This window comes from Gordonia lacunae, from assembly GCF_002149015.1.
Classification (GTDB): Bacteria; Actinomycetota; Actinomycetes; order Mycobacteriales; family Mycobacteriaceae; genus Gordonia; species Gordonia lacunae.
On the sequence record NZ_NGFO01000001.1, the window covers coordinates 228,620 to 284,458 of the forward strand.

General features: G+C 67.9%; 60 protein-coding genes, 1 tRNA gene and 1 other RNA gene (2 of these 62 only partly in view). 34 read left to right on the top strand and 28 right to left on the bottom strand.

The window, feature by feature from the left end:
- The 7 genes from nuoF to CA982_RS01030 form a co-directional block, all read right to left on the bottom strand.
- A protein-coding gene (gene nuoF / locus CA982_RS01000; RefSeq protein ID WP_086533474.1) for an NADH-quinone oxidoreductase subunit NuoF crosses the window boundary here: on the bottom strand, positions 1–899 show its 5' portion. The gene continues 1,150 nt to the left of window position 1, outside the view; the window shows 899 of its 2,049 coding nt (coding positions 1–899); it begins with the start codon at positions 897–899; the stop codon falls past the left edge of the window.
- Entirely contained in the window at positions 896–2,209 is a 1,314-nt protein-coding gene (gene nuoD, locus CA982_RS01005) for an NADH dehydrogenase (quinone) subunit D (protein WP_086533475.1), read from the bottom strand. Before nuoD ends, nuoF begins: the two co-directional genes overlap by 4 nt.
- Positions 2,209–2,916 (bottom strand): NADH-quinone oxidoreductase subunit C, encoded by a 708-nt coding sequence (locus tag CA982_RS01010; RefSeq protein ID WP_086533476.1) that lies wholly within the window; start codon positions 2,914–2,916, stop codon positions 2,209–2,211. Before CA982_RS01010 ends, nuoD begins: the two co-directional genes overlap by 1 nt.
- Positions 2,913–3,467 carry a NuoB/complex I 20 kDa subunit family protein gene (locus CA982_RS01015; protein ID WP_004021558.1) on the bottom strand — a complete coding sequence of 185 codons (555 nt, stop codon included), beginning with the start codon at positions 3,465–3,467 and terminating at the stop codon, positions 2,913–2,915. Before CA982_RS01015 ends, CA982_RS01010 begins: the two co-directional genes overlap by 4 nt.
- 39 nt (positions 3,468–3,506) lie before the next feature.
- On the bottom strand, positions 3,507–3,911 hold the full coding sequence (locus CA982_RS01020) for an NADH-quinone oxidoreductase subunit A (RefSeq protein WP_086533477.1): 405 nt from the start codon (positions 3,909–3,911) through the stop codon (positions 3,507–3,509).
- Positions 3,912–4,071: 160 nt separating this feature from the next.
- Complete coding sequence (locus tag CA982_RS01025; RefSeq protein ID WP_086533478.1) at positions 4,072–4,479, bottom strand: hypothetical protein; 408 nt, start codon at positions 4,477–4,479, stop codon at positions 4,072–4,074.
- Between the two features lie 83 nt (positions 4,480–4,562).
- Positions 4,563–5,639 carry a D-alanine--D-alanine ligase family protein gene (locus CA982_RS01030; RefSeq protein WP_086533479.1) on the bottom strand — a complete coding sequence of 359 codons (1,077 nt, stop codon included), beginning with the start codon at positions 5,637–5,639 and terminating at the stop codon, positions 4,563–4,565.
- 145 nt (positions 5,640–5,784) lie between these two features.
- Between CA982_RS01030 and CA982_RS01035 the strand changes: the two genes are divergently transcribed.
- Positions 5,785–7,098, top strand: a complete 1,314-nt coding sequence (locus tag CA982_RS01035) for a UDP-N-acetylmuramoyl-tripeptide--D-alanyl-D-alanine ligase (protein ID WP_208617846.1) — start codon at positions 5,785–5,787, stop codon at positions 7,096–7,098.
- An 89-nt stretch (positions 7,099–7,187) separates the two neighbouring features.
- Here the strand turns inward: CA982_RS01035 and gad are convergent, their stop codons facing one another.
- Positions 7,188–8,612: a glutamate decarboxylase gene (gad, locus tag CA982_RS01040; RefSeq protein ID WP_086533480.1), complete on the bottom strand. Its 1,425-nt coding sequence runs from the start codon at positions 8,610–8,612 to the stop codon at positions 7,188–7,190.
- A gap of 45 nt (positions 8,613–8,657) precedes the next feature.
- Positions 8,658–9,422 (bottom strand): MerR family transcriptional regulator, encoded by a 765-nt coding sequence (locus CA982_RS01045; RefSeq protein WP_086533624.1) that lies wholly within the window; start codon positions 9,420–9,422, stop codon positions 8,658–8,660.
- 234 nt (positions 9,423–9,656) lie between these two features.
- Here CA982_RS01045 and CA982_RS01050 point away from each other — a divergent pair, with 234 nt between their 5' ends.
- On the top strand, positions 9,657–10,550 hold the full coding sequence (locus CA982_RS01050) for an SGNH/GDSL hydrolase family protein (RefSeq protein ID WP_086533481.1): 894 nt from the start codon (positions 9,657–9,659) through the stop codon (positions 10,548–10,550).
- A 58-nt stretch (positions 10,551–10,608) separates the two neighbouring features.
- On the opposite strand, the gene CA982_RS01055 is transcribed toward CA982_RS01050, so the two are convergent.
- Complete coding sequence (locus CA982_RS01055) at positions 10,609–11,292, bottom strand: type 1 glutamine amidotransferase domain-containing protein (protein WP_086533482.1); 684 nt, start codon at positions 11,290–11,292, stop codon at positions 10,609–10,611.
- A gap of 29 nt (positions 11,293–11,321) precedes the next feature.
- The gene (locus CA982_RS01060; protein WP_244176081.1) at positions 11,322–11,513 is read right to left on the bottom strand and encodes a hypothetical protein; all 192 of its coding nucleotides are present in this window, start codon (positions 11,511–11,513) and stop codon (positions 11,322–11,324) included.
- A 116-nt stretch (positions 11,514–11,629) separates the two neighbouring features.
- Here CA982_RS01060 and CA982_RS01065 point away from each other — a divergent pair, with 116 nt between their 5' ends.
- The 9 genes from CA982_RS01065 to CA982_RS01100 all read left to right on the top strand — a co-directional run bounded on the left by CA982_RS01065 (position 11,630) and on the right by CA982_RS01100 (position 16,507).
- Positions 11,630–12,283 (top strand): LGFP repeat-containing protein, encoded by a 654-nt coding sequence (locus tag CA982_RS01065; RefSeq protein WP_086533484.1) that lies wholly within the window; start codon positions 11,630–11,632, stop codon positions 12,281–12,283.
- Between the two features lie 178 nt (positions 12,284–12,461).
- Positions 12,462–12,914, top strand: coding sequence for an NUDIX hydrolase (locus tag CA982_RS01070; RefSeq protein WP_086533485.1), 453 nt, complete (start codon positions 12,462–12,464; stop codon positions 12,912–12,914).
- Positions 12,915–13,073: 159 nt separating this feature from the next.
- Positions 13,074–13,355 carry a MerR family transcriptional regulator gene (locus CA982_RS27150; RefSeq protein WP_425269012.1) on the top strand — a complete coding sequence of 94 codons (282 nt, stop codon included), beginning with the start codon at positions 13,074–13,076 and terminating at the stop codon, positions 13,353–13,355.
- 41 nt (positions 13,356–13,396) lie between these two features.
- On the top strand, positions 13,397–13,648 hold the full coding sequence (locus tag CA982_RS01080) for a hypothetical protein (protein ID WP_143412507.1): 252 nt from the start codon (positions 13,397–13,399) through the stop codon (positions 13,646–13,648).
- A 14-nt stretch (positions 13,649–13,662) separates the two neighbouring features.
- On the top strand, positions 13,663–13,806 hold the full coding sequence (locus CA982_RS26530; protein WP_158097785.1) for a hypothetical protein: 144 nt from the start codon (positions 13,663–13,665) through the stop codon (positions 13,804–13,806).
- A 180-nt stretch (positions 13,807–13,986) separates the two neighbouring features.
- Positions 13,987–14,436 (top strand): hypothetical protein, encoded by a 450-nt coding sequence (locus tag CA982_RS01085; protein ID WP_143412508.1) that lies wholly within the window; start codon positions 13,987–13,989, stop codon positions 14,434–14,436.
- Positions 14,437–14,461: 25 nt separating this feature from the next.
- Entirely contained in the window at positions 14,462–14,845 is a 384-nt protein-coding gene (locus CA982_RS01090) for a PLD nuclease N-terminal domain-containing protein (RefSeq protein ID WP_086533488.1), read from the top strand.
- 73 nt (positions 14,846–14,918) lie between these two features.
- The gene (locus CA982_RS01095; protein WP_086533489.1) at positions 14,919–15,233 is read left to right on the top strand and encodes a hypothetical protein; all 315 of its coding nucleotides are present in this window, start codon (positions 14,919–14,921) and stop codon (positions 15,231–15,233) included.
- On the top strand, positions 15,230–16,507 hold the full coding sequence (locus CA982_RS01100; protein ID WP_086533490.1) for a hypothetical protein: 1,278 nt from the start codon (positions 15,230–15,232) through the stop codon (positions 16,505–16,507). The genes CA982_RS01095 and CA982_RS01100 overlap by 4 nt, the downstream gene beginning before the upstream one ends.
- Before the next feature lie 271 nt (positions 16,508–16,778).
- Here CA982_RS01100 and CA982_RS01105 read toward each other — a convergent pair whose 3' ends face one another.
- Both CA982_RS01105 and CA982_RS01110 read right to left on the bottom strand, forming a co-directional pair.
- On the bottom strand, positions 16,779–16,982 hold the full coding sequence (locus CA982_RS01105; RefSeq protein WP_086533625.1) for a hypothetical protein: 204 nt from the start codon (positions 16,980–16,982) through the stop codon (positions 16,779–16,781).
- Positions 16,983–17,106: 124 nt separating this feature from the next.
- On the bottom strand, positions 17,107–17,748 hold the full coding sequence (locus CA982_RS01110) for an FMN-dependent NADH-azoreductase (protein ID WP_086533491.1): 642 nt from the start codon (positions 17,746–17,748) through the stop codon (positions 17,107–17,109).
- A gap of 89 nt (positions 17,749–17,837) precedes the next feature.
- Between CA982_RS01110 and CA982_RS01115 the strand changes: the two genes are divergently transcribed.
- Complete coding sequence (locus CA982_RS01115; RefSeq protein WP_208617847.1) at positions 17,838–18,365, top strand: MarR family winged helix-turn-helix transcriptional regulator; 528 nt, start codon at positions 17,838–17,840, stop codon at positions 18,363–18,365.
- A gap of 19 nt (positions 18,366–18,384) precedes the next feature.
- On the opposite strand, the gene CA982_RS01120 is transcribed toward CA982_RS01115, so the two are convergent.
- A complete protein-coding gene (locus CA982_RS01120) occupies positions 18,385–18,759 on the bottom strand; it encodes a hypothetical protein (RefSeq protein ID WP_341865011.1) in 375 nt (124 codons plus the stop codon).
- Positions 18,760–18,979: 220 nt separating this feature from the next.
- On the opposite strand from CA982_RS01120, the gene tgt reads away from it, so the two are divergent.
- Positions 18,980–20,254 (top strand): tRNA guanosine(34) transglycosylase Tgt, encoded by a 1,275-nt coding sequence (gene tgt / locus CA982_RS01125; protein ID WP_086533493.1) that lies wholly within the window; start codon positions 18,980–18,982, stop codon positions 20,252–20,254.
- Between the two features lie 92 nt (positions 20,255–20,346).
- On the opposite strand, the gene CA982_RS01130 is transcribed toward tgt, so the two are convergent.
- The 4 genes from CA982_RS01130 to CA982_RS01145 form a co-directional block, all read right to left on the bottom strand.
- Positions 20,347–21,849: an HNH endonuclease signature motif containing protein gene (locus CA982_RS01130; protein WP_244176082.1), complete on the bottom strand. Its 1,503-nt coding sequence runs from the start codon at positions 21,847–21,849 to the stop codon at positions 20,347–20,349.
- A gap of 323 nt (positions 21,850–22,172) precedes the next feature.
- A complete protein-coding gene (locus CA982_RS01135; protein ID WP_086533495.1) occupies positions 22,173–23,090 on the bottom strand; it encodes an SDR family NAD(P)-dependent oxidoreductase in 918 nt (305 codons plus the stop codon).
- A 50-nt stretch (positions 23,091–23,140) separates the two neighbouring features.
- Entirely contained in the window at positions 23,141–24,097 is a 957-nt protein-coding gene (locus CA982_RS01140) for a carbohydrate kinase family protein (protein WP_086533496.1), read from the bottom strand.
- Positions 24,094–24,753: a class II aldolase/adducin family protein gene (locus tag CA982_RS01145; protein ID WP_086533497.1), complete on the bottom strand. Its 660-nt coding sequence runs from the start codon at positions 24,751–24,753 to the stop codon at positions 24,094–24,096. Before CA982_RS01145 ends, CA982_RS01140 begins: the two co-directional genes overlap by 4 nt.
- A gap of 265 nt (positions 24,754–25,018) precedes the next feature.
- Between CA982_RS01145 and CA982_RS01150 the strand changes: the two genes are divergently transcribed.
- Complete coding sequence (locus tag CA982_RS01150; protein WP_086533498.1) at positions 25,019–26,467, top strand: hemolysin family protein; 1,449 nt, start codon at positions 25,019–25,021, stop codon at positions 26,465–26,467.
- On the top strand, positions 26,460–27,473 hold the full coding sequence (locus tag CA982_RS01155; protein ID WP_086533499.1) for a hemolysin family protein: 1,014 nt from the start codon (positions 26,460–26,462) through the stop codon (positions 27,471–27,473). The genes CA982_RS01150 and CA982_RS01155 overlap by 8 nt, the downstream gene beginning before the upstream one ends.
- Positions 27,474–27,556: 83 nt before the next feature.
- Here the strand turns inward: CA982_RS01155 and gluQRS are convergent, their stop codons facing one another.
- Positions 27,557–28,465: a tRNA glutamyl-Q(34) synthetase GluQRS gene (gene gluQRS, locus CA982_RS01160; protein ID WP_086533500.1), complete on the bottom strand. Its 909-nt coding sequence runs from the start codon at positions 28,463–28,465 to the stop codon at positions 27,557–27,559.
- Between the two features lie 135 nt (positions 28,466–28,600).
- Here gluQRS and CA982_RS01165 point away from each other — a divergent pair, with 135 nt between their 5' ends.
- Together CA982_RS01165 and CA982_RS01170 are read left to right on the top strand one after the other, a co-directional pair.
- Complete coding sequence (locus CA982_RS01165) at positions 28,601–29,653, top strand: ATP-dependent DNA ligase (protein ID WP_086533501.1); 1,053 nt, start codon at positions 28,601–28,603, stop codon at positions 29,651–29,653.
- Positions 29,654–29,655: 2 nt separating this feature from the next.
- A complete protein-coding gene (locus CA982_RS01170; RefSeq protein ID WP_086533502.1) occupies positions 29,656–30,756 on the top strand; it encodes a DNA polymerase domain-containing protein in 1,101 nt (366 codons plus the stop codon).
- Between the two features lie 14 nt (positions 30,757–30,770).
- Here CA982_RS01170 and CA982_RS01175 read toward each other — a convergent pair whose 3' ends face one another.
- Positions 30,771–31,619, bottom strand: coding sequence for an NmrA/HSCARG family protein (locus CA982_RS01175; RefSeq protein WP_086533503.1), 849 nt, complete (start codon positions 31,617–31,619; stop codon positions 30,771–30,773).
- Positions 31,620–31,697: 78 nt separating this feature from the next.
- On the opposite strand from CA982_RS01175, the gene CA982_RS01180 reads away from it, so the two are divergent.
- The 6 genes from CA982_RS01180 to CA982_RS01205 all read left to right on the top strand — a co-directional run bounded on the left by CA982_RS01180 (position 31,698) and on the right by CA982_RS01205 (position 38,417).
- Positions 31,698–31,786 (top strand) — tRNA-Ser (locus CA982_RS01180).
- 156 nt (positions 31,787–31,942) lie between these two features.
- Positions 31,943–32,037, top strand: an RNA gene (ffs, locus tag CA982_RS01185) — signal recognition particle sRNA small type.
- Positions 32,038–32,108: 71 nt separating this feature from the next.
- Entirely contained in the window at positions 32,109–33,383 is a 1,275-nt protein-coding gene (locus CA982_RS01190) for an aspartate aminotransferase type Ic (protein ID WP_086533504.1), read from the top strand.
- 154 nt (positions 33,384–33,537) lie between these two features.
- The gene (locus CA982_RS01195; protein WP_086533505.1) at positions 33,538–35,031 is read left to right on the top strand and encodes a glycosyltransferase 87 family protein; all 1,494 of its coding nucleotides are present in this window, start codon (positions 33,538–33,540) and stop codon (positions 35,029–35,031) included.
- Between the two features lie 43 nt (positions 35,032–35,074).
- Complete coding sequence (locus tag CA982_RS01200) at positions 35,075–37,576, top strand: DNA polymerase III subunit gamma and tau (protein WP_086533506.1); 2,502 nt, start codon at positions 35,075–35,077, stop codon at positions 37,574–37,576.
- A gap of 49 nt (positions 37,577–37,625) precedes the next feature.
- Entirely contained in the window at positions 37,626–38,417 is a 792-nt protein-coding gene (locus CA982_RS01205) for a M15 family metallopeptidase (protein ID WP_143412509.1), read from the top strand.
- Between the two features lie 44 nt (positions 38,418–38,461).
- Here CA982_RS01205 and CA982_RS01210 read toward each other — a convergent pair whose 3' ends face one another.
- On the bottom strand, positions 38,462–39,784 hold the full coding sequence (locus CA982_RS01210) for a class I SAM-dependent methyltransferase (protein ID WP_086533507.1): 1,323 nt from the start codon (positions 39,782–39,784) through the stop codon (positions 38,462–38,464).
- Positions 39,781–41,163 carry an FAD-binding oxidoreductase gene (locus CA982_RS01215; RefSeq protein ID WP_086533628.1) on the bottom strand — a complete coding sequence of 461 codons (1,383 nt, stop codon included), beginning with the start codon at positions 41,161–41,163 and terminating at the stop codon, positions 39,781–39,783. The genes CA982_RS01210 and CA982_RS01215 overlap by 4 nt, the downstream gene beginning before the upstream one ends.
- A gap of 81 nt (positions 41,164–41,244) precedes the next feature.
- Between CA982_RS01215 and CA982_RS01220 the strand changes: the two genes are divergently transcribed.
- From CA982_RS01220 to CA982_RS01265, 9 genes are all read left to right on the top strand, one after another.
- On the top strand, positions 41,245–41,682 hold the full coding sequence (locus CA982_RS01220; protein WP_086533508.1) for an SRPBCC family protein: 438 nt from the start codon (positions 41,245–41,247) through the stop codon (positions 41,680–41,682).
- Between the two features lie 54 nt (positions 41,683–41,736).
- Positions 41,737–42,699 carry a pseudouridine synthase gene (locus CA982_RS01225; protein ID WP_244176083.1) on the top strand — a complete coding sequence of 321 codons (963 nt, stop codon included), beginning with the start codon at positions 41,737–41,739 and terminating at the stop codon, positions 42,697–42,699.
- A gap of 24 nt (positions 42,700–42,723) precedes the next feature.
- Positions 42,724–43,053: a hypothetical protein gene (locus tag CA982_RS01230; RefSeq protein WP_004021587.1), complete on the top strand. Its 330-nt coding sequence runs from the start codon at positions 42,724–42,726 to the stop codon at positions 43,051–43,053.
- Entirely contained in the window at positions 43,031–43,447 is a 417-nt protein-coding gene (locus CA982_RS01235; protein ID WP_004021588.1) for a YbaB/EbfC family nucleoid-associated protein, read from the top strand. The genes CA982_RS01230 and CA982_RS01235 overlap by 23 nt, the downstream gene beginning before the upstream one ends.
- A 72-nt stretch (positions 43,448–43,519) precedes the next feature.
- Positions 43,520–44,131 (top strand): recombination mediator RecR, encoded by a 612-nt coding sequence (gene recR, locus CA982_RS01240; protein WP_004021589.1) that lies wholly within the window; start codon positions 43,520–43,522, stop codon positions 44,129–44,131.
- Between the two features lie 98 nt (positions 44,132–44,229).
- On the top strand, positions 44,230–45,819 hold the full coding sequence (locus tag CA982_RS01245) for an alpha/beta fold hydrolase (protein ID WP_086533510.1): 1,590 nt from the start codon (positions 44,230–44,232) through the stop codon (positions 45,817–45,819).
- Positions 45,816–46,376, top strand: coding sequence for a uridine kinase family protein (locus CA982_RS01250; protein WP_208617849.1), 561 nt, complete (start codon positions 45,816–45,818; stop codon positions 46,374–46,376). Before CA982_RS01245 ends, CA982_RS01250 begins: the two co-directional genes overlap by 4 nt.
- Positions 46,377–46,850: 474 nt before the next feature.
- Complete coding sequence (locus CA982_RS01260; RefSeq protein WP_244176084.1) at positions 46,851–47,495, top strand: trypsin-like serine protease; 645 nt, start codon at positions 46,851–46,853, stop codon at positions 47,493–47,495.
- Between the two features lie 275 nt (positions 47,496–47,770).
- The gene (locus CA982_RS01265) at positions 47,771–48,493 is read left to right on the top strand and encodes a uracil-DNA glycosylase (protein WP_086533513.1); all 723 of its coding nucleotides are present in this window, start codon (positions 47,771–47,773) and stop codon (positions 48,491–48,493) included.
- 208 nt (positions 48,494–48,701) lie between these two features.
- On the opposite strand, the gene CA982_RS01270 is transcribed toward CA982_RS01265, so the two are convergent.
- Entirely contained in the window at positions 48,702–49,424 is a 723-nt protein-coding gene (locus CA982_RS01270) for a type 1 glutamine amidotransferase (RefSeq protein WP_086533514.1), read from the bottom strand.
- A complete protein-coding gene (locus tag CA982_RS01275; protein WP_086533630.1) occupies positions 49,421–50,722 on the bottom strand; it encodes a MurT ligase domain-containing protein in 1,302 nt (433 codons plus the stop codon). Before CA982_RS01275 ends, CA982_RS01270 begins: the two co-directional genes overlap by 4 nt.
- Before the next feature lie 75 nt (positions 50,723–50,797).
- Here CA982_RS01275 and CA982_RS01280 point away from each other — a divergent pair, with 75 nt between their 5' ends.
- The gene (locus tag CA982_RS01280; protein ID WP_086533515.1) at positions 50,798–51,889 is read left to right on the top strand and encodes an alpha/beta hydrolase; all 1,092 of its coding nucleotides are present in this window, start codon (positions 50,798–50,800) and stop codon (positions 51,887–51,889) included.
- Here CA982_RS01280 and CA982_RS01285 read toward each other — a convergent pair.
- Both CA982_RS01285 and trxA read right to left on the bottom strand, forming a co-directional pair.
- Positions 51,878–52,873, bottom strand: a complete 996-nt coding sequence (locus CA982_RS01285) for an EamA family transporter (RefSeq protein ID WP_086533516.1) — start codon at positions 52,871–52,873, stop codon at positions 51,878–51,880. The genes CA982_RS01280 and CA982_RS01285 overlap by 12 nt on opposite strands.
- An 83-nt stretch (positions 52,874–52,956) precedes the next feature.
- Positions 52,957–53,319, bottom strand: coding sequence for a thioredoxin (gene trxA, locus CA982_RS01290; RefSeq protein ID WP_086533517.1), 363 nt, complete (start codon positions 53,317–53,319; stop codon positions 52,957–52,959).
- Between the two features lie 114 nt (positions 53,320–53,433).
- On the opposite strand from trxA, the gene CA982_RS01295 reads away from it, so the two are divergent.
- The gene (locus CA982_RS01295) at positions 53,434–54,315 is read left to right on the top strand and encodes a LysR family transcriptional regulator (protein ID WP_086533518.1); all 882 of its coding nucleotides are present in this window, start codon (positions 53,434–53,436) and stop codon (positions 54,313–54,315) included.
- Between the two features lie 71 nt (positions 54,316–54,386).
- Here CA982_RS01295 and CA982_RS01300 read toward each other — a convergent pair whose 3' ends face one another.
- Entirely contained in the window at positions 54,387–55,538 is a 1,152-nt protein-coding gene (locus CA982_RS01300) for an acyl-CoA dehydrogenase family protein (RefSeq protein ID WP_086533519.1), read from the bottom strand.
- A gap of 29 nt (positions 55,539–55,567) precedes the next feature.
- Positions 55,568–55,839 carry the 3' portion of a TetR/AcrR family transcriptional regulator gene (locus CA982_RS01305; RefSeq protein WP_086533520.1) on the bottom strand. The gene runs 415 nt beyond the window's last position, so only the last 272 of its 687 coding nucleotides appear in the window; the start codon falls outside the window, past its right edge; its stop codon occupies positions 55,568–55,570.

Below are 55,839 nucleotides of genomic sequence, written 5' to 3' on the forward strand. Positions count from 1 at the left end.
CCGGAGGCCTTGATCGTCTCGATGATCTCGTCCGGAGGAGTGGTCAGCGCGGTCGACAACGCCCGGTAACCGTTGTGGCGCCGGTAGTTGCCGAGGGTCCAGGACTGCGGTTCGCGCCAGTGGCGGGACAGGACCGGGGCCGCCGGGGGTTCGGGCTCGGGTTCGGGCTCGGGATGTGGTGGCTGGGGGGTGGTTTCGACTCGGTTCCTCGCTGCGCTCGGGGCCGGCTCGACCAGCGGGGGACCGGCCAGGTCGCGTTCGGTCTCGCGGAACGAGCGCACGGCACCGGTACCGCGTGCCGGGGCCGCCTCGACGCCGGCGCGGAGGTCCTCGATCAGTTCGATGGTCGACTCCGGGGTCTGGTCGTCGAAGAACTCCCAGTTGACCATCACCACCGGCGCGAAGTCGCAGGCCGCGTTGCATTCCACGTGTTCGACGGTGATGCGATGGTCGGCCGTCGTGTCGCCGGGTTCGACGCCCAGGTGGTCGCAGACCGCGCGCAGGATCTCATCGCCGCCGAGAGTCGCGCACAGGGTGTTCGTGCAGACCCCGACCAGGTATTCGCCGGTCGGTGTGCGCCGGTACATCGAATAGAAGGTGGCGACCGAGGCCACCTGCGCGCCTGTCAGACCCAGTTGTGCCGCACAGAATTCGATGCCCGCGCGGGTGAGACGACCGTCCTGGGATTGCACCAGGTGCAACAGCGGCAGCAGCGCCGATCGCGCGTGGGGATAGCGGGTGATGATCGGAAGTGCTTCTGCCGTGAGGTGTTCCACGACCTCGTCGGGGTAATCGGCCGGGCCGTCGAAAGTGATCGGCGGGACCGGTAGGTCGTGCGCGGGTGCCGACCCCTCCGGTGGGGGCGCGGTGCTCAGGTCCACGAACACGGGATCGGTCATCGGTCCACGCCTCCCATCACGGGGTCGATGCTGGCCACCGCAGTGATGACGTCGGCAACCATCCCGCCTTCACACATCGCTGCGACCGCTTGCAGATTCGTGAACGACGGGTCGCGGAAATGGACCCTGTACGGGCGGGTGCCGCCGTCGCTGACCATGTGGACGCCGAGCTCGCCGCGCGGCGATTCGACGGCGACGTAACACTGGCCGGCCGGGACGCGCATCCCTTCGGTGACCAGTTTGAAGTGGTGGATGAGGGCCTCCATGGAGGTGCCCATGATCCGGGCGATGTGTTCGGGCGAGTTACCCAGTCCGTCCGGTCCGAGCGCGAGGTCGGCCGGCCAGGCGAGTTTGCGGTCGGCGACCATCACCGGTCCGGGGCGGAGCCGTTCCAGACACTGTTCGACGATGCGGATCGACTCGCGCATCTCCCGTACGCGAATCAGATAGCGGCCGTACGAATCGCACGTGTCTTCGGTGATGACGTCGAACTCGTAGTTCTCGTACCCACAGTACGGTTCGGCCCTGCGCAGGTCGTGCGGGTACCCGGTCGAGCGCAGCACCGGGCCGGTGATCCCGAGTGCCATGCAACCGGTGAGGTCCAGATATCCGACGCCCTGGGTCCGCGCCTTCCAGATGTAGTTGTCGTTCAGCAGGTCTCCGAGTTCGTCCAGGCGGCCGGGAAGCTGCCGGATCACCTCGGCGACCCGGTCGATGCCATCGTCCGGGAGGTCCTGCGCCACACCCCCGGGTCGGATGTAGGCGTGGTTCATCCGCAGGCCGGTGATGAGTTCGAACAGGTCGAGGATCATCTCCCGCTCGCGGAATCCCAGGAACATCGCCGTCACGGCGCCGAGTTCCATTCCGCCGGTGGCCAGGGCGACGAGATGGCTGGAGATGCGATTGAGCTCCATCAGCATCACCCGGATGACGGTGGCGCGCTCCGGGATGTCGTCGGTGATGCCGAGGAGCTTCTCGACGCCGAGGCAGTAGGCGGTCTCGTTGAAGAACGGGGAGAGGTAGTCCATCCGGGTGACGAACGTGACGCCCTGAGTCCAGTTGCGGTATTCCAGGTTCTTCTCGATCCCGGTGTGCAGATAACCGATTCCGCAGCGCGCCTCGGTGACGGTCTCGCCCTCGATCTCCAGGATCAAGCGCAGGACCCCGTGCGTCGACGGATGTTGCGGACCCATGTTGACGACGATGCGTTCGTCCCCGGGCTGCTGTTCGGCGCGGGTACGGACGTCGGACACGATCGAGTCCCAGTCCTGCCCGGACACGGTGTAGGTGCGGGTGTGGGTGTCGGTCATCAGCTGTACGACCTCCTCCGGTCGGGCGGATCGACGCGGGTGCCCTTGTATTCCACGGGGACTCCGCCGAGCGGGTAGTCCTTGCGTTGGGGGTGGCCCTCCCAGTCGTCGGGCATCTCGATCCGGGTCAGCGATCGGTGGCCGTCGAAGACGACGCCGAAGAAGTCGTAGGTCTCGCGTTCGTGCCAGTCGTTGGTCGGGTAGATGTCGCAGATGCTCGGGATGTGCGGATCGGCGTCCGGCGCGGCGACCTCGAGACGGACCCGTCGACCGTGTGTGAGCGACGCCAGGGGATACACGGCGTGCAGTTCTCGGTCCGCGTCGCCGGGATAGTGGACACCGTTGACCCCCAGGCAGAGTTCGAAACGCAGCGCCGGCGCATTGCGGAGCGCCAGCGCGACGGTCGGGAGGTGCCGTCGCGCGACGTGGATGGTCATCTCGTCGCGAAAGACCACGATCTTCTCGACGGCATCGTCGTAGCGATCGCCCAATTCGTCGAGCAGGTGGTCGGCGATCTCGTCGAAGTAGCCGCCGAACGGGCGGGATGAGCTGGGCGGCAATGTGACCGGCCGGATCAGCCCGCCGTACCCCGACGTGTCGCCGGTTCCGGGCGGACCGAACAACCCGTGCCGGACGCCGATCTGCTCTGCATCATGCGGAGGGGGTGCCGGGTTCTCGGGATCCTGGTGGCCTGCGGGCGTGGTCATCGGAGCAACCCCTTCAGCTCGATCGTCGGGGTCGCCTGCAGGGCTGCGCGCTCGGCCGCCCAGATGGCCTCCTCGCGATTGACGCCGAGCGGCATCTCCTGGATCTTCTCGTGCAGCTTCAGGATGGCGTGCAGCAACATCTCGGGGCGTGGCGGACAACCCGGTAGGTAGATGTCGACGGGCACCACGTGGTCGACTCCCTGGACGATCGCGTAATTGTTGAACATCCCGCCCGACGACGCGCAGACCCCCATGGCGAGAACCCATTTGGGTTCGGGCATCTGGTCGTAGATCTGACGCAGGACGGGTGCCATCTTCTGGCTGACGCGACCGGCGACGATCATGAGGTCGGCTTGTCGTGGCGATGCCCGGAACGCCTCCATGCCGAAGCGGGCGAGGTCGTAGCGCCCCGATGTGGTGGCCATCATCTCGATGGCGCAGCAGGCGAGCCCGAATGTCGCGGGCCACAACGAGCCCTTGCGCATGAATCCCGCCAGATCCTCGACAGTACTCAGCAGGAATCCGCTGGGGAGTCGTTCCTCGAGTCCCATGGGTGGCCTCCTTCCGGTGTCGAATCGTGCGAAAAGCTGTCAATCCCAAGTCAGTCCGCCGCGACGCCATTCGTAGGCGTAGGCGACGGACACGTTGACGATGAACAGGAGCATGGCCATGAGGCCGAACCACCCGAGCGAGTCGAAGGCGACGGCCCACGGGTAGAGGAACACGATCTCGATATCGAAGATGATGAAGAGCATCGCGGTGAGGTAGTACTTGACCGGCACGCGCTGGATCGAGCCGGTCGCCACCGTGCCGCCCGCGGTGCGACGCGTCGGGTAGAGCAGGCTCTGTTCGACCGGCTCGATGCCGCACTCGTACGGCTCGAGTTTGGCGCGGTTGTACCGTTTCGGGCCGATCGCGATGCCGATGAAGACGCTGAAAACGGCAAACGCCACGCCGATTGCCCCGAGGATCATGATCGGGACGTAGGCGTTCAAAGCGCGGACCCCTCCTCGCTTGTGGCGACCGGAGTGCTCCTGTTCGGCGCGGCCGGCCCGGGTGTTCGTCCTATCCGTGCCGCCGGCCGATCTGGTCCGCCAGTACGAATGTGAGCTGCAACACAAGCCTAGGTGAGTGTGTGGCGCGAGTCACTGTTTTCTAGAGTTCGGCGTTTCCGATCATGTCGACGAACGCACGCGGGAGGGCGATCGGGTCGACGGGCAGGACGGCCACGGCGTCGGCGCGGGACCAGTCCGCGAGCCACCGGTCGTCGGCACGCCCGAGGAGGACCAGCACCGGCGGAGCGGGATCGAGTTCGTCCTTCATCTGCTTGGCCAGGCCCATGCCACCGGCCGGGGTGGCCTCACCGTCGGCGATCACGGCGTCGACGACACCGGCGTCGAGCTGTGCGAACACCATTGGGGCCGTGGCGACCTCGATATAACTGACGGGTGGGATACGGGGATCCGGACGGCTGCCGATCGCGCCGATGACCTGCGCGCGGGTCTGCGCGTCGTCGGAATAGACCAGCACCCGCAGGGCCCGCGCAGACTGGGAGTGGGTCACGGGTGTGATGCTACAACCCGACACCCTCGGGATCTGGGGAAAACATGCGTGCCAGGTGCACATCGCCGCCACGGATCGCGGGGTCAGTGCTCGGTGGAGAACCCCACGCGGCGGCGGTGCACCTCGAGTGCGAAGGTGACCAGCGAATCGATCAGATCCGGGTAGGACACGCCGGTCGCTTCCCACAGTTTGGGATACATCGATCCCGGGGTGAATCCCGGGATGGTGTTGACCTCGTTGAGCAGCCAGCCGCGGCCGGACTCCTCGTAGAAGAAGTCGACGCGGGCCATTCCAGAGCATCGCATCGCGGTGAACGTCTTCGCGGCGAGTTCGCGAACCTCGGCGGCGGCCGCCTCGGGCACCGGTGCGGGGATCACCAGCTGGGCGGCGCCGGTGACGTACTTGTCCTCGTAGTCGTAGAACTCGCTCCCCGGCTTGATCTCGCCCGGTACCGAGGTCTCGGGCGCCGTGTCGCCGAGAACGGCGACCTCGATCTCGCGTCCGGTCACGGCCTCTTCGATGATGACCACGTTGTCGTAGCGGAGCGCCACGTTGATCGCCGCGTCCAGTTCGGCCTCGTCGTGGGCTTTGGTGATGCCGACGGACGAGCCGAGGTTCGCGGGTTTGACGAACACCGGGAGTCCCAGGGCGTCGATCGCGCGGGTGGTGATCGTCTCCGGGTCGTCGACGCCGTCGCGGAACTCGACCCAGCGGCACTGCGGGATGCCCGCCTGCTCGGCGACGATCTTCGCCATCGCCTTGTCCATGCAGACCGCCGACGAGAGCACCCCCGCGCCCACGTATGGCAGCTTGAACAGCTCCAACATCCCCTGGACGGTGCCGTCCTCACCGTGCGGCCCGTGCAGAAGCGGAAGGACGACCGTGATGGCCTCGTCCGCGTGACCCCGTAGTTCGGTGAGCGGGTCGACGACGGTCCCGGCGACCTCGAGCGTGTCGGGTAGTGGCGTCCCGTCGGAGACGGCCGCGATCGCCTTGTCGTTGCGCAGCCAGGCCCCGTCCTTGGCGATGCCGATGGGGACGAGGTCGTACTTGCTCCGGTCGGCCGCGGCCAGCACATGTGCGGCTGTGACCCGCGACACATCATGCTCGGCGGAGACGCCGCCGTAGAGAACCACCAGACGCAACGGCCGAGAAGACATGACTGCCACGATACGGCCCCGCGCAATCGGGTTCTCGGCGTGTACTGGGAGACTTCGACTCGGCTCAGCAGGCAGGGACTCGGCTCCTCGCTGCGCTCTTCGCCGGCTCGGCCGGCAGGGGAGCCCCGTCCGCTAGCGTGAGACCGTGCATTTCAGAGCGAGCGAGGTCGCGGAGGCCGTGGGCGGGGAGCTCCTGGGCCCCGACGTGCAGATCGACGGGGCGAGCATCGACTCGCGTAGTGTCCGGCCGGGGCAGCTGTTCGTGCCGATCGTGGCCGAACGCGACGGCCATGACTTCATCCTCGCGGCCCTCGACGGCGGAGCGACCGCCTACCTCACGTCGCGTACCGATCCGGTCGGTGGGACCGCCATCCGTGTCGCCGACACCGCGCTTGCGCTCGCCGACCTCGGGCGAGCCGTCCGCGCCCGGATCCCCGATCGCGTGGTGGGCATCACCGGGTCGGTGGGCAAGACCTCGACCAAAGACCTGCTCGCCGGGGTGCTGAGCACCACCTACCGGACCGCAGCCAGCGAGAAGTCGTTCAACAACGAGCTCGGGCTCCCGATCACCCTCGCTGCGGCCGCCGACGACGTGGAGGCGGTGGTCCTCGAGATGGGGGCGCGCGGGATCGGGCACATCGACCTGCTGTGTTCCATCGGTAGTCCGACGGTCGGCGTCATCACCCGCGTCGAAGGCGTGCACCTGGAACTGTTCGGCGACATCGAGTCGGTCGCACGAGCGAAAGGTGAACTGGTGGAATCGCTTCCGAACGATGGGATCGCCGTTCTCAACGCCGATCACCGGTACGTCGCGGCGATGGCCGACCGCACCTCGGCCCGCGTCCTGCGTTACGGACTCTCACCGGACGCCGATGTGTACGCGTCCGACATCGTCATGGACGACGAATTGCGTGCATCGTTCCGGCTGCACACCCCGTGGGGGTCCACCGATGTCCGGCTGGGCGCGCGCGGCGAGCATCAGGTCCCGAACGCACTGGCCGCCGCGGCTGCCGGCGGAGGTCTCGGGGTCCCCGTCGACGACATCGCGACCGGTCTGCTCGGCGCGCAATTGTCCGGGCTCCGAATGGAACTCGCGACCTCGTCACGCGGTGTCGTGGTGCTGAACGATGCCTACAACGCGAATCCGACGTCGATGTCCGCAGCGCTGCGGTCGCTGGTCGCCCTGCCCGCGACGCGCCGCGTGGCGGTCCTCGGCACGATGGCCGAGCTGGGCGCCGATTCGCCGGCCCAGCATGAGGCGATCGCGCTCGAGGCCCGTGACCTCGGGGTCGAGGTCATCGCGGTCGCCGAGACCGGCTACGGCGACACCGCCCGGCACGTGTCCGACGTCGACGGCGTCGCAGCCGAACTCGGTGCCCTCGAGGAGGGGGCCGCGGTCCTGGTCAAGGGCAGCCGGGTCGCCGCGCTCGAGCGCGTGGCGCAGGCACTGCTGGACTGAGGGGGGTTTCGACAAGCTCAACCGGCAGGGGGGCAGCTCGACCGGCAGGGGGCAGCTCAACCGGCAGGGGGCAGCTCAACCGGCGAGAATCAGTGGTGGAAGTGTGACCCTTCACCCTCGCGCGGCATCGGGCTCTCGAGGCCGTCGAGGAACGACACCTCGGTCTCGATGTCGGCGATGAGTGCCCGGGCGAGGTCGTGGCTCAGCCCGGCGCGCACCACGATTCGCTGCACGGTGAGGTCGGCGAGGTCGTCGGCCATGGGGTACGCGGGGACGAGCCATCCCTTCATGCGCAGCCGGTCGGACAGATCGTAGAGCGTCCAGTTCTCGGTGTGTCCGGCCTTCAGTTTCCATGCGAAGACCGGGATGGTGTCGCCCTTGCTGACCAACTCCAGCCCGTCGATCTGGGCGATCTGCGCGGAAAGCCATTGCGCCACATCGAGAGAACCCTGCTGGACCTGGGTGAAGCCGTCTCGACCCAGCCGCAGGAACATGTAGTACTGCAGCAGGACCTGCGCGCCGGGACGGGAGAAGTTCAACGCCAGCGTCGGCATGTCGCCGCCGAGATAGGAGCAGTGGAACACCATGCTCTCCGGCAGTGCCTCGGTGTCGCGCCACACGATCCACCCGACGCCCGGGTAGACGAGACCGTACTTGTGGCCGGAGGTGTTGATCGAGACGACCCGGTCGACGCGGAAGTCCCACTCGAGATCGGGCTGGCAGAAGGGGGCGATCATCGCCCCCGACGCGCCGTCGATGTGGATCTTGACGTCAAGGCCGGTGTCGGCCTGGATCTCGTCGAGCTTCGCCGCGATCGCGGTCACCGGCTCGTACATGCCCGTGTAGGTCTGCCCCATGATGGCGACGACCCCGATGGTGTTCTCGTCCACGTACTTCTCGAGTTCATGACCGTCGAGCACGAGGTGGTCGGGACTGATCGGCACCCACTTCGGCTCCACTTCGAAATAGTTGCAGAACTTCTCCCAGCAGACCTGGACCGCCGTCGACAGCACGATGTTGGGGTTCTCGGTCGACTTGCCTTCGGCGCGGCGTCGGGTCTGCCAGTGCCGCTTGAGGGCGAGCCCGCCCAGCATGCAGGCCTCCGACGACCCGATCGTCGAGGTGCCGATGGCATTCTCGACGTCGGGGTTGTGCCAGAGGTCGGCGAGGATGCGCCAGCACCGGTCCTCGATCGCGGCGGTCTGCGGATACTCGTCCTTGTCGATCATGTTCTTGTCGACGGTTTCCGCGTACAGCTTCTGCGCCTCGCTGTCCATCCACGTCGACACGAAGGTCGCGAGGTTGAGGCGCGCATTGCCGTCGAGCATCGCCTCGTCGTGGACGATCTGATATGCCGTCTCCGGCAACAACATCGAGTCGCCCAGGGCGAATTTGGGCAGTTCGGTCGCCTCGCCGGTCCGGGTGAACACGGTCCGCAGGATCATCGCGTCGCCGATGTTGGTTGTGGCACGCGCGCCACCGGACTGGTTGTGGACACCCTCGTCAGTGGTCATGAACAGGTAATTTAACCGACCACGACGCCCGACGGGCGGCGATCGTCACCCTTGTCCTGCGTTTGCCCGGATCACCTCCTGCAGGTACGCGGCCAGCCCGGGCGCGTGCTCGTCGTAGTGTGCGGTGAAGCGTGGGTCCGCGACGTACATGTCGGCCAGGCAGACCTGCATCGCGTGGTCGCAGTCGTAGAACCGACCGATCTGCGCGCGGTGCTCCTCGGCGAGCGAGTTGGCCTCCGCGGTGCCCGGTGCCACTCCTCGACGCATCGCCTCGGCGAGACGGCGCTCGAGATCGTCGGTCTCGTCCTTGATCTGTTCCCACTCGGCCTTTGTGAATTCCGCGGTCCGCGTTCGACTCTGCTTCCACGCGTCGGTGTCACCCCAGCGTTCCTCCGCTTCGGCGGCGTACTTCTCGCCGAGCCAGTCGTCCCCGAAGATCTCGGCCTGCTCGGCCGCCGACAGGGCGATGCCCTTTTTCTTGGCGTTCATCATCTCCTCCAGTGCCGCGACCATCCGGAGCAAGCGATCGATTCGACCGGTGAGGATCTCGCGCTGGGTCTGGAGATGACTCAGCGGGTCCGCATCGGGGTCGTCGAGCAGGGCCGCTATCTGCTCGAGGGAAAAGCCCAACTCGCGGTAGGTGAGTACCTGGTGGAGTCGTTCGACGTCGGTGTCGTCGTACACGCGGTATCCGGCCGGGGTCCGCCCGGACGGCACCACCAGACCGATCTGGTCGTAGTGATGCAGCGTGCGGATGCTGACGCCGACCATGCCGGCGACGACACCGACGGTCAGCTCCCTGATCTCCACCTTCGAAGTGTGCTGTTCCTCGCTCACATCGACAACCCTGCTGCCTGACGCCGCGTGAGGGTCAAGCGCACAGTTCTACTGCTCCGAGCTCGAGGCGTCGGCGTCAAAGAAACTTGACGTGTGTATCAGATCGGACTCGTGGGTAGGTGGAGGTCGAGCGAGGGCCGTCGGCCCGGTAGTGTTGGTATCACCAGCAACACCAGTAACACGCGCACCACGATCTGGAGTCACCGAATGCCCGTGCCGTATGGCCGCAGCCCTCGCCGAGGCCTCGGCATTCGAACCCTGCTGACCGGGGCGGCCATCGTCGTCGCTCTCCTCGCCGGACTCGTCCAGGCCGGCGGGGCCCAGGCGGCGGACGGTTACCCGTATGTGAATCTCGGCGACAGCTACAGCGCAGGCGCTTCGGTGTTCCCCCAGGCGACGAGTGCGGCGACGTTCTGCTCGAACTCGGAGGTCAACTACTCCAGTCTCGTCGCCAAGCGACGCGGGACCCAGGTCGTCGACGTCAGTTGCGCGGGCGCGACGACCGAAGACCTGACCAAGTCACAGTATCGGTGGCAGGGGCCGCAGATCAGTGCGATCGGGCCGGCCACCCGCCTGGTCACCCTGACGATCGGCGCGAACAACAACGGGCTGTTCAGCGACTCGACCTCGGCCTGCCAGCAGGCATGGCTGTCCGCGCCGTTGTCGGCGACCCCGTGCCGCGACAAGTTCGGCACGTCGTTGGTCGACGAGGTCAACTCCTCGACCTACCCCGACCTCGTGGACGCGTTGCGCCTCGTCGGCCGGGCCGCGCCGCGCGCCCGCGTCGTCCTCGTCGGGTATCCGCAGATCTTCCCGGCCGCAGGCTCTGTGCTCTGCTCGGCGTCGTTGCTCACGACGCCCGGGGACACCGAATACCTGCACCGGGTCTTCACCACCCTCAACGACGCCATGCGCCGCGCCGCGGCAGCCACACACGCAACCTTTGTCGACATGACCAAGGTCTCTGCCGGCCACGACGCCTGCGCGGGCGATCGGCGATGGGTCGAGCCGACGCTCGGTGCGGTCAGTTTCCCGGCGATGCACGCCAATGCGCGTGGCCAGCAGGCGATGGCCGATCAGGTCGTGGCCGCGCTGCGCTGATGGAGATCGTTCCGCGGTCTGCACGCCGTCGGCCACCATCCACTCGACGGTGCGGATGTCACAGGAGCGCGGCGACCTTCTCGGCGGTTTCCTTGGCTGATCCCGGATTCTGGCCGGTGACGAGTTTGCCGTCGACGACGGCGTAGGAGACGAACGGAAGTCTGGCTTTTTCGTAGAGAGCGCCGCGCTGTTTGGCGGCTTCCTCGGCGTTGTAGGGCACGAGCTTGTCGACTCGCGCGAGTTTCTCTTCTCGCCAGGCGAATCCGGTCATCTTCTTGCCGGCGATCAAGTAGGAGCCGTCGGAGAGTCGGGTATTGAGCAGGCCACAGTAGCCGTGGCAGACCGAGGAGACGACACCACCGCGTTCCCAGATCTCGCGGGTGATGCGTTGCAGGCCGTCGCTGTCGAGGAAGTCGTACATGACGGCGTGACCGCCGGTGAAGTAGATGGCGTCGTAGTCGGCGGAGTCGATCTCGTCGGGGCGACGGGTGTTCTGCAGCAGCGCCATCTTGGCTGGGTCGGCGCGCCAGGCTTTCGCGGTCTTGTCGTAGTTGGGGAACTTGAGTGCCCGCGGTTCCAGCGGTACGACCCCACCGGCCGGGCTGACGAGGGTCTGCTCGAAACCGTGTTCCCCGAAAACGTGCCAGGCGTGGGTGAGTTCGGAGAGCCACAAGCCGGTCGGATGCTGGGGGTCGTCATAGTGGCCGACGTTCGTGACGACGTTCAGAATGCGTGTGGGCATGTCGCCCTCCCTCGTGTGCAGGAGAAGTCTCAGTGCAGAGCAGTTTTCAGGGCGTCGATCGCGAGATGGCGGGCGACGTCGGCGCCCTTGGTGTTCCGCAGGCTGTCCAGGAGCAGGAAGTCGTGGACCATGCCGGCGACTCGCACCGAGGTGACGTCGACGCCTGGATGTAGAAAACGACCGGCAGTGGCCCATCGGCGTTTGTGGGAGGTGCAGGCCACCATCGCACCCCGACATCAAAGAATATTTACATCAGTGGACAGAATTGGCTAGGGTTCGGTCGGGCACCAATTGGCCCGGATAGATACGAGCGTTGGAGAGCGAACGGAAGGAAACCATGAAGCAGCTCAGCATCACGCGACGCCTAGCCGGAACCGTGGCAGCGGTGGCAATCGGAACACTCGGACTTGCGGGTTGCAGCGGCGACAGCAACGACAGTGTGTCCTCTGCGTCGTCGGCTGCCTCTGGTGCGGTCGAGTCGGGGGTCTCGAAGGCCGAATCGGCTGTGTCGTCGGCGAAGTCGGAGGTCGCCGACGGAGACAAGAAGGTGGAACTGACAGCCAAGGACGGCGCGAAGGTTACCCTCATCGGATCGATCGCCGCTAAGTACGACTCCGCGACCGAGGCGCAGAAGGCCGATCTCGGAGCCCCCCTGACCGGGAGCAACACCTCGGGCGAAGGTTCGAATGGCGTGGTGTTCCAGCAGTTCGACGGCGGTGTCATCACCGCCAAGAACGACGACGCCGGCACTCCTGCGTACATCACCTGGGGCAAGATCCGGGACGCCTGGAACGTCCCGCGAGACGACTCCGGCACCCCGACCCCCAGCGGCAAGGGCGGTTCGCAGGGGCCCCTGGGCGTCGCCACAAGTGACGAGACCGACAAGGCCGGAGTCAAGGAGTCGACCTTCGAACACGGCACGATCACCTGGACCGAAGCGACTGACAAGGTCGAGGTGACCGTCAACGGCACGGTCGTCCCAACCGAGTGATAATCGGTGACCACTTCCGCGCCCACCCGCTCACCGCGGGTGGGCGTGGACTAGGTGTCGTCCTCGCCGCCCGCATCGCCGGCGCCCGCGCGTCGACTGAGCCAGGGTGTCGTCGGAACGTCGCCGGCGCGTGAGGAACTGCTGCAGAGGGCGCACCGAGTTGGGATGATCTGACCGCATGGTGCTCATCGGCACCCGGGTTTACTCTGGCGCGGTGACGAATGAGGATATTGCCGTAGGCGCAGTTGTCTTCTACGACGCGGTAGGGCGTATTTTGACCGTCCGGAAGACCAACACGCGGTTGTTCATGCTCCCCGGCGGAAAAATCGCTGATTCCGAATCGCCGCTGGACGCCGCGGTCCGGGAGGTCGCGGAAGAACTCGAAGTGACGCTCGATCCGGCGAAACTGACGATCCTGGGCAGTTTCACCGCTCCGGCAGCTAACGAGCCCGGACAAAGAGTTGTCGCGACTGTGTACCAGTACCCGGAGACCCCGAACGCGAGACCTGCTGCCGAAATTGCTGAGGTGCAATGGCTCAATCCGGAACGCCACGCCGGACTGATCGCTCCCTTGCTGCGCGACGAAGTGTTCCCTGCCCTTGCGTGCCGGGCACCGAAGGCGACGAGCTGATTCTCGAACTGGATGTGCGCATGCGGTCCCGATATGTGTGGTGAAACGGGCCGTTGGTTGACGGCGGCACGATTGACACCGCTGACTGCGTGGCTTGTAGCAGCGAAAAATGTTGCGCCACAACTTAAAACCGTTTCATACCCTTTTCGATCGACCACCGTGTCCGGGGCCGGCGCCGCGTGTCCACTGCCCGCCGGTGCCCTGGTCGGAACTGTCGGCACCTCCGCCGCGGGCTCGTTCGACGAGCTGTTCACTGTGCCCTCGATCGACACCCCCACGACCGGTTACCGGGTGCTGGAGACCGTCGGCGTCACCTACCGCCAGCTCGACTACCGGGCTCGCACCGGGTTGGTCACCCCGAGTGTGCAGGCCGCCGCCGGATCCGGATCGCAGCGCCTCTACAGCGACCCCGCGCAACGCCGTGCGCGCCGCAGGGCCTGAATGAGCGGTGACGCATCCGCACCCGGCGACGGGGGCCTGTGATGTCACGAGTGTGCAGTGCACTGATATCGGTCGTCCTCGCTCCGGCGGTGTGGCTTGCGGTGGCGATCGTGCTGGTGGCCGCCGAGCTGCGGATGACACCGTTCTACGTTTGGGCCACCGTGCTGGTGGCCCCACAGTGGGCCTTGCGGCTACTGGCCGTGATCAGCGGTGACGCCGACGGGATCGTGATGACGCGATCACCGTCACCCCACCACTGCGGGATGGGACGTGACCCGATCGGAACGCCCTGACCATCCGTCTTCGGGTGTCCGCCGACGGCGATGTCGCTCTGGCCGGCCTCGGCCACGAGGTCCTGGCGGCCGGGTCGTTGTGGTGGTCACCCACGATCAGTCACTACGATCCTCGACGACCCGGACCGGCCGAGGCCTTCGCTATCGACGCACGGTGACTGTGATGGACGTGGCGTTCACGAGCGGTCATACCTCTCGTCTAGGCGTAGCTCATCGATCGAGGTCACCAGGCACGACCGCCTAAGCGCCGACTTGTCAGTGACGTGCACCTCATCGAGCCCGGACCGACGACGGCACAGCCCTCACCAGGTATATTCACCACAGCAATGTCGGGGTTCATGAAGGGGAATGCTGTGAAGGTGTCGAAGTCGGGTATGCGGACCGCGGTCGCCGGTGTGCTGCTCAGTGTCGCGGTGGCCACCGGTGGGGCAGTGGTGGCCGGCCCATCCGCGCAGGCCGCCCGCATCGTCGAGACGGCGAACCCGAACGTGGTGATCATCGAACTCAGCCACGCCGACACCGTGACCGCCGCCCAGCTCGGCGCCGGGCATGTCATCAATGCCGTTCTGGGCAACGACAACTGGGGTGTCGTCCTCGAAGACGACTCCCGCTATCGGGCCGGGTCCTACTACCGACCGTCCAAACGCACCATCTGGAACAACGTGACCGGCCAACAGGTGATCTCCGAGGCCGCCGCCCATCCGGGTGGGCGCGTGGTGCTCGCGGTGTACGTCGATCGTTCCAAGAGCCTGAACGGTCAGCCGTTGTGGGTTCAGCAGATCTGGTGACCTGCGGGCCGACAGGGGGAGTGGAATGCCGTATCTCGGGTTGATCTATCTGGTCGTGTTGGTGGCCGCGCTCATCGACATCATCACCACCGACGACGCCGCGGTGCGCGGACTGCCCAAATTCGGGTGGGTGCTGCTGGTCGTCATGATCCCGCTCGTGGGGGCGCTGCTCTGGCTGGCCATCGGACGCCCCGCCGCTGACGAACTCCCGCGGCGCCAGCACTCGGGTGCGGCCAGCGAGTTCCCCGAATACGACCGGCCCGGCCGCTACATTCCCGCAGACCCCGAAGCGGACCGGCAATTCCTCCAGCAGTTGCGCGATCGCGCCGAACAGCAACGCCAAGCCGTGCGCGAGCAACGCCGCGCCACCGACCGGCCCGACGACATCGGCCGGCCCTCCCCGGGCTGACCTCACCCCGCCCGGCGACTCGCCGGGTCGCCGTGAGTTGTTGTGCCCGAACCACAAGCAGAGGAACCCAGCAGTGAGCACGAACGCGCCGAAAAGACTGTCCCGCTATGCATTTTGGGGAGCGGTCGGGGGCTTCATTCTGGGAGGCGCCCTGTCGGTCCGATCCCTCTTCGTCAATCCGCCGATCTACGGAGGCCCCAGCTACCAGCTCGGCTTTGCGCTGGGCATCGTCATCGTCGCGCTGGTGCTGGCAGCGATCGGCGCCCTCGTCGGCGTGTTGATCGGCCTACTCGCGCACCGCCGCTACGACGCGACGGCGCACTCCCACAACGACCTCCACCATCCAGTAGGCACAACCAACAATCCACCGAAACGGGGTGACGGGTGACGAAGATCCGGGCGTGGTGCCTGGCAGCCGGCGCGGCGGCAAGTTTCGTGTCTGGTGTGGTGGTGCTCGCCGGGTACGTCGTCGTCGATCACGGCCTAGACCCCGACCAACTCATGTGGGACTACGGGGGAGCGATCCCGACCCCCCATAACCCTGGGGCCGTCGCCTTCTCGATGGCTTTCGCGGTGGTTGTGACCGCCGCAATATGCGCGGTGCTGGGTGGAGTGATCGGTGTGGGTGTCGGAACCACGATCGAGCACAACCGGCGCCGGCGTCGCACCCCGACGCCGAACCCGCCCACACACTCCCCACACCGGGAACCTGACCACACCGACCCCACCACTAATCCCGCCCCCGCGCCGAGGCCGCACCCGCCGGGTGAGACCGGCGACGGCCGGCCTGGTGAGAATGTCGCGGCCGACGGTGCGGTAGATCGGCAGCGTCGGGCAGGGCTGCGACGCGCCCGCCGGCGACAGGCGGTGATCCTCGCCGCGACCGTCGTGGTCGCCTACGTCGCAGCGTTCCCCGGCAATCTCGTGCTCGCGGTGGACTATGCCGGGGACAACGGACTGGTCTGGGATCAAGCCCAGGTGGCTGAATGGGGTGGCTGGGAGGAGGCCATGACGGCGTGGTCGCTGCTGCTGTTCATCGGGGTGGCGGTGATGATGGTGGGGTGCCCGGGCTGGTGGTTCTCGGTGCGGAACTGGCCCTGGGTGCAGCGGACCGCACCCGTTGCGGCGATGGTGGGCTCCCTCGCGGTGATCGTGTGCGGGATCGTCGGCTCCGATGTGCTCAGCGGGCTGCTCCGGGAGTGGGACCTGATCAACACCTTCACCGACGCTGCCTATGAGAACGCGCCGTCGGACTGGGTTCACAGCATCTCCACAACCGTGGCGCACGTGCTGCTGACGGTGGCGATCCCGGCCACGGTGCTGCGCTACTACCGCGTGCCCACCATGCTCGCACTACCCATCCTGGTGGCTGCCCGGCTGATCCCCTACCTGTACCTGGGCTACATCGGAGTGTGGTCGTTGCTGCCCTGGGCGCTGGCCACCGCAGCGGTGTACTGGCGCTGGCCCAGCTTGACCCTGCTCGCCGCTCTGATCCTCATCGATATCGCTCCCCGCGATCTCGGCGTCTACGGCACCGCAATGCTCATCGGCGTGGGACTGCTGGCGCTGACCATCGCATTCGCAATCGACCGCCGCTGGTACCGACACAGCACACCCGTGACCCCGACGATCTCGCCACGAACCCTGCTACGCCGACGGTGACGGTGGGCTTTCTGGTTGCGTCACAACCAGATCGCGCAGACCGAGCAAGTCTTGTCGGTGCGGACACCGGAGCACTGGGCCGACGATCATCAACAGCACTGATGAATGACACCTCAAGTTACGTGCGTCCCGCAGAGCGGACCCCAGGCGCGGTCAGCGTCGGCGGTGCGGCCGGAGCAGGTGCGTCGGGCTCCACCGATGTCGGGGGCGTCGGCTGATTGCAGACCGTGCCACAGATCAATTGATTCGCCTTGGTCCGGCGGCGAGACCCTCAGCCGACCCGGCGGTACTTCTTGTGCATCGCCTGCTTCGTCGTTCCGAGGAGAGTGCCGATCTCCGCCCACGAAAGTCCCGCCAGGCGTGCACGCCGCACCGCGACCTCTTCCTCGCGGGCGATCTCGCGTCGCCAGTCTGCGACTCGGGCGAGTTGCTCGATCGGCGTCTCGTCGCTGCCGCTGTCCAGTCCAGTCCTCATGTAGCCCAGCGTGCCCGCGTTTCCGCGACCCGTCAACATTGGTTGACGGTCGGCTGTAGCGAGCATCGGCATCGATACCTCCGACAGGCCGGCTGAAGCTACTCGACCGGACCGTGCTCAGTGATCAAGCGGCTCCCAGTGTCTGTCCGTGCTTCCGAGCGAGTTGCTCGGCGTCGCCACGGAGCGTGGCGGCGAGGTCGGTGAATGCGTCGAGCGCCGGATTCTCACCGACGAGCGTGAACGCGGTCTCGACGACCTCGAGCTCCAGGCCCCAGACATCGGCAAGGATGCGACGCATCCATCCGGTCGCGTGATCCCAGCCCTCGCGCGGTGTCCCGGCCGCGTAGTTGCCGCCTTGGACCGTCACGAGCACGGCGGGCTTGCCCGCGAGAACCGGAGCGGCGGCCGGGTTGAAGCGTGGGTCGGTGATGACGGTGTCGACCCAGGTCTTGAAGTGCTGGGACACCCCGAAGTTGTACAGCGGAACAGCGAACAGGAGGGCGTCGGCGGCGATCAGCTCATCAGCGAGTTCGGCCGCGACACCCAGCGCGTCGCGTTGCTCGGGTGATCGCTGATCTTCCGGAGTGTTGCCGGCGAAGGCAGCTGTTGCCCAGGTCGACGAGGGGATCGGGTCGGTGCCGACGTGGCGCCGGATGATCCGATCGTCGGGATGCCCCGCCTTCCACTCCTCCTCGACGATGTCGGCGATCGCGCGGCTGTGTGATCCCTCGACTCGGATGCTGGCGTCGAGACGGAACAGGGTCATGTGGATCTCCTTGGGTCGGCATGAACTTGAACGTGCAAGTTGAACCATACGCGCCGATGTTGAATATTCAAGTTGGCTAGCATGGTCAGGTGACCGACCCCTCGGATGCGCACGATGACGTGTGGCTTTCTCTCGACCAGCAGCGCGATTGGGCATCCCTGGTCGCAGTGTTGATGACCCTGCCCGGAAAGCTCGACACACAGTTGAAGCAGGTCGGCGGAATCAACTTCTACGAGTACAGCGTGATGGTGTCCTTGTCGGAAGCTCCCGGGCGCGTGAGTGTGATGAGCGATCTGGCTGTTGAGGCCAAGGGGTCACTGTCCCGGTTGTCGCACGCCGTCTCACGCCTCGAGACTGCCGGCTGGGTGGAACGCCGGTCGTGCGGTGGTGCCGGCCGGCGAACCGAAGTCCTCATGACGGAGACGGGCTGGCAGGAGCTCCAGCGTATTGCGCCCACGCACGTCGAAGAGGTCCGGCGGCTCGTCGTCGACGCCATGGACGCGGCCCAGCTCGAACAGCTGGGCTCAGCTGCCCGCCGGATCGTTGCGGCAGCCGATCCCGCGCTCGCCGAAACCCTGGCGTCCACGACTGACCCTGGCCGCAAGAGTAAGGAGTGACACGCACGCACAAGGGCAATTACGGCGCGAAGCCGATGACCGCGGTGCCCTTCTGGCAGGCGGCGAGGACGCCCTCGAGCTGAGAGGGAGCACAGGTCCAGCCGCCCACCGACTGCTGCTGGCCGCTCGCGATCTTCGGCCCGTACTGGGTGGCGATGCTCGTCGCCGAGTCGCAGGCCACGTCCCCCGCCAGTACCAGCACGCGCAGCGAGCCGTCGGGACCGGGGATGGTGCCGCAGGTGGTGTCCGAGTCGTCGGATGCGACTGCGCTGGACGTGGAGGTCGACACGGGCTTGCGGCCGGGGACCACCGGTGGTGAGGTGGCGGGTTGTTCGGCGGACTGCGGTCCCGACGCCGCGACGCCGGACTGGGTGGTCGACGATGCGGTGGTCACGTCCTGTTCCGCACCGCATGCCAGAAGTGTCGACATCGCTGCCGTGAGCCCGACGGTCGCCGCGGCGACTCGGATCGTTCGGCGAGAGCGGCTCGTGGTGGTACCGGGGGGACGAGTTCTGCGCGACATGGTTCACCACGGTAGCGAATGTGGTCGTACCAGCCGAACGGGTCGTCGGTGCGTCCCGCCGGTTTGGGAGGAGCGCGCTCGACCTGCGAAGATGCTGGACGTGAGCAGTACCGGAACCGAAATCGCCGACCCCACGTACGCCGTCGGCACCACTCTCGCCGGCACCCGCGGGCGCACGGGGACGATCACCACACCGCACGGGCCGATCCACACCCCCGCGTTCGTCCCCGTCGGTACCAAGGCGACGGTCAAGACGGTCCTCCCGGAATCGGTCTCCGCCCTCGGCGCGCAGGCCGTGCTCGCCAACGCGTACCACCTCTATCTACAGCCGGGCCCCGAGATCATCGACGCGGCCGGTGGGCTCGGGGCCTTCATGAACTGGCGTGGCCCCACCTACACCGACAGCGGCGGCTTCCAGGTGATGTCCCTGGGCGCCGGGTTCAAGAAGGTCATCTCGATGGAGGCCACCGGAACCCCCGACGACGACCTGACCGCGAACGGCAAGGAACGGCTCTCGCGGGTCGACGACGACGGGGTCACTTTCAAGTCGCACCTGGACGGGTCGGCGCACCGCTTCACCCCGGAGGTGTCGATGCAGATCCAGCACCAGCTGGGTGCCGACATCATCTTCGCCTTCGACGAGTTGACCACGCTGATGAACACCCGCGAGTACCAGGTGAATTCGCTCGAGCGAACCCGGCTGTGGGCGATCCGCTGCCTCGTCGAACACAACCGGTTGAGCGTCGAGCGCGCGCATCGGCCGCAGCAGTCCCTGTGGGGTGTCATCCAGGGCGCCCAGTACGAGGATCTGCGGCGCAAGGCCGCTCGCGATCTGGTCGCCTTGAGCGAGGCGGACCGCGCGGCCGGCGGAAAAGGCTTCGGCGGCTACGGTATCGGCGGCGCGCTCGAGAAGGACAACCTCGGCACGATCGTCGGGTGGGTGAACGACGAGCTGCCGGAGGACTCGCCGAAACACCTGCTCGGGATCAGCGAACCGGACGACATCTTCACCGCCATCGAGAACGGCGTCGACACCTTCGACTGTGTGTCGCCGACGCGGGTCGCCCGCAACGGCGCGATCTACTCGCTCGACGGCCGGTACAACGTCACCAATGCCAAGTACCGCAGTGACTTCCGGTCCCTCGACCCCGAGGTCGAGAACTACACGTCGCAGTACAGCCGGGCCTACCTGCACCACCTGTTCAAGGCGAAGGAAGGGCTCGGTCCCACGCTGGCGACCCTGCACAACGTGTCCTTCATCGTCACTCTTGTCGACCGTGCCCGCGAGGCGATCGAGAACGGCACATACACCGAGTACCGCGACGAGTTCCTCCGGCGTTACTACGGAGCTCCTACAAGGTCATGACCTTCTCGGTTGTCGTTCGCTGACGTACGACGATGCATGACCACGTTCACGCCGGCGCCCACCGCGTCGGTGTTGCTTGACCGGCGCGGTGTCTAGAAGGGTGGCGGGTTGGCGTCGTTCCAGCGCTTCTCGGCGCGTTGTTGGCGCCGGAAGCCGTTGTCACGCTGCGTGTTGAGTCGGTCGCGGGCGGGGTGATCGGGTGGCCGCCGGGGGAAGAGCTTGTTGAACAGGTCGCGTCCGCTGAAGGCGTTGCCGACGAACATGTGACCGGTGGGTGTGGTGAACCACGCGGTCTGGAATTCGTCTTGGTGGTCCTGCCAGCTGGTGAAGGTCTTGATGCGGTGATGGAACCGGCACAGCGGTTTGAGGTTGCGCGCATCGGTCGGGCCGCCGCGACGCGGGTCGGCGTGGTCGAAGGGTTCGGTGTGGTCGAGATCGATCTGCCAGACCGGGGCGTTGCAGCCGGGGAAGGTGCAGCACAGTTCGCCGGCACGCACCAGGGCCTGCAGCTTCTTCGACGGGGTGTATCGCGTTGTCGAACTGTCCGCGCCGGGAGGCGATACCGGTGGCGCTTCGGGCGCGGGATGGATGTAGGTGCGGCGGGCTTCGGCGAGGAGTGTTCGGGCGGCGTCGGCGTCGATGACGCCGTGGCGGTCGAGGAAGGCGGGGTCGTCGTCGAGACCGATCAGGGTCGACAGGTTCACCACGATGTGAAACGTCGCCCGCGGCGCAGGCGAGTCCGACGCCGAGGCGGCCGGGTCGGCCGGGTCATCGACAACGACGTCGGCTGACGGGTCGACGACGGTGTCCGCCTCCACCATCGCAGCAGCTGGTGCAGGCGGCTCGACGGTATCCAATGTCGTGGCGTCGAAATCTGGTGCTGCGTCGGGTTCGGTTGCGGCAGGCCGACAGTCGTCGCATCGGCAGGTGATGGCGGCTTCACCCCGCGCGAGTGCTTTGAGGGCGTCGACTCGGCGATTGGAGAGCGTCCGAGGGTCACCGGCATGCACCTCGTGGGCCATCGACGACAGGCGGGCGTCGAACTCGGCGGCATCAGCATCGGGAAGCGTTCCGGAGATCCGGGACTGTCCCGGCGTGAACCGATCGGGGGTGACCGTCACCTTGCGGTCACCCTCGACCCGTTCCTTGCGTCGGCGGATCGCGTCGGGCGCCCACTTGGCGACGATGGAATCGACCATGGCGGTGAACCGGGCCGTCGACATCGGTGCGCGGGCGAAGATCGCTTCGGCGAGATGGGCGTCGACGGTCTGCATCTCTTCGTCGTCGGTGATGAGATCGGTGCGCTTGAGAGCGATGAGGAAGCGGCGCTTGTCGATTCGACCGCACGCGAGTGCGTGTCCGGTGAAGCAGAGTCGGTAGCGCAGTGCGTCGCCGGCTTCGATGAGGTCCTTCGCCTCGGCCGGTGTCACGGTGAGGGTGGCACCGACTTCGGCGATGGCCTGTTCGAGACCGTTGGGCCCGAACTGCACGTAGGGGTTCTCGCCAGCGGCCACTCGCGCGGACAGGTGCTCGAAGGCTTCGATGGAGTCGAGTTCGCCGCTGTGCGTCTCGGCGCGCCGCTGTGCGTAGTCCATCTCGCATTCGTCGTGAATGAGGCTGGCAACGACCATCATTCGATGCGCGGACGCTGCCGCCAAGCCCGCGCAATGGTTGAGAACCTCGACGAGTTCAGCAGCGGAGAGTTCATGGTCGGGACGAAAGCGCGGCTCGGCGGAATCGTTCGACGCATCCACCGATGTGGATCCGGCCCCCGCCCCCGATGACATGACACCAGAGTACTCGAAAATATGTTCGAGTCAAGAGTGGATCTGACCGATCGTCCGGCGGTCAGTGCATCGAACCACGACCCACCGACAGGGGCTGCGCGTCGGTCGGTGGTCTCGACGGCCGACCGGTGTCAGCGGGAGTCTTCGGCGACCATCCGTTCGCGGATGCCGCCGGCGACCCCGGTGCTCTCCGGGTTCGGGTCGTGGATCGCCCCCGCGTGCGGCTCGACCGGAGTTCCCTTCTCGGTCTCGGACTTTGCCGTCGCCGCCGAGAACCGTTCGGTGAGTCCCGGCATGAGGTGATGAGAAGCGTTGGCGGCCTTGGCCTTGTAGCCGACCGGCTGGTCCAGTTTCGGGTCGGTGCAGGCGGCCACGATCGCGTCGACCACGATCCGCGGATCGTCCATCGCGGACATGCGCGGTTCGTGCCCGGTGTAATTGGCGGCGTGAACCCACCACGGTGTGTCCACCGCCCACGGCATGATGGTGCCGACCTCGATGGCGTCGTCACCGGCCATACGCAGTTCTTCGCTCAGTGAATGCCCGAGGCTTCGCACCGCCGCTTTGGTTGCCGCATAGGTGTTCTGGAGCGCGATGGGCACTTCGCTGTCGACCGAACCCACGTTGATGAGCGTGCCGCGCCCCTGTGACCGGAAGACGCGCAGCGCCGCGTGCGCGCCGTAGATCAGGCCCTTCAGGTTCACGTCGACGAGACGGGCGTGGTCCTCGACCGGGATGTCCCAGAAGTACCCGACCGCGCCGACGCCGACGTTGTTCACCCAGACGTCGATCGACCCGAACTGTTCGAGCGCGGCGGAAGCGAGATGGGCGACGGCACGCGGGTCGCTGACATCGGTGGTCACCGCCAGTGCGGACCCGCCCTTGGCAGTGATCTCCGCGGCGACCGCGTCGAGCGCGGTGGTCCGGCGCGCCGCGACCACCACGTTCGCGCCGAGCTCGCCGAGTCGAACCGCGGCGCCGCGCCCGAATCCACTGGACGCCCCGGCGATGACGACGGTGGAACCGTCAAGTGCGTTGTTGCTTGTCATGGTGGTCGCCTACCCGAGGCGAGAGCCACCAAACCGAGTTCGGCGTGCGCTCAGTCCGCGGCGCGCGACTGCCGAAATGCCTCGATCGCGGTGAGGTCGTAAGAGTTCGCGGCGGTCCCGATGCCCTGGGCGACGTGCGCGGCGACCGCGCAACCGAGTTCGGCGGCGTCGGCGAGGTCGAGTCCGCGGAGCCGGCCGGTGACGAACCCGGCGGAGAAGGCGTCACCGCACCCGGTGGTGTCGACGACGTCCACCGGGAATGCGGCTACGGCGATGACATCGTCGCCGGTCACGACCAGCGCGCCCTGGGCGCCGCGCGTGAGTGCCACGCATCCGACGCCCCGGTCCAGCAGCCGTCGTGCACCGTCCGCGGGGTCGTCCGAGCCGGTCAACCCGCGGGTCTGCTCGTCGTTGGGCAACAGGTAGTCGAGGTGGGGAAGCGCCTCGCCGATCCACTCGAGGAGCCCGGGGTCGCCGCCCGAGAGAAGGTCAGCCGATGTCGAGATCCCGCGGTCACGGGCCCGCCCCAGGAGCTCGGCGGACACCGGACCGCCGAGGAATTCCGGGCCGCCGAGGTGCAGGTGATCCAGCCCGTCCAGCGCGCCCGGGTCGAGGTCGTCGAGAACGAACTGCGCGTTGGCCCCGATGCAATGCCAGGCGGGGCGATCCCCGTTGGGTCGCACGGGGATCACCGACGACGACGTCTGAACCCCCGGCTTCGGGACGAGCCCACGCGTGTCGACGGCTTCGGCGTCGAGCAGCGCGGTCAGCGAACGCCCGATCGGATCGGCGCCGATCGCCCCATGGGTCCGGACCGTGGCGCCCAGGCGACTGAGAACGAGTGCGGTGCCGCCCGCGGTGCCGGCCGCGGAGAAGCCGATGGACTCGACGAGCGCGCCGTCGGAGCCCTCGGGGATGGAGTCGATCCCGACGACGTGGATGTCGAGCACATGGACACCCACGGTCGCGATCGTGAGCGGGTCGGCCGTCGTCGAGTCGGGTGTCACGGGCGGTTCTCCTCGGGGGTCCCGTAATCCAGCCGGATCGCCTGGGCGACGGTGGACTGCTGTTCGTCGGCGGTCAGTTCGCGGGGCCGACCCATGCTGCTGGTCCGGTGGAAGAGGGCCGCGAGCCACTCCAGCAGCAGGGCGTTCTCCACCGCGTGGGCCAGGTTGGAGCCGCGCGCCACCGAACCGTGGTTCGCCATGAGTGCGACCTGGGTGTCGACCACGGCGGCGGCGACGAGCTCGGCGAGTTCGGGGCTGCCGAACGTCGCGTACGGCGTGATCGGTATGGCGCCACCGAGGCCGAGCTGCTGGTAGTGCAGCACCGGCAGCGAGGTCAGCCCGCTGACGCAGGCCACCGCGGTGCCGAAGGGGGCATGGGTGTGCACGATCGCCTGCGCGCTCGTCATCTCATACACGCGAAGGTGCAGGTCGAGCTCGGAGGACGGCGCGATCGCCCCGTCGACGACATCGCCGGCGAGGGACACGACCGTGACGTCAGCCGCCGAACAGTTCGCGAGGACGATGCCGGTCCCGGTGATCGCGAGGTGGTCGTCCGCGCGGGCCGAGACGTTGCCGGCGGTGCCGATCAGGAGCCCTTCGGCGGCCAGCCGCCGAGCGGCTTCGGCGACCTGCTCGCGCAGCGATGAGGTGCTCATCGGCCGAGGACGCGGACGCGGTGTCGGCGGGAGAAGATCGCCGGGCGTCTCGCGGAACTCGCAGCGCGTTGGGTACGTTGGGACCACATACCGGACATTTACCCACATGCCTCAGCGCTCGGCACCCGGTATGAAACACCCGAGCACCAGCGAGAGAGACGATGAGACGCGGAAAGCGCCGAAAACGCCGACGACACCAGTCGGCCCCCTGTTCTGAACTGAATATCCCGGGCATTCCGCCCGGTTCCGACACCGGGGTGGTCACATGTTGACCGTTCTCGGAATCGGACTGGGAATCCTGGTGGTCTTCCTGATCACCGCCCTCACCGGTTACTTCGTGGCCCAGGAATTCGGCTACATGGCGGTCGACCGGTCCCGCCTCAAAGCCCGTGCCGAAGCCGGTGACGCCGCCGCGCAACGCGCGCTCGCAGTCACCCGCCGCACATCCTTCATGCTCTCCGGCGCTCAGCTGGGCATCACCGTCACCGGCCTTCTCGTCGGTTACGTCGCCGAACCCTTGATCGGTTCCGGCGTCGGCGAGTTGCTGGGCGGCGTCGGCATCCCGGTGGGCGTGGGTGTCGCGATCGGCACGGTCATCGCGATCATCTTCTCGACCGTCGTGCAGATGGTCTTCGGCGAGCTGTTCCCCAAGAACCTCGCCATCGCCCGGCCCGAGCCGGTCGCACGGTGGCTCGCGCGGTCGACCACGATCTACCTCGCCGTGTTCGGATGGCTCATCGCATTGTTCGACAAATCGTCGAACCTGCTGCTCCGCGCGTTGCGCATCGAACCCGTCCACGACGTCGAGCATTCGGCGTCGGTCCGCGACCTCGAGCACATCGTCGCGGAGTCCCGGGATGCGGGCGACCTGCCCGACGATCTCTCCGTCCTGCTCGACCGAGTACTCGAATTCCCCACGCGCACAGCAGAACACGCCATGATCCCGCGACCGAACACCGACCATGTCGATGCGGATCTGCCCGCCGGAGACGTGCTGACACTGATGAGTACCGGCCACACGCGGTACCCCGTGCTGGCCGGTGGTGACGGCGAGGTGCGTGGTGTGATCCACCTGCAGGATCTCCTGGAGTGGACCCATGCACTCAAACAACAACCGCCGCAGGCTGACCCGACGGCCACCGCGGTCGACCTCAGTCGTGCCGCCGTGGTGGTGCCCTCGACGCTCCCGCTGCCCGAGGTCCTGGAGAACCTCGCGGACGCGCATGACGAGATGGCAGTGGTCATCGACGAATACGGCGGCTTCGCCGGGGTCGTGACCGCCGAGGACATCGCCGAAGAACTGGTCGGCGAGATCGACGACGAACACGACTCCGAGGCGACCATCGCAATCGAAGAAAGCCCCGAGGGCTGGCGCGTCCGCGGTGACGCACACGTCGACGAGGTCTCCCGGACCGTCGGCTGGGATCTGCCCGAAGGCGACTACGAGACGATGGCCGGGCTGGTGATCGCCGAGTTCGTCGGGCTCCCGGAAGTCGGGGACACGGTCACGATCGCAATCGACCCCGACCCGTCGACCCTGCTCGACAACGACGAGGCACCACCCCGAACCGTGCGGGCCACGGTGCTCGAGGTGGACAAGCGAGTGCCCGCACTGTTGTCGATAAACGTCGCCCACAACGGGAATCCCGCAGACGAGAAGAGCGCCGGCGCGGCGAACCCGGCCGCGGACGGAGAGGAGAGCGACAATGGATAACCCGTGGGTCGTCGCGGCCATCACCGCCGCACTGATCGCGTCCAGCGCCTTCTTCGTCGCGGTCGAATTCGCACTGATCGCCGCCCGGCGGCACCGTCTCGAGGACGCGGCTGCGACAAGCGGCAGCGCCCGCGCGGCGCTCCGCAGCGCGTCGGAACTGTCGGTGCTGCTCGCCGGGTCGCAACTCGGCATCACGGTCTGCACGCTCGCACTGGGTTCGATCACCAAACCGGCCGTGCACTACTGGCTCACGCCGCTCTTCGCGGGCTGGGGCCTGCCGTACTGGTCGGCCGATGTGATCGGCTTCGTCCTGGCCCTGATCATCGTGACGTTCCTGCACCTCGTCGTGGGCGAGATGGCGCCGAAGTCGTGGGCCATCGCGCACCCCGAGAAGTCGGCGATCATGCTCGCGATCCCGATGCGCGCCTTCATGTGGGTGACGCGTCCGTTCATCGTGCAGCTCAACCACCTCGCCAACTGGTGCCTCAAACGCGTCGGTGTGGAACCGGTGGATCAGGTCGCGACCGGACAGGACAGCGACGCCCTGCGTCACCTGGTGGAGCATTCGGCCACCGTGGGCACGCTCGACGAGCGGTACCACGCACACCTGACCAGCGCGTTGGAACTGGAGTCGCTGACCGTCGGCGACGTCGTGACACCCAACGACCATCTGGCTGTCGTCGGCCCGTCCGCGGACGCCGATCGAATCCAGACGGCCGGCCGCACCTCGGGGCACCTGCGCCTGCTCGTCCGCGACGACGCGCCGGGTGCGCCCGTCCGTGGCGTCGTGCACGTGCGCGACAGCCTCAGTGCGGCACCGGGTGCCACGGCGGCCGAGCTCATGCGCCCGGTCCTGAGCGTCGAGTCGGCTCAGCCGGTGTACGAGACGCTCACCGCCATGCGGGAACAGCGCGCCCACCTCGCGCTGGTCACCGATGACGGCCGCGCGGTCGGGCTCATCACCATCAACGACGTGCTCCAGCGGTTGCTGGCCACCACGGCGTAGGTGGGTTGACGAGCGTGCGTCGCTGACCCTTCGTGGCTCGTCGCTATCGCTCCTCGCACCTCAGGGAGCGGAGAAGTGGGCCGCTAACTCCACTCGTCGGCCGTCAGGAACCACGGTTCGGTCGGCAGCGCGACGGGGTCGAAACGGCCCGCGAGCAGGGGGAGTGTCACGGGTTCGTCCCGGCCCCCGAGCCCCAGCGAATGGGCGATGCGGGACAGGACCGTCGACGTCGCCACCCCGTCGGCGGCGAGGTCGGCCAGGGTCACCGCCCCATCTCGCTTGCTGAGTCGTATCCCGTTGGCGTTGAGTACCATCGGCACGTGCGCGTACGCCGGTGGGCTCGACCCCAGCAGTGTCGCCAGGTAGGCCTGGCGGGGCGCCGAGGACAACAGGTCGTCACCGCGGACGACCTGATCAACGCCCTGCGCCGCATCGTCGACGACGACGACCAGGTTGTAGGCGGGGGTGCCGTCGTTGCGCTGCAGTACGAAGTCGTCGACCGCGCCCGAGTAGGTGCCGTGTACGAGGTCGTCGACGCCGAACACCTCGATGTCGGCGCGGAGCCGGATCGCGGGCGGCCGGGTGGCCCGGCGTTCGTCGCGTTCGGCCGAGGTGAGGTCGCGGCACGTGCCCGGATAGGCGCCCTGCGGAGCGTGGGGCGCGGACGGTGCCTCGAGGATCTCGCGGCGGGTACAGAAGCACTCGAAGGTGCGACCGACGACGCGCAGATCGTCGATGACGGACCGGTACGTGGCGAGCCGGTCGGTCTGGTGGACGACGGGCGGGTCCCAGTCGATGCCGAGGGCCGCCAGGTCGGACAGCTGCCGGGAATCGGAGCCCGGAACGGCCCGGTCGAGATCCTCCATCCGGATCAGGAACCGCCGACCGGTGGTCCGTGCGAACAGCCAGGCGAGGAGGGCGGTCCGCAGATTGCCGATGTGGAGGTCCCCGGAAGGGGAGGGCGCGTACCGGCCCGCTCGCTGCGTCGACATCGCGTCGAGATTACCGCCCGGCGATGAGAATCGCCGTCGGGACCGGTCTGCCTCAGCGGCCCGGACGACGCCCCCGGGTGCGTGGCTGCGCGTAGGCGTTGCGGTCGCGTCGAGGAGTGAGGAACGATGAGTTTCATGGATCTTCCGGTCATGCCGCCCGTTGCGCCGATGCTGGCCAAGGCGGTGACCAGCGTGCCGCCACAGCCGGACGGTTCGGTGGCGTGGTCGTATGAACCCAAGTGGGATGGTTTTCGCGCGTTGATCTTCCGCGACGGCGACGAGGTCTCGATCGGATCGCGCGGCGGCAAGGACCTGGCCCGGTACTTCCCCGAGATCGTCGCGGCGGCGAAGGACGAACTGCCCGACAAGGTGGTCCTCGACGGTGAGATCGGGGTGCCCGCGCTCATCGGCGACACCCATCGCCTCGACTGGGATTCGCTCGCACAGCGGATCCATCCGGCGGAGTCGCGCGTCACCATGCTCGCGGAGAAGACACCGGCGATCTTCATCGGCTTCGACGCGCTGGCGCTGGAGTCGACGAGCGTGATGGCCGAACCCTTCGAGGTGCGCCGGGAGGCGCTGCTGCGGGCGGTCGGTCCGGGCGGGCGGGATCGTCACGTGCATGTCAGCCGGGTGACGAGCGACCCCGCGGTCGCCGAGGACTGGTTCTCCGCCTTCGAAGGTGCCGGGCTCGACGGAGTCGTCGCCAAGCGACTCGACGGCGTGTACGTCGAGAACAAGCGGGAGATGCTGAAGATCAAGCACAAGCGCACGGCGGACTGCGTCATCTTCGGCTACCGAATCCACAAGTCAGGGACCGGGATCGGTTCGATGCTGCTCGGATTGTACGGCGACGACGGCGAACTGCGGATGGTCGGCGGGGCCGGGGCCTTCTCCGACGCGAAACGGATCGAGTTGCAGCAGATGTTCGAGCCGATGCGGCTGGACCCGGAGAAGGCGTCACCGGGTGAGCCGACGCGGTGGCGGTCGGAGAAGTCGGGGGAGTGGATCCCGATCCGCCCAGAGCTGGTTGCGGAGTTCGCCTATGACCAGATGGAGAACCATCGGTTCCGGCACACCGTGAAATTTCTCCGATGGCGGCCCGATCGAGAACCGGAGAGCTGCGGCTACGACCAGCTCGACGTCCCGCTGACCTACGATCTCCACGACGTCCTCGAAGGAGAATGACCATGGCATCTCGTTCTCCCGCAGAGGAACTCGACGTCGACGGAGTCCCCGTCCGGATGAGCAACCCGGACAAGATCTACTTCCCCGAGCTGGGCGAGAACGGTGGCCGCAAGCGCGATCTCGTCGGGTACTACCGCGCGGTCGCGCTCGGCGACCTCACAGGCGACGGGGACGGCAGCGGTGACGGGCCCCTGATGCGTGCCACCCGTGACCGGCCGACCTTCCTGCAGCGGTTCCCCGACGGCGTCGAAGGGGAGGAGATCTACCAGAAGCACATCGCCAAGAAGCGGCCGGAGCATGTCCAGTCCACCCCGATCGTGTTCCCGTCCAAGCGGACCGGCGACGCGATCCGGCCCACGGTGCCCGCTGATCTCGTGTGGGGTGCGAACCTGGGCACCGTCACCTTTCACACCTGGCCGACCCTGCACCCCGACAACGACCATCCCGATCAGCTTCGCATCGACCTCGATCCGCAGCCCGGCACGACCTTCTCCGACGTGCGCCGCGTGGCGATCGAGGGGTTGAAGCCGCTGCTCGACGAACTGGGCTTCGCCGGTTTTGCGAAGACCTCCGGCGGGCGTGGGGTGCATGTGTACGTGCCCATCGAACCGCTGTGGGATTTCATCGCGACCCGACGCTGTGTCATCGCGATCGCCCGCGAACTCGAACGCCGCGACCCGGACGCGGTCACCACGTCGTGGTGGAAAGAGGAACGGGGCGAACGGATCTTCATCGACTACAACCAGAACGCCCGCGACCGCACGATGGCGTCACCGTATTCCGTCCGCCGCAGCGCCCGCGCGCGGGTGTCGACGCCGGTGACATGGGACGAACTCGCCGATGTCGACCCGGACGACTGCACCATCGCGACCGTCCCGAAGCTCCTCGCGGATCGCGGGGACCCGTGGGCCGACATCGCCGACCATCGGCGCGGCGTCGAGAAGCTGCTGGAGATGGTGCAGGCCGATGACGCAAACGGTTTGGGTGACATGCCCTATCCGCCCAGCTACCCAAAGATGCCGGGGGAGCCGCCGCGTGTGCAGCCGAGCAAGAAGGTCGCCGAGCACTGGGACGCGCAGGGCAACCGTCGCGCCGACGGCTGAGCGACGCGGTCGGCTCAGCGGCGCAGCGCCTCCGCCGCCCAGGTGGCGAAGCTCTGCCACCCGACATCGGGGAAGCGCCGGTGCAGGGTGGGGATGTCGACCTCGTAGCCGCGCCCGCCGAGGAAGGTGAACATCGCCCGCATGTCCTCGGACTCGATGCGTTCGGGGTCGTAGGACTCCGCGGTGACCGTGGTACCGAGGACCTCGCCGATGATGCGCGCCATCTCGGCCGGCGTCGGCTGGTCGGACGCGAGGTCGATGCGCTGCCCGATGTGGACCTCGGGTGCGGCGAACAGCGTGGCGACGAGTCGCCCCAGGTCGCGCCGCGAGAGCTGTTGCAGCGGCTTGTCGGCGGGCATCGCGATCGGCATCACGCCCGCCGCGAGTGCGTCGGCCCCGCCGAGCAGGTTGTCGAAGAAGTAGGCCGGGCCGACGATCGTGTGCGGGATCTCGGTGGCCGCCAGCATCTGCTCGACCTCGAACTTGGAATCGAAATGCGGCACGCCCGTCTGGCGATCGGCCGAGGCGACCGAGGAGAACACCAGGTACGGGATCGATGCGGACGTGGCCGCTTCGATCAGTGCGCGACCCTGACCGATCTCGGCGCCGACCCCGGATTCGAAAGGCGTGGTGAGTGCGAACACGCCCGCGGACCCGGTGAACGCCTCGGTCAGACCCACGCCGCTCACGATGTCGCCGACCGCGAGTTCGACGCCTCGATCGGCCAGGCGCGCCGCCTTGCCCGACACCGCGTCCCGCACGACGGCGCGGACGGGGAAACCGGCGTCGAGCAGCGCATCGAGTACGGCGCCGCCCTGCCCTCCGGTGGCTCCGACGACAACGACTGGAGAGGAATCCGCCATGTCGTCGACCCTAGCGGTCACGCTCGGCCGCCGGACGGTTTGGGTTGGTGCGCGCTCGGCGGCTATCATCTCGACGTTGGAGGATTCGCCTAGTGGCCTATGGCGCTCGCCTGGAACGCGGGTTGGGTTAACAGCCCTCAGGGGTTCGAATCCCCTATCCTCCGCCACCGAAGGTCCGCAGTGACACCCCGCTCGGGTGACACCGCGGACCTTCGTCGTTTGCAGCAGTCGTTTGCAGCAGTCGTTTCCAGGACCCGACCGGCCGCCCGGAACGGCTTCGAGGACCCCGGCTCGCGGCGCGGGAACCCCTCGCTACACTGGACGACGGATCCCGCGCGGCGTGCATCCTGTGAACTCCCCCAGGGCCGGAAGGCAGCAAGGGTCAACGGGCTCTCTCGGGTGCGCGGGGTCCCCTATATCCCAGATACGAAGATCCAGGTCTGCGGCGTCGGCCACCCGCACCGGCGTCGAGCCGCGAGAGGGCCAACGTTGAATTTTCACTCGATGAGTGCCGACCAACTCCGGAACACCCAGGCGGATCTGACCAAGCAGTACGAGTCGCTTCGCGCGCTGGGGCTCAAGCTCGATCTCACCCGCGGCAAGCCGGCCCCCGAGCAACTCGACCTCTCCAACCCGCTGTTGTCGCTGCCCGGCGACGAGTACCGCGACGGCGCGGGCACCGACACCCGCAACTACGGCGGGCTCAACGGGCTCCCGGAGCTGCGCGGGATCTTCGGCGAACTCCTCGCCGTCGACCCCGACAACCTCATCGCGCTCGGCAACTCGAGTCTCGAGATCATGCACGACCTCACCGTGTTCGGGATGCTGCACGGCACCGCGGACTCCGATGAACCCTGGGGACGTCAGCCGATCAAGTTCCTGTGCCCCTCGCCCGGGTACGACCGCCACTTCGCGATCACCGAGAGCCTCGGCATCGAGATGATCCCGGTGCCGATGCTGCCCGACGGCCCCGACGTACGGGTGTGCGCCGAACTCGTGGCCGCCGATCCGAGCATCAAGGGCATGTGGGCTGTCCCGACGTACTCGAACCCGACCGGTGTCACCTTCTCCGAGGAGGTCACGCGGGGACTGCTCGAGATGTCCGCGGCGCCGGACTTCCGGATCTACTGGGACAACGCCTACGTCGTCCACACCCTCGTGGAGAACCCGCCGACCGCGCTGCCGATCCTCGAGATGGCGGCCCAGGCCGGGCACCCCAACCGGGTGTACGTCCTCGGCTCGACGTCGAAGATCACCTTCGCCGGCGCGGGCGTCTCGTTCTTCGGATCGTCGCCGGAGAACCTGGCCTGGTTCAGCAAGTACCTGTCGCTGAAGACGATCGGACCCGACAAGGTCAATCAGCTGCGGCACCTGAAGTTCTTCGGGGACGCCGACGGCGTGCGGGCGCACATGGCCCGCCATCGGGAGATCCTGGCACCGAAGTTCCAGCTCGTGCTCAACATCCTCGACGATCGACTCACCGAGTCGAAGGTCGCGTCGTGGTCGGAGCCGGAGGGCGGCTACTTCATCAGCCTCGATGTCGTCGACGGCGCGGCCCGGCGCACCATCGAGCTGGCAAAAGAGGCCGGCATCGCCCTCACCGCTGCCGGGTCGGCGTTCCCGTACAAGACCGATCCGCACGATCAGAACATCCGCCTCGCGCCAACGTTCCCGAACACCGACGACCTGCGTGCCGCGATGGACGGGGTGTCCACCTGTGTTCTGCTCGCCGCGGCGGAGACCCTTCTCGCCCGGTCCAGCTGACCCGCCGCGCGCACTCGCGGCCGCCGAGACAGCGGCCGCGGGAGCTCTGAACCGCGCCGACACACCGGCAACGCGCCGATCGCGGCGTTAGATTGCTCTCATTCCCCGGCGAGTGCGCTGGCGTGCACGCCACTTTGTGACAGGCTTTCAAATCGTGAATCTGCCCAGGCCGGTTCTTCTCGCAACCGGTTTCGCCGTCGTGGGGGTCATCGCACTGGCGCTCCAGGACGTCGTCGTACCCTTGGGCGCCCAGTTCTGGGGATTGCTGAACAACCAGATCGACCTCGCCGTCTACCAGGCGGGTGCGCGGTCGGTGACCAGCGGTGTCAGCCTCTACGACGTCAAGATGATCGGCGATCTGGACTACACCTATTCGCCGTTCTCCGCGTTGCTCTTCAGTCCGCTGGCCTGGATGTCCTTCGACCTCGCGCGTCCGTTGTGGACCGCAGGCATCGTCGTCGCGCTCTACCTGGTGATCATGCTGAGCTTCCGCAGTCTCGGCCGGCCGGTGACCTGGCCGCTGCGGGTCATCGCGGTGTCGCTGGTTGCGGTGGCGATGCTGTTCGAGCCGGTGCGGACGACGATCTGGTACGGACAGATCAACGTCTTCCTGATGCTCGTGATCCTGGCCGACCTGGCGCGTCCCGACGGTGGACGCCTCAAGGGTTTCTGGACCGGCGTCGCGGCCGGTATCAAGCTGACCCCGCTGATCTTCGCCGGGTACTTCCTGGTGCAGCGGAACTGGCGCGCCCTCGCCGGGGTCATCGGCGGTTTCGTCACCACCGTGCTCATCGGTTTCGTGGTGCTGCCGGGGGATTCGTGGTCGTACTGGACGGGCAAACTGTTCGAGTCCGACCGGGTCGGGTCGGCGCAGTTGCGCGGCAACCAGTCCCTCCGCGGCATGCTCGCCAACCACCTCGACACCGACAATCCGCCGACGCTGCTGTGGCTCGTCGTGGTCCTCGCGGCGCTCACGGTCGGCTTCGCGGTCGCGACGTACGCCCATCGCAAGGGCCAGGAACTCCTCGCCGTCAGCATCGTCGGCATGACCGCCTGCGTGGTGTCGCCGATGTCGTGGGGCCATCACTGGGTCTGGTTCATCCCGATCCTGGTCATCGGGATCCACCTGATCCTCGACGTCCGACGGTCGCGTACCCCTCGGGTGTGGGCAGGCGTGGGGGTTGCAGCCCTGATACTCCTCGCGTTCTCATGGCCGACGCATGTACCCGCGCTGATCCCCGACGGCTACTACACGGGGTTGTATGTGAAGACACACATCCGATGGCTGAACTGGTTCACCGTCAGCCCCTACCTGTGGGCCTACCTCGGGGTGCTCGTCGCGACGGTCATCGGCCTGCGGATGGTCGGTGGTCGCGGCAGGTCGTCGACGTCCTCCGATCCGATCATCCCGGCCGGCGTAGCGGCCGCTGTCATCGCCGACGGCGGGCTGCCGACCGGTGATGCGGGCAGTTCCGGGGGCGGGGACCGCCGGCAGGCGGACACGGGTGGCGACGAGTCCGGACCCCGCGAGTCCCAGGGCCCGTCCGAGCCCACCGACCACGTCCACGGGATGGCCGATGACCTGGTCGGAACCGATGGCGAACCCGTCGGCGAGACACCCGAACAGGGGCCCGCTTCGCCAGTGTGAGGCACACTCATCGAGTGTCACGGGTCGCCGGTAGTCTCGACGCGTGGCTCTGTATCGCACCTATCGCCCGGCTACCTTCGCCGACGTCGTGGGGCAGGAGCACGTCACCGATCCGTTGAGCCGCGCCCTGGATTCGGGGCGCATCAATCACGCGTATCTGTTCTCCGGTCCGCGTGGTTGTGGCAAGACGTCGTCGGCGCGAATCCTGGCTCGCTCGCTGAACTGTGCGCAGGGGCCCACCTCCACCCCGTGCGGAACCTGCGCTTCCTGTGTGGCGCTCGCGCCGGGCGGCCCGGGCAATCTCGACGTCATCGAGCTCGACGCCGCGAGCCATGGTGGTGTCGACGACACCCGCGAGCTCCGCGACCGCGCGTTCTATGCGCCCGCCGAGTCGCGCTACCGCGTGTTCATCGTCGACGAGGCGCACATGGTGACCAACGCGGGCTTCAACGCGCTCCTCAAGATCGTCGAGGAGCCGCCGGAGCACCTGATCTTCGTGTTCGCGACCACCGAACCCGAGAAGGTCCTCCCGACCATCCGGTCGCGAACCCACCACTACCCGTTCCGGCTGCTCGCGCCGCCGGTCATGCGTGGCCTGCTGGAGAAGATCTGCGAGCGCGAGAGCGTGACGGTCGCGCCCGAGGTGTACCCGCTCGTGATCCGCGCGGGCGGCGGGTCTCCGCGTGACTCACTGTCGATCCTCGACCAGCTGCTGGCCGGTGCCGACGATCAGGGAGTCGCCTACGAACGGGCGCTGGCCCTCCTGGGCGTGACCGACGTCGCGCTGATCGACACCGCCGTGGACGCACTCGCCGACGCGGACGGCTCGGCCCTGTTCGGCACGGTGGAGAAGGTCGTCGACGCCGGGCACGATCCCCGACGTTTCGCTGTCGACCTGCTCGAACGTCTGCGTGATCTGATTCTCCTGCAAGCGGTTCCGGATGCCGCGGACCGTGGGCTGGTCGAGGCCCCGGGTGATCAGCTCGTGCGGATGCGCGCCCAGATCGAGACCCTCGGCCCGGCGTCGCTGACCCGATTCGCCGAGATCGTCCACAACGCGCTCGGGGAGATGCGGGGCACCACCTCGCCGCGGCTGCTGCTCGAGGTGATGTGTGCGCGGATGCTGCTACCCGCTGTCTCCGCCGACGACGCGGCGCTGCTCCAGCGACTCGAACGACTCGAGTCGGGCATCGGCACGACGTCGATCCCGGTACCGACGAAACCGGCCGAGCCGGAACCGGAGCCGAAGTTCGTCCGGCCGTCGCAACGCAAGGCGATGGAGGACGCCAAGGCCGCCCAGGCCTCCGACCGCGCGGCGGCCGAAGCCGTCGAGGCCGACACCGCCCAGCCCGCGCCCGATCGCGACGAGCAGGCGCCGGCTGCGAATGACGCTCCGGTTGTCGCTGAACCGGTTGTCGCTGAACCGGTTGTCGCTGAACCGGTTGTCGCTGAACCGGTGGCAGACGAGGCGACCGTTGCCGATGCGGCGGTTGCTGATTCGGCTGTTCCTCCCGCGAACCCGACGACCGAGCATGACCTCGACCCGGCGGCGCCGGCGGAAGCGCCCGCCGACGACGATTCGATGTTCGAGGAGCTGATCGCCGAGCAGCCGAGTGCCGAATCGCTCGAGGCCGAGCCCGCGGCAGTTCCGGCGGACACCGACGACACCGCGTCGGACGACGAGGCGGCGACCCTGATCGAGGCGCCTGCCCCGGCGACGCCGACGCAACCCCCGGCGCGTGCCGAACGGACTCCGTCCGCGCCCGAGCCGCCGTCGCGCCCGCAGGAGACGCCGGAGCCGGAACCGGAGCCGGAGCCGATCGCCGACTCCGCGTCGACGTCGCCATACGACGACATCCCGCTACCCGACGAACCCGTCGACGAGGACGACGTCCCGCCACCGGATGCGATGCCCGTCCGCGCCCGCAGGCCCGAACCCGCACCCGAGCCGGAAGCAGAAGCCGAGCCCGAACCCGAGGCGCCCGCGGGCCTCGACGCCGACACGGTGCGCAAGCGGTACCAGGACATCCGGGCCGCAGTGCGTGAGCGTTCGAAGAGTCTGGAGCCGATGCTGTCGGCGGCGGTCATCGCCGACGTCGACGGAACGACCGTGGTGCTCTCCCACCCCGTCGAGGTCCTCGTCGGGCGGTTGTCGGCGCCACACGCCGTCACGATCATCCGGGAGGCGCTCACCGAGGTCTTCGGTACCGAGCTCGACGTGCGGACGGTGCACCAGGCGCCGGGCGCGGCCGCGCCCACCGCCACGTCCTCCGCACCGACGTCGAAGCAACCGGGTAAGGCACGCCAGTCGTATTCACGGCCGAGTCGCGCACGGGACCAGTCGGCGACGCCGGCGCCCGCACCGGAACCGGTGGCCGAGCCGGAGGAGCCCGAGCCGCCACGTGCCGACGAGGACATCCCGCACGACGAGCGGGCCGAGATGGTGGCCGACGCGCGCACCGGGAACCCCGAGCAGCGGCTCGACCCGGACCAGGTGGCGCTGGAACTGCTCAAGTCGGAGCTGGGCGCCAGACCGCTCGAGTGACCGGGCGGGCCCGCGGTGCGCACTCGTCTCACCGTGGTAGAACGCACAGATGCGACGAGTAGCGGTGCGCATCGGACTGTCACTGATGTCGGTGACGGCTGCGCTCACCATGTCGATGGCGTGCGCTGCGGCGACCCCGACCGAGACATCTGTGGATGGTGGGTCGCCCGGCGGCGGCACATCGGGATCGGAGGTGAGTGCACCCGTTGCCGGGCTCGCCCCGTCGGTACGGATGCCGGTCGACCGGCGGGTCAGCGCGGTCGGTTTCGTCGACGTCCGGACCGCGGTTCCCGACGCCGTCCTCGACCTGCGCTATGCGACGACCGACAACTTCGTCGGCGAGCGGCTGTACCCGCCGAACGCCCGATGTCTGGTCCATGAATCGATGACCCCGGGACTCCGGGCCGCCGCGCGGATTCTGCGCGCCCGCGGCGAGGCGCTGGTGTTCTGGGACTGCTACCGACCGCACTCGGTGCAGCAGAGGATGTTCGCCAAGGTGCCCGACCCGGCGTGGGTCGCCCGGCCGGGACCGTACTCGACCAGCCACGAAGCGGGACGCTCGGTCGACGTGACCCTGGCCGTCCGGAGACCGGACTGTCCGGCGGCTCGTGTCGTCGACGATCGGTGTCGTCTCGACATGGGGACCGACTTCGACTCGTTCACCCCGCGGGCCACCGCGTATGCGACAGACGGGGTGTCGGCGCCGGCGCGGGCCGCGCGAGCCCGCCTACGCGAGGCGATGGCCGCCGGTGGGCTGACGGTCTACGCGGGGGAGTGGTGGCACTTCGACGGACCCGGCGCCGACGTCCGCCGCCCGGTCATCGACGTGCCGGTCGCCTGAGCGTCGGGACCCCTTCGTGGCTCAGGGAGCAGGGCGGGTCGCCCTCAGGCATCCCACCAGGGTCGTAGCGGTACCTGGTGGCCGCCGTCCTCGTCGAGCTTGGTGGCGAGCACGTGATGGAGCTGGATGATGTTGCGGTCGAAGCCGATCCGGCATCCGGCCATGTAGAGACCCCAGAGCAGCGCGGTGCCCTCGCCGACCTCGGCCACCGCCTCGTCCCAGTGCTCGACGAGATTGATGTTCCAGTCGCGCAGCGTCATCGCGTAGTGCTCGCGGAAGTTCTCCTCGTGGATGACCTCCATGCCGCCGATGTCCTGGAGCTTCGAGATGATCTTGCCGGAGCCGGTGAGCTCGCCGTCGGGGAACACGTAGCGGTCGATGAAGGAGCCCGCTTTGCTGCGGCTCGCGTTGTCGGGCCGGGTGATGCAGTGGTTGAGCAGCATGCCGCCGGGACGGAGCTTGTCGCGCATGAAGCCGAAGTAGGCGGGGTAGTTGTGGACGCCGATGTGCTCGGTGAGACCGATGGACGACACGGCGTCGAAGCCGCTTTCGGTGACGTCGCGGTAGTCGCTGTGCCGGACCTCGGCGAACTCGCCGAGGCCTTCGTCGGCGATCGCCTTCTGGGCCCACTGCGCCTGTTCGGCGGACAGCGTCGCCCCGATCGCGTGTACACCGCGTCGGGCGGCATAGCGGACCATTCCGCCCCAGCCGCAACCGATGTCGAGGAGGCGGTCGCCGGGCTTGAGGCGGAGCTTCTCGAAGATGAGACGGTACTTGTTCTCCTGCGCGGCTTCCAGCGATGCGTCGCGTTCCGGGTAGACGGCGCACGTGTAGGTCATCGACGGTCCGAGTACCCACTCGTAGAACGTGTTCGAGACGTCGTAGTGGTAGTGGATGACCTCGGCATCGCGGGACTTGCTGTGCCGCAGTCCTTCCGCGAATCGACGCCAGCGCGGCACGGCCTCCTGTGGCGGCGGTGCGATCGGCTTGAAGTGCTCGATGCCCAGCGACCGTGCGATGTGCGCGAGCGCCAGCGGGGAGGGGCGGTGGAACTGCAGGTTGCTGGCGAGGGCCTTCAGTGCCGGGTACGGGTCGCCGGGGTGGGCGCCGATGAGTTCGAGATCGCCTGCGATGTAGGCCCGTGCCAGCCCGAGGTCGCCCGGCGCGGTCACCAGATACGTCGTCCCCCGCGGGGTCTTCAGGTCGAGGCCGTACTGGGCATCCGCGGGCCCGGCGCTGCTGCCGTCGTATGCGGTGATCCGGATCGAGAGATTCCCGCCGAGGAGGGTCTCGAAGATCTCGGCGAGGGTCATCTTGCCGGCGTGTGAGTCGACACTCGACGGCGTGCTGTCCTTGAACGTGGTCATTGGCGTTTCACCGCTTTCGCATAGAGGTCCAGCAGACGGCCGCGCGGGTCGTACCGCTTCTTGAGGAGCCGATAACTCTCTCCGCCGTAGAGTTCGTCGAACTCCTCCGGCGTGTAGAAACTCTCTGAGTACAGCGACTTGTGGCCGTCGAGTTCGGCGACCTTGCGTTCGATGATCTTGTTGGTGTGCCCGGGATCGCCCGGGGTGACCGGCACGGCCGACCAGAAGCCGACGTTGACGTAGGTGCGTTGCGGGGCAAGGGGATACAGCGGCCAGGGGCGCACCGGATCGGCGCCCGGGAGGGCCGGCTCGCGGAGGCGCAGTGGGCAGAGCCAGATCGGTTCGATCGGGATGTCGGTGAGGAACCACTCCACGTACTCGGCGGTCCGTTCGATGGGTACCTCGATGTCCTGCACGACCCGCTCGCCGGGGGGCAGCCCCTTGCGGGCGTTGAGCCGGTCGCCGATGTCGAATCGCTGGTCGAGTCCGATGAGCTTCCAGTAGAAACTGCTGCGCAGGTACCGCTTCGGCCACCAGCGCCGGATCTTCGGGTTCTGGGCGCCGAACGCGCGCGAGCACCAGAACCAGTCGGTGTCCCAACGCCAGAGGTAGTCGTGGATCGTGAGCCGATCGGTGGTCTTCTCTTGGATCGAGCGGTAGAAGACATCCATCCCGGTGTAGTCGCTGACCGGCCCGTTGTCGTCGGTCTGACGGCCGAGCGTCAGGTAGGACTCGTTGGCGGAGAACACGACTCCGTCGAGGTAGTCGACGGGTTCGCCGTCGTGCGTCTTGCTGGAGACGATCGTGTCCATGGCCGATTGAAGGTCGGTGATGGAGGTGAATCGGAGATGACGCAACGCCACATAGGGCTTCACCGGCTCCAGCTCGATGCGGAGGCGGACCGAATATCCCAGCGTGCCATACGAATTCGGGAATCCGTAGAAGAGGTCGGCGTGCTCATTGGTCGGCGTCGCCGTCAGGATCTCGCCGTCGCCGGTGAGAATGTCGATCTCCAGCACCGATTCGTGGGGCAGGCCCGAACGGAACGACGTGCTCTCGATACCGAGACCGGTGACCGCCCCGCCGAGCGTGATCGTCTTGAGCTGCGGGACGACCAGCGGCGCGAGGCCGTACGGCAGGGTGGCCGCGACGAGGTTCTCGTAGGTACACATCCCGGCGACATCAGCGGTCCGCGCCTCCGGGTCGACCGAGATGACGCGATCGAGCCCGGAGACGTCCAGTCCGGGATGTGGATTGGCGGCACGCTTGCGGAAGAGGTTGGACGTCTTCTTCGCAAGGCGCACGGTTGCGTGCGGCGGGATGGCACGATAACTGGCCAGAAGGTCGGACACCCCCTGGTCGAATGCCGCTCCCCCCATCTCCAGCCGGTTACTCACCCGGATAGCCTAGGACTTGATCAGTTCGCCCGCCAATCGTTTCGTACTGAGGAGTGTCCAATCGTGGGTCAGGTTTCCGCATCGCAGTCGCTCGACATCGCCGCCGCCCCGGACGCTGTGGTCGGAGCGCTCGCCGATTACAACGACGTACGCCCGGCGATCCTCCCGGAGCAGTACCGCGACTACAAGGTGATCAGCGGCGGCAACGGCGACGGCACCGTCGTGCACTGGATTCTGCAGGCGACGTCGAAGCGGCAGCGCGACGTGCAGGCGACCGTCAGCGTCACCCCGGACACCGTCACCGAGCGCGACGCCAATTCGACGATGGTGACCACCTACACCGTCGCTCCGTCGGGAAGCGGTTCGCGCGTCACGACCACCACCACGTGGCAGGGTGCGGGCGGCATCGGCGGATTCTTCGAGAAGACATTTGCGCCGAAGGGTCTCAATCGAATTCAGGCCGAGGTGCTCGGCAACCTGAAGAAGCGCCTCGAGAGCTGACGACCGGCGAGCGAGTCGGCGGCGTCGGATGATCGGCTCCGTCGGAGGTGCCCGATGACCGGGCCGGGGCCGGCCGGTCCCGCTCGGCGCCGCCGTGGCCGGGCGCGGCCGTCGCCGTTGCCCATTCGCGACGGCGTCGACGCCACGCGCGTGGTGGTGCGAGCGGGGCCGGAACTGACGGTGGGACAGGCTCTGCTGGCAATGCCCGGTCTGGCGGGCCTGACGGCCGACAACCTGCGTCGACGAGCCTCCGCCGGCGAGGTCGTCGATGCGGACGGCCACCCGGTGGATCTCGATTCGCCGTCGCGCCGCAACATCTCGCTCTACCTCTACCGCGACCTCGACGACGAGGTGCCGGTCCCGTTCGACCTACCGGTGCTCTATCGCGACGAGAACATCGTCGTGGTGGACAAACCGCACTTCCTCGCCACCATGCCCCGCGGTCGGCACGTGACCGAGACCGCGCTGGTCCGGTTGCGGCGGGAGCTGGGCTCCGACACGGTGTCGCCGGCGCATCGGTTGGACCGGCTCACCGCCGGAGTGCTGCTGTTCACGCTGCGGCCCGAGGTGCGGGCGGCCTATCAGAATCTGTTCGCATCCCGGACCGCGCGCAAGGAGTACCTCGCGCTCGCGCCCGCCGACGAGACGCTCACCACCACCGTGACCGTGCAGGATCGGATCGAGAAGACCGCGGGCGACCTCCGCGCGCTCGTCGTCGACGGACCCGTCAACGCCATCAGCGACATCACCCTCGTCGACGGCGCGGGACCCCACGGCGTCTACCGGCTGGTGCCGCACACCGGCCGGACGCATCAGCTCCGCTTGCACATGGCATCACTGGGTGTGCCCATCGTCGACGATCCGCTGTACCCCGAGGTGCGCCCGGAACTGGCGGCGCGCCCCGACCGCGCGGACTTCTCGAGGCCGTTGCGCCTGGTGGCGCGGGTACTGGAGTTCACCGACCCGCTGACCGGTGAACACCGGAGATTCGAGAGCCTGCGGTCGGTGTCGGGGTAGGACACCACGATCTACGCTGGCCACATGACCATCCGAGCGTCCTACGAGCGGCATCCCGACCTGGGTTGCGAGGCCGTGGTCTTCATCGACGACGAGTCGCTGGCGTGTTTCCAGATCCAACGCGATCTCGTCGGCGGACCGCGCGCCGACGAGTACTGCGTCACGACCGGGGCGAGTGCCCCGATCTACGGCGCGATCACGCAGTGGCGCCGGGTCGACGACCGCTTCGAGTTCGCGCTGACCGCGCGAGCGGGCCGACTGTTCGGCGACGAGGTCTTGTCCTTCGAGGTCGCGGCCGTCGAGGAGTCGACCGTCGACGACATCGCCGCGCATGTCGATCGGTTGCTGCGCTGACGCTGCGACTACCCTGGGCCGGGTGACGCAACCATTCGATCCCAGCGCGTTGTTCGGCGGCGGTCAGGGCGGGGAGAACCCGATGGCCGGACTGTTGGCGCAAGCGCAGCAGATGCAGGAGAAACTCCTGTCCGCGCAGAACGAGATCGCGGCGGCCGAGGTGGTCGGCAGTGCGGGCAACGGACTCGTCACCGTGACCGGGAACGGCACCGGGGAGGTGACCGCGGTGTCGATCGACCCGAAGGTCGTCGATCCCGACGACGTGGAAACCCTGCAGGATCTGCTGCTCGGGGCGCTCGCCGACCTGTCGGAGAAGCGTGAGCAGCTGGCCAGCGAGAAGATGGGCCCGCTGGCCGGAGGTCTCGGCGGCGGCCTCCCCGGACTCGGCGGCTGAGCACTTCCCACCCGCGCACGCACGACGCCGAACGACGAGTAGAAACCCCGGACACCGTGGACGCAGAACACCATGTATGAGGGACCGATCCAGGACCTGATCGACCAGCTGGCGAAACAGCCGGGGCTCGGTCCGAAGGGTGCGCAGCGGATCGCTTTCCACCTGCTGGCCGGGGAGAAATCCGACATCGATCGCCTCATCGCCGCGCTCGGGCGGGTTCGCGACGACGTCGTGTTCTGCGCCGAGTGCGGGAACGTGTCGGCGAATCGCCTCTGCCGGATCTGCTCGGACTCGCGACGCGACGCCAGCAAGATCTGCGTCGTCGAGGAACCCAAGGACGTGCACGCGATCGAACGGACCAAGGAGTTCACCGGGCGCTATCACGTGCTCGGGGGTGCTCTGGACCCGTTGTCGGGGATCGGCCCCGACCAGTTGCGGATACGCGAACTGTTGCGGCGGCTGGCCAATCAGGAGGACGGCGTCGACGTGTCCGAGGTGATCGTCGCCACCGACCCGAACACCGAGGGCGAAGCCACCGCGACCTACCTCCAGCGCATGCTCAAGGACTTCCCCGGTCTGTCGGTCACCCGACTCGCGTCGGGGTTGCCGATGGGCGGCGACCTCGAATTCGCCGACGAGCTCACCCTCGGTCGTGCCCTGTCCGGTCGACGCATCCTGGCGTGAGGTCCGGCCCCTCTACCCGGCCCCTCGTACCCGGCAAACCGGACGGCTACTGTCAGGTGGTGATCTCGCGTAATCGGTGGCGTCGTCGAATTCGGGGTGTGGCAGCGGGCTTGACCGTGGTGGTCGTCGCCGGGCTGGTGAGCGCGGGTCAGCTCGCGGGGACGCCCGCGGCGTCGGCGGCGCCCGCGCTCGACTGGGAAGCATGTCCCGCGGTCCACGGTGTCCCGGCGAGTGTCCGATGCGCGACGGTCGAGGTGCCGCTCGACTACCGCAAGCCGCAGGGGAAGACGATCGAGATCGGCGTCAGCCGGATGCAGGCGCGTGACCAATCCCGCCGACGCGGTGTCGTGATGGGCAACCCCGGGGGGCCGGGTGGCGACGGCATCGCGATGTTCAGTCAGGTACCCCCACCCGCGGCGATGCTCGACGAATGGGACCTGGTGGCCGTGCAGCCCCGCGGTCTGGTGTCGGGCACCCCGCTGCGCTGCGAGCCGATCACCGGCGACGAACCCGAACTGATGACGGCGCTCGGCAAGGTGAACCGCGACCGCTGTGAGGCCCGGACACCGGGCCTGGGGGCGTCGCTCACCACGGAGAACACGGCCCGGGACATGGAGGTCGTCCGCGGTCTGCTCGGCGAGTCCAAGGTCAGCCTCTACGGCATCTCCTACGGCACCTTGTTGATGTCGACGTATGCGACGCTGTTCCCTCAGCGGGTCGACCGTATGGTCCTCGATTCCGGTTTCGACCCCGGTCTCGTGTGGAACACCCTTCTCTCCGCACAGACGCCCGGCTACAAGGCCCGGGTGCACGCGATGATGGCGTGGATCGCACGCCACGATCGGATCTACGGGCTCGGAAAGACTCCGCTGGCCGTGTACCGGAAGTGGAGTGACCGGGTCAGTGCCGAGGCGGGCGTCCCGCCGTCGCTCCTGGCGCCGCCTGCCCAGGTGGGCGACGTGCCCCCGGGGCTGCGGGCGGTCGCCCAGCAGTACATCGCCGGCACCGACCTCACCGCCGATGCGCGGGCGCGGTTCGAGAACCTGATGCTCACCTTGCTCAGGCCCGGCTCGCTGCAATTGACGTCACAGCTACTGGTGCTCACCCGCGCCTTCGCGCCGGATCGGAACTCGTGGCCACTGGTCGCACAGATGACCGCGAAGCCCGGCCGTAAGCTGCCCACCCCGGCGCCCGCGGTCCTCGAAGCCGCGCAGGTCTCCCAGGACATGCAGGCAGCGGTCCTGTGCAACGAGAACCGGGCGCCCGCACGGCCGTCGCTCGGCTTCCAGGCGTTCGTCGCGAACTACGTCACCGGGGACCCCTTCGAGGCGCCCGGGCTCGCCTACGAGTCCGGACTCGCCTGCGCCGGCGCACCGGCCCTGGCCCGACCGATCGAGATCCGCAATCGCGGGCTGGCGGTGACGCCGTTGCAGATCCAGAGCGTCGGTGACCCGCAGACGCCGTACCGCGGCGCACTGAGGATGCGTTCACTGATGCGCAGCCACCTCATCACCGTCGGGGGCGGCGACCACGCGCAACTCGGCCGGGCCAACAAGCCGCTCGAGAACGCCATCGTCGAGTACCTCCGCACCGGGCGGACCGCCGTGCAGCGCGTTCCCGAAGCGCCCATCACGGCGCCGCTGACGCAGCTGCCGCCGGCGTTCGCGGCCGGCACGGCCGGACGGTGACCCATTCTGATCTGGTGAACCCCAGGACCCGCGCTCGGATCACCGAACTGGCCGATCGCCTCGATGCGGGCATCGTCGCCGTCGACGGGCCGTCCGGAGCGGGGAAGTCCACGATCGCCGACCTCCTGGTCGCGGACCTGCGAGCCCGTGGGGTCGGCGTGACCCTGGTCCGCACCGACGACTTCGCGACGTGGGACGACCCCGTCGCCTGGTGGCCGGAGCTGGAAGCCGATGTGCTGCATCCCTTCACACGACGCCGCGACTACCGGTACCGGCCACGCGTGTGGCAGGACGGCGTCCCGACACCCGGCCCGCGCGTGTGGATCGAGTGGCAGCCCCTGCTCATCATCGAAGGGGTGTCCTCGGCGCGGCGGCGGATCGCCGACCGCCTGTCCCACGCGCTGTGGCTCGACGGCGGGACATCCGACGAACGGCTCGAGCGGACGGTCGCCCGTGACGGGGAGGGCGCGCGGGCACATCTCGAGGCCTGGCAGCAATTCGAGCGTGGCTGGTTCGGCGTGGATCGCACGCGGGAACGGTGCGTCGTCCTCGACTGACAACCTCCTCCGATTCACGATTGCACATCGGCGATCACTTATGGTGTAGTTTCTATCTGGTGGCGGCGTCGTCGCCGGTAGTCGGACATCTCGCGAGGGGCGCGGCGACGCTCCGAGCAGAGCATGCGTCGTATCGACGACGCCAGATGGTCCGCGTTGTTCTCGGGACGGGGGAAGAGTGCATCAACGAGTGATTCGAGCGTGCGTCACGTCGGCAGCGGTCGGTGTGGCGGTCGGACTGGCCCTGCATCCCGGGGCCGGAGCTGCGTCGGCAATTCCCATGGTCGTCTGCGCCGGAGCGGTCTGTACCAATCACGGGGACACCGTGGGGATCGGTTACGGAAACTACCGCTGCCCGAACGGATTCGCGTATCCCTCGATCGCCATCGTGCCGCCCCATTCGACGATGCCGGTCATCCCGGCCAATTGCGGCCCCGGGCCGCTTCTCTACTCATCGGACCAAGGAGAAACTCTGTGAAGCGATGGCGTCTGCTGGGTGTGCTCGTTGCCGCGACGGGACTGGCGGCGGTAGGGGTCCCGGCCGCCACTGCCGATGCTGCGACGACGACGGTCCGATCCGGTATGAAGATCACCGTTGACGAGACGATTGTCACCTCGACCAGTTGCACTCTCGGCGCGGTCATTTCGACGTCCAAGGCGTTGACCGCCGGGCATTGTGGGAACGTCGGCCAGGTCGTCTACAGCGCGAGTGGCGCCCGGGTCGGGACGATCACCGCGAACCGGATCACCCGGCAGCTCGACATCGCGGTGATCACCCTCGCCCCGCGGGTGGCGTCGCAGCAGGATGCCATCGACTGGGACGCATCGTTCTGGCGTGGCCAGGCCGTCTCCAAGGCCGGTATCACGACCGGCTACGGACAAGGCGTCATCACCGAGCCGCGTCCGGTATTGCGACGCGCGTACGGATTCTCTTTGGCCCCACCGTTCGTGAACCAACACGCGACCTACTCGGTGGACACGACGCTTCGCTCGGAAGCCGGTGACAGCGGTGCCGGCGTGCGCGACGGACGTGGGCGCGTCGTCGGAATCCTGTCGTCCGGCGACGAGAGGTCGACGGCGATCGCGCCGGTGTCGAAGCTGCCTCGCGATCTGCGTTAGCGCGCACCGAGGGGCGTGGGTCCACCGTCCTTGCCGACGCCGGTGACACCCGTGTCTTGCCGCCCGCACGAGGATGTGTCATGGTGCATTAACACTTTACGGTCGCGCACGATCGTGGGTGTGGGGTCGGGGGCCTCTCACAGACCTCCAGCCCTCCTCGCATAGGGGTCGAGGTGGGCTGGAGGTGGCCGGCCCGGCGTCGGACCGCCGGGTGTTGGTTCAGGTGCGATCCACCGGCACGGTGTCGGCTCCGTGCCGACGGTTAGTGTCGAGATATGGCCACCCGACGACGCTTCCGTGATCTGGCGGAGCTCGACGCGCAGCTGATCGAGTGCCGCGCATGCCCGCGTCTCGTCAAATGGCGGGAACGGGTCGCCCGCGAGAAGCGTCGCGCGTTCGCCGACGAGGAGTACTGGGGTCGGCCGGTGGCCGGTATCGGTCCGGCCGACGCGCGACTGCTGATCGTCGGGCTCGCCCCCGCGGCGCACGGCGGAAATCGCACCGGGCGCATGTTCACCGGGGATCGCAGCGGCGATGTCCTGTTCTCGGCGTTGTATCTCGCCGGCCTTGCGAGCCAACCTCATTCGGTCGCGATCGGTGACGGGTTGGAGCTCTTCGACACGCGTATCACCGCGCCGGTGCATTGTGCCCCGCCGCAGAACAAACCGACGGTCGCCGAACGCGACACCTGTTCCTACTGGTTGCACGCCGAACTCGAACTACTCGCGCCGACGGTCCGCTCGGTGGTCACCCTCGGCGGATTCGGTTGGCAGTCAACACTTCGCACATTCGCGAAGCTCGGCTGGACGGTCCCCAAACCGCTGCCGAAGTTCGGACACGGCGTCTCCACGACGCTTGTCCGCGAGGGCGCCGAACTCGAGGTGTTCGGGTGTTATCACGTGAGCCAGCAGAACACCTTCACCGGACGGTTGACGGTGGAGATGGTCGTGGACGTGCTCACCGAGGCGGCACGGTCGGCGGGGATCGAGAACGGGTGAGGCGGTCCGGGTTACCTGTGGTCAGAGCGGAGACCCGCCTGCCGATGTGCTCGCGACGCGTGGCCGGATGAGAGCGCGAGGTCTCGGTGTCGGCGGGCAGGGAGTGGGGTCGAGTCGCATGGTGCGTCGCAACCACCGCTCCCTGCGGTGCGAGGAGCGGGCGGTGGCTCGTCGCTTACGCTCCTTGCACCTCGGGGGAGCGGAGAGACTACCGCCGTCGTCCGGCGGCGAGGCGCTCTCGGCGTAGCCGATCGACCTCGGGGAGGTCCAGCGGGGCAAGGGATTCGACGCCCATCGCGGTGGCGAGGAGACGATCGGCGAGTTCGGGGTTGCGGGCCAGTGCCGGGCCGTGCATGTAGGTGCCGATGACGCTGCCCTGGACGACGCCTTCGGTGCCGTCGCCGACGCCGTTGCCCACGCCATGCCGTACCCGACCCAGCGGGGCCGCGTCGGACCCGAGAGTCGTTCCCCCACGGTGGTTCTCGAACCCGGTGAGGGGTTGTGACAGTCCTGGGAGGGTCGGGTCGACGAGCAATTCGCCGATACTCCGCTCCGCCTGGGGCGCCGTCGTGAGATCGAACAGGGAGATGCCGTCGACGCGTTCACCCGCCGATGTCTCGTACCAGTGGCCGAGCACCTGGATGGCGGCGCAGATGGCCAGCACCGGGCGTCCGGCGGCTGCCGCCTGCTGCAGGCCGGGGTAGCGCGTGAGGTGCCGCGTGGCGAGGCGCTGCGCGTAATCCTCTGCGCCGCCGAGGGTGTAGACGTCCAGCGAGTCGGGGACCGGGTCGTCGAGCGTGATGTGGACGACCTCGGCGTCGATGCCGCGCATCACCGCACGGCGTTTCAGGACGAGTGCGTTCCCGCCGTCCCCGTAGGTGCCCATGACGTCGGGCAGGACGAGACCGATCCGCAGGGTCGATTCGCTCACTGCTCCGCCTTCCGAGATCGTGCTGCGCGTTCCAGGGCGGTGCCGAGGTCGCGAAACGCCGTGTAGTTCGCCAGGACCTCGACGCGCCCCGGCGGGCAGGACGCGATGGCGGCCATGGGATCGGGGACGGTGGTGTGCTCGGCGCCCGCGTAGAGCAACCGCACGGACAGGTCGGCGGCGCGCTCGCCGGCCGCGACGACCTGCATGGTCTCGAACGCCTCGAATCGCACGTCCCACAGCCAGGACAGGTCCTCGCCATCGGGTACCTGGCCGTTGACCGCGATGACCAGTCCGTCGGCGTCCTGGTCGATCATCGACATCGCTTCTTGCCATCCGGCCGGATTCTTGGCGAGAAGTGTTCGGACCGAATGATTTCCGATCTGATGGATGCCGTACCGGCCGGCGACCTCGCCGACCGTGCCGACGGCTGCCACCGCGTTGTGCGGATCGGCGCCCATCGCGACTGCCGCCGCCACCGCCTGGGTCGCGTTGCCGCGGTTGGCCCTACCCGGTACCGCGAGTTCCAGGGGGGCGCTGAATCCGTCGGGGCCGTAGATGTTCTCGTCGTCGAACCACCAGTCGGGGGTGGGGCGCCGGAAGTCGTCGTCGCCGGTCGAGCGCCACCCCCCCTCGGAACGGACGATGGGCTCGCCGGTCCGCGGGCAACTGACCGAGTCGCCGACCCAACTCGCGCCGGCCGCGACCCAGACCACGTCGGGGGCGTCGAACGCGGCGGAGGTCACGAGGACGTCGTCACAGTTGGCGATCACCGTGGTCTCGGGGTGGCGGGCGATTCCCTCGCGGAGCCGGCGCTCGATCATGTTGATCTCGCCGACCCGGTCGAGCTGATCGCGGGACAGGTTGAGCAGCACGAGGACCTCGGGGTCGACGGCGTCGCTGACATGCGGGACATGGAGTTCGTCGACCTCGAGCGCGCAGAACGGCGCCGTCCGGCTCAAGGTGAGGGTCGCGATGATCCCGGCGTCCATGTTGGCGCCGTCGGCCTGGGTCGCGACCTCGCCGAGTTCGGCCATCGCGGCCGCGGTCATCCGGGTGGTCGTCGACTTGCCGTTGGTACCGGTGACGATCGCGGTGCGCTTGCCCGCCGCGAGCCGGCCCATGATCTGGGGGTCGATCTTCGCGGCGACGAGGCCGCCGATCATCGACCCCTTGCCTCGTCCCGCGGTTCGTGACGCCCACCGGGCCGCCGCGGCGGCGCCCAGGGCGACGGCGGTACGGGCGGGAACACGGGGGGTGCTGCGGGTTGCGGAACCGGCGGAAGAGAGTCGGTCGGGCATGCGCACGAGTGTGTCACAGGCTGATCCGACGGGAGTGGTCGTGCCATCCGCCCGCGCCGCGTAGGCTCTGCGGCTGTGAGTCGCGACACCCAACTGCGTCTGTCCCTGCCCGCTCGAGTGCAACGCGGAGTGTTGCTCGCCGCCGCGCGCATCCCCGCCGGTGCGCTGGCCGTTCTGGGGCGCCGGGCACCGGTCAACTCCGACGGCGAGCGGGTCGCCCCCGAGCTCGCGGCCATCGGCTGGGCCAACGACAACGTGCCCGGCCTGAATCCCTTCCAGGGTGAGGTGGCGCAGTCGCGCGCACAGACCGACGAGAGCGGCGCATCCATGGCCGAGGTGCTGCCACCGCTGGCGGTGGAAGAGGACCTCGTCATCGACGGGCCCGCCGGTCCGATCCCGGCCACCCGATACCGCTCCTCGACCGAGTCGGCGGGTTTGCTCGTCTACTACCACGGCGGTGGCTTCGTCACCGGGAGCCGGATCAGCCATGACGCGTTCGTCCGTCGCCTCGCTCACGGCACCGGACTCGATGTGCTGTCGATCGAGTACCGCCTGGCCCCGGAGGCGCCGTTTCCGGCGGCCGTCGAGGACGCGGTGTCGGCCTGGCACTTCGCTGTCGAGGTCGCGCCGAAGTGGGGTCTCGACCCCGGGCGGATCATCGTCGGCGGGGACAGTGCCGGCGGGAACCTCGCGACCGTCGTGGCCCGGGAGGTCCGGAACGAGTCGGTGACCCCGTTCTTCCAGCTGCTCATCTACCCGGTGACCGACCAGGCCGCCGACACCCCGTCGCGGCGGGAGTTCGCGTCCGGATATTTCCTCACCGCCGACGGCATCGACTGGTTCACCGACCGGTATCTGCCCGATGTCACGCAGCGACGTGATCCGCGGTGCTCGCCCCTGCTGGCCGACGATCTCGATGGCCTCCCGCCCGCTCATGTCATGGTCGCCGGTTTCGATCCGCTTCGCGACGAGGGCCTCGCGTACGCGCGCAAGCTCGAGGAAGCCGGCGTACCGGTCACGGTCCGCCGAGAGGGAGCGATGATCCACGGGTTCGTCAACATGACCCTCATCAGTCCCGGCGCCCGCGCCGCGGTCGACCGCCTGTGCGCGGTGGTGCGCGATGCGCTCGACGCGACGCCACCCCCAGGGACGACGTCACCCGCCTGAGCGCACCGGGTTCCCGATGCCGGCGAGCGCGGACGCGTCGTCCGATCCGGAACCGGGTGAGGTCGTCGTCGGTTCGGCGGCGGACGCCGAACGGCTGCGAGCCCGCGGCCGAGCCATCACCCCGGCTGCGCAACCGGCCACGACGATGACCGCGCCGACGATCTCGCCGACCGACGGGACCTCGCCGAGGACGACGAAGGCCGCCGAGATCCCCACCACGGGCACGAGGAGCGACATCGGTGACACCCGGCTGGCATCGTTGCGGCCGAGGAGCGTGGTCCACAGACCCGCGCCGATGACGGTGCCGAAGACCGCGAGGTAGAGCAGACCGCCGAGGGCGCGGAGACCGCTCTCGCTACCGAGTGTGGAGAGTGCCTCGAACCCCGCGGCGGGACCCTCGACGACGAGACTGACCGCGTACAGCGGTGGGGTGGCGACGACGGCCATCCACAGCGTCATCCGGAGGGAGTCGTCGGGACGGGCGAGCCGGCCACCGATGTTGCCGGCGGCCCAGCTCAGACCGCCGAGGACGGTGAGACCGACGGGAAGGAGCGCGGCCGCACCGAGATCGCTCCCGCGGACCCGGTCCAGCGCGATCAGCGCCATACCGACGACCGCGATCGCGAGTCCCAGGACCTGGCCGACGGTCATCCGCTCCCGCAGGAACAGCACACCCAGGACGACGGTGAAGGGTGCCGAGGTCTGGAGCACCAGAGATGCGAGCCCGGTGGGCATGCCCAGATCCATCGCCAGGAACAGCAGGATGAACTGCACGCTGCCGAAGCCGGCGACGTAGAGCAGGAACCACTTCAGGCGCACCTTCGGGAAGCGGACGAAGAGCATCACCGGTATAGCCAGCACCGCGAATCGCATCGCGGCGAGGAAGAACGGCGGGAAGTGGTCGAGTCCGAGTCGGATCGCGATGAAGTTCAATCCCCAGAGGACGACGACGAACAGCGCGAGGAGGCGATCACGAGTGGACATGGCCCCATGGTCGGCGCCGGCGAAGTGAAGAACAATCTAATTTAGACGCACGGACTATTCAGATTTACTGAATATTGCGCCGGTCACTGCTGAGCCGCGGCGACCTTCGCGCGCACGTCGTCCATGTCGAGGCCCTCGACGGCCCCGATCAGTTCCTCGAGTTGTGCCGCCGGGAGCGCGCCGGGCTGATTGAACACCAGGATCCCGTCGCGGAACGCCATCAGTGTCGGGATGGAACGGATGCCGAGACTGCCGGCGAGCTGCTGCTCGGCCTCGGTGTCGATCTTGCCGAACACGATGTCGGAGTGCGCTTCGGACGCCTTCTCGAAGACGGGTGCGAACTGCCGGCACGGACCGCACCAGCCGGCCCAGAAGTCGAGCAGGACGATGCCGTCCGAGGCGATGGTGTCCTCGAAGGTTTCCAGGGTGATGTCTTGTGATGCCATGCCCCCCACAACGGTGTGGGAGGCCCTGACATTCCTGGCGGGGGTGGCGGTGGCCGTTCGCCCGCGCCGCGCGGGCTTCGCAGGTGACGGGTGGGTCCTGAGTACCGTTGTCCCATGGAGGTCCGGCGTCTTCGACTGTTGCGTGAGTTCGCCGATCGGGAATCGATCGGTGCGGTGGCCGAGGCGATGCACATGACCCCGTCGGCGGTGTCACAGCAGTTGAAAGTCCTGGCCGAGGAGGCCGGGGTCCCGCTGTTCGAACCCGACGGCAGGCGAATCCGCCTGACCGAGGCCGGGCGCGCGCTCGTGTTGCGCGCCGACGACGTGATCGCGGCGGTGGACCGGGCGCAGGAGGAGATGTCGTCGTACCGGTCCGGCAAGGCACGCGTACGGCTGGCGATGTTCCCGTCCGGTGCGACGCTCCTGCTTCCCTCGGTCCTGGAGCGCGCCGCGGCGTCGGGCATCGACGTGCACGCGGTGCATCTCGACATCGGATATCACGACGCCGCACCGGCTCTCGCGGACCACGATGTCGTGGTCACCCACCGTGACGAACGCACACCGGCGATCGACGAACCCCGGGTCCGGGTCACCGAACTGATGCGCGAACCCGTCGACGTGATCGTCGCCGCCGACAGCGAGTTGGCCCTGCGAGACCAGGTCGCGGTCACCGAACTCGCCGATCACGATTGGATCAGTGTCGAAGGTGGCTTCCCGGTCGACGATGTGCTGCTGTCGATCTCGGCGGCGACCGGAGTGGCGCCACGAGTGACCCAGCGGATGCTGGACTTCACGACGATCGAGGCGCTGGTGGCCCATGGGCACGGCATCGCACTGATGCCGCGGTTCGCCGTCCGCCATCCAGAGGTGAAACGGCTGGTGCTCAAAGGGGTTCGGGCCGCGCGGGTGTACGAGGCGCTGGCCCGTCCGCGTTCGCGGGCGGCCGTGCAGCAGGTCGTCGACCACCTGCACGCGGTCGGCGTCGACCAGGGCTGATCACCGCCGGCCCGGCCGGGTACGCAGACAGCCCGGGGCGTGGGCCCCGGGCTGTCGACGATTGCGAGAACTCAGACGCCGAGGCTCTTGCCGACGATGTCCTTCATGATCTCGGTGGTGCCACCGAAGATCGTCTGGATACGGGCGTCGGTGTAGGCGCGGGCGACGCGGTACTCGTTCATGTAGCCGTAGCCGCCGTGCAGCTGCAGACAGCTGTCGATGACCCGCTTGGCGAGCTCGGTACACCACCACTTGTTCTTGGAGGCGTCGACGGCGTTCAGCTCGCCGTCGAGCACCCCCTGCAGGCAGCGGTCGATGTAGACCTCGGCGATGTCGAGTTCGGTGGCCATCTCGGCGAGGGTGAAGCGATTCGCCTGGAAGGTGCCGATCGGGCGACCGAAGGCCTTGCGGTCCTTGGTGTACTGAAGTGTCTCGTCGAAGATCGCGCGTGCACCGGCGATGGCGCCGATGCCGATGGACAGGCGTTCGGAGGGCAGGTTCTGCATCAGGTGGTAGAAGCCCATGCCCTCTTGGCCCAGCAGGTTCTCGGCGGGCACCCGCACGTCGTTGAAGTGCAGCTCGGCGGTGTCCTGTGCCTTGAGGCCCATCTTGTCGAGCTTGCGCCCGCGCTCGAAGCCCTCCATGCCGCGCTCGACGACCAACAGGGAGAACGCCTTGTGGCCTGCTTCGGGATCCGGATTGGTCCGGCACACCACGACCACGAGGTCGGAGTTGATGCCCGAGGAGATGAACGTCTTGTTGCCGTTGAGGACGTAGTGATCGCCCTCGAGCTTCGCCGAGGTCTTGATGCCGGCGAGGTCGGAACCGGCGCCCGGCTCGGTCATCGCGACGGCGAGAATCGTCTCGCCGGTGGCGATCCCGGGCATCCAGCGCTTCTTCTGCTCGTCATCGGCGAGGTGCACGAAGTACGGTGCGACGACGTCGTTCTGCAGGCTGAGGCCGGGTGCCGCGCCGTCGAACTTCGCGAACTCCTCGACCACCACGGCGTTGAACCGGAAGTCGTCCATGGCCCCGCCGCCGCCGTACTCCTCGGGGATGTTGAACCCGAGAAGTCCTGCGTCACCGGCCTTCTTGAACGCGATGCGATCGACCTGACCGGCTCGCGTCCACTCCTCGGTGTACGGGGCGCATTCGCGCTGCAGGAACTGGCGTGCGGTCTCCCGCAGGGCCTCGTGCTCGTCTTCGAAGATGGTGCGTTTCATGGCTTCTCCCTTTCGTGAGTGAGTCTGACTCAGATGTCTGTCGGTGCTCGGCCGGCGTCGGTGTGTCCTCGGGCGCCGACGACGCGCAGAGAGATCAGGGCATACGACGCCGCCACCTCGGCGGGCGTGCGAGCACCTGACGGCCGATACCAGGTGGTGACCGCCTGGCATGCACCGAAGAGGTACCGCAGGACGTCTTTGACGTCCTCCTCGAACGCGAACTCGCCCGACTCGACGCCGCGTTCGATGACTCCGGCGAGCAGCTCCTCGGTCTCGGTGCGCATCGCGACGTAGGTCTCAC

Excerpts from the sequence above, each read along its gene's own strand:
- nuoD (WP_086533475.1), bottom strand. The coding sequence starts at position 2,209 with ATGACCGACACCCACACCCGCACCTACACCGTGTCCGGGCAGGACTGG.
- CA982_RS01010 (WP_086533476.1), bottom strand. The coding sequence starts at position 2,916 with ATGACCACGCCCGCAGGCCACCAGGATCCCGAGAACCCGGCACCCCCT.
- CA982_RS01015 (WP_004021558.1), bottom strand. The coding sequence starts at position 3,467 with ATGGGACTCGAGGAACGACTCCCCAGCGGATTCCTGCTGAGTACTGTC.
- CA982_RS01030 (WP_086533479.1), bottom strand. The coding sequence starts at position 5,639 with ATGTCTTCTCGGCCGTTGCGTCTGGTGGTTCTCTACGGCGGCGTCTCC.
- gad (WP_086533480.1), bottom strand. The coding sequence starts at position 8,612 with ATGACCACTGACGAGGGTGTCCACAACCAGTCCGGTGGCGCGCGTGCC.
- CA982_RS01050 (WP_086533481.1), top strand. The coding sequence starts at position 9,657 with ATGCCCGTGCCGTATGGCCGCAGCCCTCGCCGAGGCCTCGGCATTCGA.
- CA982_RS01055 (WP_086533482.1), bottom strand. The coding sequence starts at position 11,292 with ATGCCCACACGCATTCTGAACGTCGTCACGAACGTCGGCCACTATGAC.
- CA982_RS01065 (WP_086533484.1), top strand. The coding sequence starts at position 11,630 with ATGAAGCAGCTCAGCATCACGCGACGCCTAGCCGGAACCGTGGCAGCG.
- CA982_RS01070 (WP_086533485.1), top strand. The coding sequence starts at position 12,462 with ATGGTGCTCATCGGCACCCGGGTTTACTCTGGCGCGGTGACGAATGAG.
- CA982_RS01080 (WP_143412507.1), top strand. The coding sequence starts at position 13,397 with ATGTCACGAGTGTGCAGTGCACTGATATCGGTCGTCCTCGCTCCGGCG.
- CA982_RS01085 (WP_143412508.1), top strand. The coding sequence starts at position 13,987 with ATGAAGGGGAATGCTGTGAAGGTGTCGAAGTCGGGTATGCGGACCGCG.
- CA982_RS01090 (WP_086533488.1), top strand. The coding sequence starts at position 14,462 with ATGCCGTATCTCGGGTTGATCTATCTGGTCGTGTTGGTGGCCGCGCTC.
- CA982_RS01105 (WP_086533625.1), bottom strand. The coding sequence starts at position 16,982 with ATGAGGACTGGACTGGACAGCGGCAGCGACGAGACGCCGATCGAGCAA.
- CA982_RS01110 (WP_086533491.1), bottom strand. The coding sequence starts at position 17,748 with ATGACCCTGTTCCGTCTCGACGCCAGCATCCGAGTCGAGGGATCACAC.
- tgt (WP_086533493.1), top strand. The coding sequence starts at position 18,980 with ATGCTGGACGTGAGCAGTACCGGAACCGAAATCGCCGACCCCACGTAC.
- CA982_RS01130 (WP_244176082.1), bottom strand. The coding sequence starts at position 21,849 with ATGGACTACGCACAGCGGCGCGCCGAGACGCACAGCGGCGAACTCGAC.
- CA982_RS01135 (WP_086533495.1), bottom strand. The coding sequence starts at position 23,090 with ATGACAAGCAACAACGCACTTGACGGTTCCACCGTCGTCATCGCCGGG.
- CA982_RS01145 (WP_086533497.1), bottom strand. The coding sequence starts at position 24,753 with ATGAGCACCTCATCGCTGCGCGAGCAGGTCGCCGAAGCCGCTCGGCGG.
- CA982_RS01150 (WP_086533498.1), top strand. The coding sequence starts at position 25,019 with ATGTTGACCGTTCTCGGAATCGGACTGGGAATCCTGGTGGTCTTCCTG.
- CA982_RS01155 (WP_086533499.1), top strand. The coding sequence starts at position 26,460 with ATGGATAACCCGTGGGTCGTCGCGGCCATCACCGCCGCACTGATCGCG.
- gluQRS (WP_086533500.1), bottom strand. The coding sequence starts at position 28,465 with ATGTCGACGCAGCGAGCGGGCCGGTACGCGCCCTCCCCTTCCGGGGAC.
- CA982_RS01165 (WP_086533501.1), top strand. The coding sequence starts at position 28,601 with ATGGATCTTCCGGTCATGCCGCCCGTTGCGCCGATGCTGGCCAAGGCG.
- CA982_RS01170 (WP_086533502.1), top strand. The coding sequence starts at position 29,656 with ATGGCATCTCGTTCTCCCGCAGAGGAACTCGACGTCGACGGAGTCCCC.
- CA982_RS01175 (WP_086533503.1), bottom strand. The coding sequence starts at position 31,619 with ATGGCGGATTCCTCTCCAGTCGTTGTCGTCGGAGCCACCGGAGGGCAG.
- CA982_RS01205 (WP_143412509.1), top strand. The coding sequence starts at position 37,626 with ATGCGACGAGTAGCGGTGCGCATCGGACTGTCACTGATGTCGGTGACG.
- CA982_RS01210 (WP_086533507.1), bottom strand. The coding sequence starts at position 39,784 with ATGACCACGTTCAAGGACAGCACGCCGTCGAGTGTCGACTCACACGCC.
- CA982_RS01215 (WP_086533628.1), bottom strand. The coding sequence starts at position 41,163 with ATGGGGGGAGCGGCATTCGACCAGGGGGTGTCCGACCTTCTGGCCAGT.
- CA982_RS01225 (WP_244176083.1), top strand. The coding sequence starts at position 41,737 with ATGACCGGGCCGGGGCCGGCCGGTCCCGCTCGGCGCCGCCGTGGCCGG.
- CA982_RS01230 (WP_004021587.1), top strand. The coding sequence starts at position 42,724 with ATGACCATCCGAGCGTCCTACGAGCGGCATCCCGACCTGGGTTGCGAG.
- CA982_RS01235 (WP_004021588.1), top strand. The coding sequence starts at position 43,031 with ATGTCGATCGGTTGCTGCGCTGACGCTGCGACTACCCTGGGCCGGGTG.
- recR (WP_004021589.1), top strand. The coding sequence starts at position 43,520 with ATGTATGAGGGACCGATCCAGGACCTGATCGACCAGCTGGCGAAACAG.
- CA982_RS01265 (WP_086533513.1), top strand. The coding sequence starts at position 47,771 with ATGGCCACCCGACGACGCTTCCGTGATCTGGCGGAGCTCGACGCGCAG.
- CA982_RS01275 (WP_086533630.1), bottom strand. The coding sequence starts at position 50,722 with ATGCCCGACCGACTCTCTTCCGCCGGTTCCGCAACCCGCAGCACCCCC.
- CA982_RS01285 (WP_086533516.1), bottom strand. The coding sequence starts at position 52,873 with ATGTCCACTCGTGATCGCCTCCTCGCGCTGTTCGTCGTCGTCCTCTGG.
- trxA (WP_086533517.1), bottom strand. The coding sequence starts at position 53,319 with ATGGCATCACAAGACATCACCCTGGAAACCTTCGAGGACACCATCGCC.
- CA982_RS01295 (WP_086533518.1), top strand. The coding sequence starts at position 53,434 with ATGGAGGTCCGGCGTCTTCGACTGTTGCGTGAGTTCGCCGATCGGGAA.
- CA982_RS01300 (WP_086533519.1), bottom strand. The coding sequence starts at position 55,538 with ATGAAACGCACCATCTTCGAAGACGAGCACGAGGCCCTGCGGGAGACC.